Raw genomic sequence first — 57,671 nt, 5'->3', positions numbered from 1 at the left:
ACGAGCAAATCACCGCCACGTATTACGACTATTCCGCTATCCACGCCCGGTTTGAGGCCTCCGGGGTGCTCGACGCTGTGGCGGGCTTAGTAGAGCAAATTGCCACGGAGCTGGAAAGCATCGGCTTCGCCATTCAAGCCAACTACAGCTACACGTCCAGGGTGCAGCTTACGGCGGGCCTGGAGCAGCTCAAAGCCCGCATCGACGCGCTGGATGACCCCACGCAGCCCGGCCATACGCTGGTACTGAAAAAGATTCTGGTGAACCTGCGCAACCTCAGCCAGCGCCTCCAGGACATTCTGGCCTATTTCGATGCCAAAGCTGCCCCGGCCAGCCAGGAGTTGGAGTACGGGCGCTTTGTGTCGCACCAGAGCTTTGCGCTGGAAGAGCTGCGCGGCCATCTTACCCTGAGCTCCGGTATTTTTCGGCACGCGGTGCGCATGACGGTGGCGTGCCTGGTAGGGTTTGTGGTGGCCAGGGTGCTCTTGCCCGGCCACCACAGCTACTGGATTCTGATGACCATCACCTACATGCTCAAACCTGCTTTCAGCTTAACCAAGGAACGCAATATTCACCGGGTGCTGGGCACGTTGGCGGGCGGCCTGATTGGCGGGCTGGTGCTGTTTCTGGTGCAAGACCGGATGGTGTTGGTAGGGTTGCTGTTTGTGTTTATGCTGACCTCGTTCAGCTTCACGCGCAGCAACTACATTGTGGCCGTCACGTTCATGACGCCCTTCGTGTTGATCCTGTTCAACTTCATGGGGCTCGGTTTCCTGCAAATAGTGGAAGAGCGGGTTCTGGATACCGTGCTGGGCTGCCTCATTGCCTTTGCTGCCAGCTACGTGCTGTTTCCGCGCTGGGAATCCGACCAGTTGCAGGACTACATGACGGCCGTGCTGCGCGCCAACCTGCTCTACCTCCAAACCCTGGCCGAAGCCCTGACCGGTTCCATAGTGGCCGCCCTCGACTACAAGCTGGCTCGCAAGGAAGTATACATCAGCTCGGCTAATCTGGCCGCGGCCTTTCAGCGCATGATGTCGGAGCCGCGCGGCAAGCAGCACCGCCCCACCGAAGTGCACGAGTTTGTGGTTCTGAATCACATTCTCTCGTCCAACGTGGCCTCCATCACCTCGGCCGTACTCACGCAGGACGGCCACACGCCCTTCGCCGGTAGTAATTTCCTGCGCCCCGTGCGCCAGGCTCAACAGGCACTGCACCGCAGCCTCCGCCGCCTCGATGCCACCGAGCCCGAACTGCCCGCCACCTCTGCCGATGCCGCCCCCACGCGCCCCGAAGCCGCTACCGCGCCCGACCCGCAACTCACCGAGCAGCTAGACTTCATTCAGAAAGTAAGCAGCGACATCAGCAAAGTCACCGAGGAGGTGTTGCAATAACTTGAAACGAGTTGAGCTTCAGAGCGGCTTGCTCAGAGCGTGTACTACGTGGCGCTGCACGATAAGAAGCCACATAGCGCCGCGCTGCAACATAGGTTTAGGCTGCGGCCAGGGCGTTCAATAAGTATTCAGCTGGGTACTTGGCCAGGGAAATCTGCGCGGGATGCGCTTTGTTCTTTATGCCAATTATTTTCTGCTTCAGCGAATACGGCAGGTTGTTCACTGCGAAAGACTTTTCAGCTAGCTCGGCCAGCGTCAGAGAAGTTTGATTGAACTGTTCCAGCGCCGTCTTGTAGGCATCATCAAAGATGTATAAGTAATAAGTTGGCTTGTTGTGGTGGTAGATCAGCAACTCGCCATAAGCCGAGTCAGGCAGTTTCACATACGAGTCGTTGGTGAACCCCGTAACGGGGGCCACCTCTACGGAAACTTCGGTTGTTTCAGCCATAGCCAGCGCGGTTGCAGTTGTTACGGGTAAACAATAGTACCGTTTTTTAGCATCGTGAAGTCCTCCAGAATCACCACGTTTACGCCTCCCTCCAGCCGAAGGGAGTGCGCGACGATGCCGTTCTTTTTCGTGAGGCGGGCATAGCGGCTCATTACCTTCGGCATGTAGCGAGTGCCGAGGCGGCCTACCGGGCTGGTCAGGTTCAGAAAACGACCTCCCGGCCCAAGGGAGTATTGAATCGTGGCCACCCGGCTGGCTCCGTGGTGGGCCAGTTCGGCCACCGTAGTACCGGGCTTGGTAGCGGTATAGAAGGCGCCGCCAAACCGCGAATTCGGGTTGAAAAACTTGGGGTCTATCCCCTTCAAGATATTTTCGGCTGCCCCGGCCCGGGCCGTAGAGTGAAACAAGGCTGCTCCTTCTCCTACCGCAGCCGTGGCGCGCGTGGCGGCTGTAGCGCCGCGTATTGCAAGCTTGGCCCCGGCGCCGGCCCCCTTGGTTGTGAGCACGTCGCCCGCTACCCGGCCTACCAGCTTGCCCCACTGCCGAGCGTTCCAGTGCGGCATTTCTTTCACCGTGTCGTCTACGGCTATAATAATCTGTACTTGCCGTGCGGCGAACTTAGTACCCAGTTTTTGGTCCAGCCACTGAGCGCTGGCCTGCCCACCGTAAGGGCCCGCCATCTGCGGATTCATCAGCGTAAGAGCCACTACGGTGGTACCCATTTCGGTCCAGGTTTTGGCTTGCCAAGCGTCTCGCGTTACAAAATCCCAGGTACCTTTCAGCGAATCCCCCAGACCTTCTACCAAACCCATATTATAGTCGCGGTGCATGTGGACCAGGGTTACACCAGCTTGCAATACGCGGTTTCCTATGCTTGGCGGTGCGGCAGCCTGAACACGCTGGCTTATACCCCGCTTTGCCGTTGCGGCCCGGCCCTGCTGCACAACAGCAGCCCGACTGCTTACTGGTGGGCGCTGTGTTGGGGGCTTGCCACCTGGTCGTAAGGCTTGTGCCCGGTCGCTAGCAGTTGGCTGGCGGCGCTGAGGTGGAGTAGGTGCAAGCATAACAATTACCAAAAAAGTAAGGTGAACAACACAGGAAAAGTACTCACGGATACATATTAAGATAGCGCTAAAAAGCACAAAATTCCCAGATTTCTTATAAGTTTACTGAATGCCCGGAATATAGTTATAGATAGGGCTCATTAGTAAATATCCAGTTTTTCTAACACATCTTGGATCTATGAGTCGTCAGGTAACCTCCTCTGTGCAGTGCGCTGGCTTGGCCTTGGCGCCGTCTGCTGATATTCAGCAGATATCCCTCACTCAAAGTCTATTTTCCCACCACGAGTTTCAGGTGGTGGTGCCCTTTGATAGGGTGGAAGGAAGCAAAGTGTCCTTCTTTTCGAAAGCCCACAAGCGGCTGTTAGGGCAGCCCCTCTCGTTGGTAGCCGAGGCTGATTCTTTCCATTTCAACCAAGGGCAGAAGCTTTTATTTAAGGGTATCGTAACGCACCTGGAGGCCGGCAAAGACAACGATTTTGCCGGCAGCGTAGTGGTGCGCGGCTACAGCCCCTGCTATCTGCTGGCCAGTGGCTCTAAAAAGCGCACGTTCGTGGCCAAAACCCTCGACGCTATTTTCAATGAAGTGTTGGAGCCTTTCCCGGCCAACTTGCTGGCCCGCAAAATCAACCCGCAGCACAAAGCGCCCCTGCCCTACGTGGTACAGTACCGCGAAACCAATTTCGAGTTTCTGAGCCGCCTGGCCGCCGAATACGGCGAGTGGTTTTACTACGATGGCGAAGCCCTGCAACTAGGAACACCAGCAAGCAGCGAAGAAGTGGATTTCGTGGCCGACGGCGACTACAACAGCTTCAGCTTCGGCATGACGCTGGTGCCTACCAAGGCCAAGATGTACGAGTACAACTATCAAAAGCACCAGCATTTCAAAAGCAGTACAACCAGCCAGGCGTTGCCTAGCCTCCAGAACCACCCCTACGGCGGCTTTGCCCTCAAGCAAGCCGAAGCCCTGTTCACGGACGAGGCGCACACCACGGCCGAAACCCTGATTGAAGGCAACAGCCAGCTCGACGAGGAAGCCAAGCTGCTCAAAGCCAACGCGGCGGCCGGCCTCGTCACGCTGCAAGGATTCAGTGATAACCCGAGCCTGCACCTAGGTACCGTGCTCAACGTGCGCGGCGAAGGCATCGGCACCGAGCACATCGCCGACGAAAGCTTCGGCAAATACCGGATTCTGGAAATCACGCACTTCATCGACGAGGCGGGCAACTACAGCAACCAGTTTTCGGCCGTGCCGCACGTGCTGGAAGTGCCGCCCCTGAATCCCACCTACGACGCCCCGCAAGGCATGTCGGAACTAGCTGAAGTCATCGACGATAAAGACCCCGACAAGCTCGGCCGGCTGAAAGTGCGCTACCATTGGCCCGTAAACAACCCGCAGCAAGCCGAAACCGACTGGCTGCGCCTGCTCACCCCCTACAGCGGCGACGGTAAAGGGCACTTGTTCAAGCCCGAAGTCGGCTCGCAAGTGCTGGTCGGCTATCAGAATGGGTTGGCCGAGCAGCCCTTTGTCCTCGGCAACATGTTCCACGCCAACAACAAGCAAGGCGCCAAGTACAGCCCCGACAGCAACCTGATGAAGGGCATCCAGACGGCCGGCGGCAACAAGTTTGTGATGCAGGACAAGCAGGGCAAGCAGAGCATCAACATCTCCAACTCCAACAACAAAGGCACGGCCCTCAACATCAACTTCAACGGCGACGGCAGCGTTAGTATCAACACCAACGGCCCCATCAGCCTCACAGCCGGCGGCGACATCACGCTGACCGCTAAAAAAGACATCATCCTCACGGCCGAAAACGTGACGATCAACGCTAAAACCAAAATCACGAAGACCGCCAAGGAAATAGCCATGACCGGCAGTGAAAAAATGGATATGACCGGCAAAGTCACCTCTATAAAAGCCGGCGATACCATGAAAATTGCTGCCTCTTCGTCGCTCGACGTAAATGGCGGCAGCAAAGCCAGCATCAGCTCCGGTAAGACAAGAATTCACTAATCTTGCTGCTATGTCCCTTCCCTTGACATTGGCAGCCTCAGCGGCTCCGCGTATCTATAAGCTGACCACTACCTCGTACATGCGCATGAACGAGGCCGAGGAACACAACACGTACCATACCGTGGCGCGGCAAACGCTACTGGAACGCAAACCCAACAACACCTACCGATTGGCCGTGGAGGTACTCAGCTTTCAAGCCGAAAACCCTACTTTTTTTAATTTCCTAGCGGCCGATCTCAATCAAGTTAGCAACTCACTTATTATTCAGACTGACATCTACGGCCGGCTGGAGCGCGTCGAAAACAAGGATGACATGCTGAAAAGGTGGCGTAGTATTCAATCGGGCGTAATAAAAAAGTACGAAAAATATTACTCAAAAGCCTTTTTCGATGCATTTGGCCAGAGCCTGCAAGCTGAGGGTGTTTTCGAAAAAACTGTTCGCAATAAAGGTTTACACGGTGTGTTACTGGCTGGTATTTACGGGTTTGGCTACGTGTCCAATGTTCCGGTGCGGGGTACACGGGTACTCGAGCAATTTATCAACCACATAAATCTTCCTCTTCAAATTACGACCAGCGCCACTGACGGCGCTACACCAGCCGAGCTTACACTGCAAGTGGAGGGTAAGCTCAATCAAGCGGCCTTGCAGGAAGATGACCTACGACGACTGTTTCGCTCGATGGCTGATAATCCTCTCCTGAAGATAAGCTTGAATGCCACTTGTCAGGAGCGCTACGATGTAGAAACGGCTACTGGCTGGCTAGTACGAGCCGAGCAGCGGCTTAAGGCTGAGGTGCCAGGAATTTATCAAAACGAAGTGCATCATCAACTCGAAATGGTGAGTTAGATTAAGCCTCTGGCGCGGGGAAGTTGTACCCCATCTTATTTCATTTACTTGTTTCCGACCACGGTATGGCTATTGACGATAAGTATGTGATGAACGGTGTGTGGCTCACTTGCGACAAAGGAGTAACTCCTTCGCGCTTCAACGTGACGCCCAAACCGGTGCAGCTCTACGACGAACATTTTGCCAATGAACTCGACAAGATTCCGTTGGTAAACATTATGCCTTTTGGGGTGTGTAGCGTCTCGCATAGTCCGTGTGTGCCGGTACCGCTATTGTGGGAGCAGGTAATGGAAGATGGTCTGACGGTAATGGGAGCCCGCCCTCTACTCGATACCAGTAAGTGCATGTGTAGTCTAGGTGGGAAAATTGCCATTCACTTCACAGAGGCTGGGGCCACCGCGGCTGTGGAACTAGACAAGCAGCTCGACCAAGCCGACGCGCTGGCCGAGGCCGCCGAAAAAGCGTCGGGTTGGGCTTTCTGGGGCGGCGTAGCGCTAGCCGTAGGAGGTGCCGTGCTCTGTGCGACAGGTGTAGGTGCTCCGCTGGGCGCAGCCATGATTGCCGGTGGTGGCCATTTAATAACTGCTAGCACCGTTTTAGCGGTTGGAGCGGCGGTTACTAAGGGAGTCACCAATTTTAGCCGCGACCCAAGCTTGCAAAACGGCTTGTCGATTGTGGGGCAGGTAGCCAAGGATTTGGCTATCGACTACGTGATGAACAAGCTAGGCGGCAGAGTAGTCAAGGGGCTGGGCAAAGCGGCGCAAAAGGCCATGAACAAACTCGGGCTATCTGAGCGTGCCAGCGGACTAGCTAATCGTATTCTATGCACCGTCACAGGCCACCCGGTTGACGTGATTGGGGGCTACCTGTACACCGAAGCCACCGATTTCGAATTTCCTGGTCCGGTGCCCCTGCGCTGGGAGCGGCTCTGGAATTCCACTTCTGTTCACCAAGGACCGCTTGGCTCGGGTTGGCACCACAGCTACGACATGGCCCTGTTCGTAGATGCTGAGCAGGGGCTGGTTGCCTTCCGCGCCGCCGATGGCCGCGGTATTGCCTTCGACCTCGTTCCCTTGGGCCAGCGCGACTATAACCGCCTCGAGAAAATGAGCCTCCTGCACGACGAGCGAGGCTACGCTATTCTAGACCACGGCCAGAACCTTGTCTACCGTTTCGGTGTAAACCGCGGCGACGGCGTGTCACCGCTCGCAGCGGTAGAGAACCGAAATGGGTTCTCTATCACCTTCGGCTATAACGGCCACGGCCACCTGACCGAAATCGTCGATAGCGCCCGCCGGGTCTTCCGTGTGAGCTGCGACGAGCAAGGCCGTATCCGCACCATCGCCACGGCCCACCCTACCGAGCCAAAAAAGATTGTGACGCTAGTGCATTACAGCTACAGCCGGCAAGGCGAGCTGTTGAGCTGCGAAGATGCGCTCGGGCAGCAGGCTCATTATAAGTATCGTAATGGCCTACTAGTGCAGGAAACGTTCAAGAACGGGCTCAGTTTCTACTTTCAATACGAGGGCGCGGGTACCGAAGCCCGCTGCATCCGCACCTGGGGCGACGAAGGCATCTACGACCACAAGCTGCTCTATGATGTAGCCAATCGGCGCACGGTGGTCACCAATTCCCTGGGGCAGGAGGCCACCTATATCGGCAACGAGAACGGGTTGGTCGTGCAGCACATCGACCGGCGCGGCGGCTTGCACCAAACCGAGTACAATGAATATAACGAGGTGCTGAGCGAAACTAATCCGCTAGGCTATGAAACTCGTTATGAATATGATGAGCGGGGAAATTGCACCGAAAAGACGATGCCCGATGGGTCTACGGTGCGGATGGCTTTTGATGAAAACGACCAACGAGTAAAGGTGATTGATACCGTTGGCGGCCAGTGGCAGTGGGTCTATGACGCGGCTGGCAATGTGCTGGAAAGTACCGACCCAATAGGAAATCTAACACGATACCAGTACGAGCAAGGATTGCTGCGGCGTATGCACGATGCTGCATTCCACAGCACAGAGGTAAGCTATGACAGTATGTACAACCTGCGCGAAATGCAAACGTCGGAGGGCGCGGTATGTCGTTGGCTATACAATAAATGGGGTCTTCCCACCAAGACTACGGATGCGCGAGGAAATGTTCAATGGCGCGAATACGACCTTTTAAGCCAAGTAACTGCACTGTACGAGCCTGATGGTAACGTGCGCCGCTTTGCCTACGATGCAATGGGTAATGTAATGCGGGTTCAAGACCGCCACCACGATATCGCGTATGCTTATCGAGGTGTAAACCGACTTATTCGGCGTGTTGAAGCAGGTACAAACACTGATTTTCTATACAATACCGAAGAGCAGTTACGTGCTATCGTTAATGAGCACGGCCTGACTTACCGCTTTGAGCTAGATGCCGAAGGAAGCGTCCTAACTGAAGCTGGTTTCGATGGCCTAACACGCTGTTACAGTCGCGACATTGGGGGACGCGTATTACAAGTAGAACTGCCTACTGGCCATACTACTCGTTTTACATACGACCGGGCAGGGCGCACCACGAAGGTACTTTACAGTGACGGCAGTGCGGAAACATATGCTTATCGCGCTGACGGGACACTAATTACTGCTGCAAACAATAGCATTACAGTGGCGTTTGAGCACGACGTACTAGGCAATGTGATGAAGGAGACACAGGGGGAACATACCGTCTCATATTCTTATAACTCGCAAAGTCAAAGGATTAAAATCATGTCCTCGCTTGGGACCGAAGTGAGTTATAAGCGTGATGCAACAGGAGATATAGAACAAGTGCGTAGCGGAAATTGGCAAGCTCAATTTGAACGTGACACACAAGGGTTGGAATTGCAGCGCACGTTCAGTGGTGGAATCCGTACTCGCTGGAAGCGTGATTCTTTAGGGCGTCCCACCGAGCAGCAGGTTGTCAGTCCAACAATTCATTCGGAACGGGCACGCACCTATACATGGCAAGAAAGTGGGCGATTAACCCATATTCAGGATAGTCACGACGGCATCACGCGCTTTGAGCACGATGCTGTAGGTAATTTATCCTCTACCATATTTGGTGATGGCACCCGAGAATTACGGCAGCATGATGCCGTTGGTAACTTATTCCAAACAGCTAACAAGCAAGACCGACGATACGGACCCGCTGGCCAGCTTTTAGAAGCAAATAGTACGCGCTACACCTATGATGAGTTGGGTAATTTAGCTAGTAAGAAAACCGTTCATGGACAGGAGTGGCAATACGTCTGGAACGTTGCTGGACGACTTGCGGAGGTCGTGTGTCCTGATGGAAAAGTAGTGCGGTTTGCTTATGATGCATTGGGACGTCGTATTCGCAAAACGTATTGTGGGCGAGTAACAAGGTGGATATGGGACGGCCATAAGATCTTGCACGAATGGAACGAATTGGAAGTGAGTGCTGATAACGTGGATCAAGTTATTACCTGGCTGTTTGAGGAAGGGCGCCAAGCGCCTATAGCTAAGATAGTTGGCGATGAATCTTACGGTTTCATCACTGACCACTTAGGAACACCGTTACAAATGCATGACCAGCATGGTCAGGTTGTATGGAGTGGCGAGTTGAATAGTTACGGGAAAGTGCGGAAATCGTATGGTAGCCTCGATGGTTGCCCCTTTCGTTATCAGGGGCAATATGAGGATGTAGAAACCGGGCTATATTACAACCGCTTCCGCTACTATGATCCAGAGGCAGGCAGCTATATTTCTCAAGATCCGATTGGACTAAAGGGGGGAGACAAAGCCTATAGCTATGTGCATGATCCAATAGTCTACGTAGATCCATTGGGCTTAGCTCCCTGGCCAACCGGCGGTTTTGGCGAGTGGTTTGACAATGCAAGCGTCTCCGATGTTCTGGCAAACAAGCAAGATGTGAGTAATGCTCTACGTGGGAGCGGCGGTATGCATGAGATGTTCCCCGTATCTATGGCTGCCAAAGCAAAAGAGCTAGGCTTCACTCATTCTGAGTTGACAGGTTTGACGAAGCAGCGGGATGGACTTATGTTTGAGAATGTACCGGATCGATTCGGTAACACTCACAGCGGTCCTCATTCCACTGGTATGCCATTGCCGGCCGGACAATCTAGTAAGGCTAGTTCTTGGTTCCACAAAAATCTGATGGCAGACCTAGATGGAGCGAAAACCAAGTCCGAAGCCCTTGACATCATTCAAAAGCACCATACCACTCACTGTAAGTAACCGCTTTACGAATCATACCATGAGCAACTATAACGTAATGACTAAAATTCATGTTTGGATTGGCATGAGCACGAAAAACCGAGAAGAATTTTCGCAATACTTTGCTATCAATCAAATTGATCGGGATGCCGGCATTGGGGCCAGCCAATTTGATAAAGATGTCAACATAAAGTGGTATGACGACGATTTGATAGGAGTCTATTACAGTGAAACTGATGATTTAGAGCAAGCCTTAGATGAACTGCCAACTTCGCCGGATGCCATTGATCAAATACAGTCGAGGTGTGCTGAACTGAAAATAGACAAAGCAAATGCTATGTTTTATTACGAAGATGCTGAGTTGGAAATAACAGAACCAACAAAGAAATACAATGAACTAACGTACATCGGAGTGTTTGACAATACTTAACCATTGGCTGGTGTGAGTTGCTAATTGTTTACCACTGATCAGTAGCAGGCCCGGCGCTATGGCCCGGCCGGGCAGTTGCTCGAAGCCAACGGCACACATTACTTCTATGATGCCGAGGGCAACCTAGTGCGCAAACTGGCCGCCACGGGCCAGGAGTGGTACTGCCAGTGGAGTGAGGCCGGGCGACTGACCAGCGTGCTGCGGCCTGATGGGCAGTTGGTGCGCTTCACCTACGATGCGCTGGGCCGCCGGCTAAGCAAGCACTACCGAGGGCAGGTCACGCGTTGGGTGTGGGACGGCAATGTGCCCCTGCACGAGTGGACCAGTTTGGAAGTAGAAGAAACGAATGTAGAAGATGTCATCACCTGGCTTTTCGAGGAAGACAGCTTTACCCCGCTGGCTAAACTGCAAGGGCAGCAGCACTACAGTGTGGTAAGTGACCACCTGGGCACGCCGCTGGAGTTGCACGGGGGAGGCGATACGCCAGTCTGGACGGCCGAGCTGGACAGCTACGGGCGGGTGCGCCGGCGTGAGGGTGAGGGAACCGCCTGTCCCTTCCGCTTTCAGGGACAGTACGAAGATCAGGAAACGGGCCTCTACTACAACAGATTTAGATACTATGATCCTGAAGCAGGGCAGTATATTTCTCCGGATCCGATTGGATTGATGGCAGTAACCCCACTATTTACGCTTATTATTTGACCCCAACGTAGAGGTCGAGACTTACCAAATTCCGACAGCGCCATTCATCGAGATATAACAATTGAAGAGGCTGTTGACAAACTACTGGGATGGAACAAAAGCCAAGGGTCGGGTGATGGTACTTGTCCCTGAAATATTCTAATAATAATTCAGATAACCAGCTATGATCAAGCAACTTGACCCCATGCTTGACGGAGAAGGCATTGTTGTCTTCGATCCGTGCGTTTTAACGGAATTTGTGAAGAGTAAAAAAATACAACTCCCAATTTGTTTCAACTATTCAACCAGGATTCTGCAATTGGCGACGAAGTAATTAAGCAGGGTGTTATTCTGCCTATTTATACTATTCCGCCTATTGATTACCAAATTGTTGTAAATGAAGGTGAAAGCAGTAGTGTCCGCTCTGATTGGGTGCGGTTCACGACTCCTCCCTTCCCATTAACAGTAGGAGAGTGCAACAAAATAGTAGTAGCTGATATTTATTCAATTATGGATTGGGAGCCAGCATTCTATCAAAAATTGCATCTTGATGGTCCTAAAGCTCCACAAGCTGCCACGAAAGTTAGTGCTGGTAAGTACAGCGTAGTAGTTAAAGGGTTTACTGAGCGGGAGTATGTAGGACGAGGTCCAAAGAATATTGGTTATGAGTTACTGTTGGAAAAGGTAGCAATGCTACCTGTTGTAGCGCAGGACGTGGATATTGAAAGTTTCAACTTTGTACTCTGGCAGCCCGGTAAGCCCATGACTTAATCATTAGACTTGTTTTCCAATAAAAAATGTCGCGTTTTGGAGCCTGCTTCTAAGACTCAGCGACCAAGGTTGCTAGTAGCGTCAATAGATAGCAGCTCTGCTGGCAGGAAAAGCGTTCTACCAGTCAAAAACCAGAAGAAGTTTCAGAGCTTTCTAATTAGGGGTAAGTCTATTTTGTATGTTCTACTTCTCACTATTCTGGCTTAAAACCTACTTGCTAACGCTTGTCAACTGTTTATTTAAAAACGCTATTGTAGCTTCAGGTACTATAAGTCGATAAGCACAGCCTCGTCTACCGCTTCGAACTCGATGCTGAGAGCGATGTGGTGACAGAGGTAGGCTTCGACGGCCTGACACGGCGCTATCAGCGGGATGTAGGCGGGCGCGTCGCCGAACTGACGATGCCGACCGGCCAGCGCACCCGCTACACCTACGACCGGATAAGCCGGGTAAGCGAAGTGGTGTATGAGGATGGCAGCAGCGAGAGCTACCGCTACCGGGCTGATGGGATGCTGCTCGAGGCCACCAACGCTACGGTCGCCGTACACTTCGAGCGCGACCTTGCGGGCCGCGTGCTGCAAGAGCGGCAAGGTGAGTACACCGTCACCAGTGAATACGACACAATGGGCAACCGCACGAGCCTGAGCTCTTCTTTAGGGGCTGAGGTCTGCTACAGTCACGATACCAGCGGGAGCGTGGAGCAGATGAAGGCGGGTAGGTGGCAGGCGCAGTTCGAGCGGGACGCGCAGGGCCTGGAGCTACAACGCACACTTAGCGGCGGGGTACGCACGAGCTGGAAGCGCGACGCGCTGGGCCGCCCGGTGGAGCAGCACATCCGCGCGCGGGTAGGCCAGCCGGAGCGGGTACGTCACTACGGCTGGCAGACCGATGACCGGCTCACGCAGATCGAGGACAGCCAACACGGGCTCACTCGCTTTGAGCATGACGCGGTGGGCAACCTAGCGGCCGCCACGTTTGGCGACGGCACGCGGGAGTTACGCTTGCCTGATGCGGTGGGCAACCTGTTTACCACCGACCAGCGGCAGGACCGGCGCTATGGCGCGGCCGGGCAGTTGCTCGACGCCAAGGGCACGCGCTACGGCTATGATGCGGCGGGCGAGCAAATCCTATCGAGGGCACTTAACGCATGGGGTGTGCCTCCTATTCTACTACTTTTAAAGCTTTGATGAGCAAGCAACAGCAACACAGGGTTAGTAGCAGCTTTGAGAGGTCTATTGGCCATAAAAAAAGCCCCGGCAACATTTGTTGCCGGGGCTTTTTTATGATTCAACTGCTTATACCCAACGGTTGTCTAGGGTAGCGCCGTTAGCGTTGATTTTGTTTGCTGAAATAGTGAGGCTCAGCGTCATGGAGGTGTTGGTGTCAGCACCGCGAGCATCGAAATGCTCGGAGTAGCTTACGCAATACGCCTCTTCGAAAGAGATTTCCTTCAGCGTCGAGTCCTGGTCGATGCGCTTGAAGGTGATCTTGCCGCTCTCGCGCTTGTAAGGGTCCAGCATCCAACTCGTCAGAGAGGCGCTGTCGGTAGAAACGATAGTCACTTTGATAGTGCCGCCCTGAACCTTAGACGACGGACGACCTTTGTCGTCGATGGCTTGGTCGAAGGAGTAGCTGCAGCTTACTACTTCGCAGTCACCGCTGCCAGCGGCGTTGAAAAATGCACTAAAAGAGGCCATATCAAAAAATGGTTAGGGTTAAAAAATGGGTGATTGAAAAGGATTACTCTACTTATTAAGGCTATTCACTTCACTCATACAGCTTGTCAGCCCTGCTCTTCTTCTGCTACTGCTGCTTGTATTCGGCGTTCCAGTCACGGCCCGGTGCATCCGGATCGTCGCCCTTAGTGCCATCCAGCGAAACCAGGAAGGTTTTGGCCGGGAAATAAGGCACCATGTGGATGTCCAGCAAGATACGATCCTTCTGGTTGGGGTCGCGCTCGAACCGCTTGATGGAAAACTTCTCGATTAGTTTGCCCGGACCCGCAATGCCGTCAAGGAAACGCACGATCTGACTCTGGATGTCCATGCGCATGTTGTGGTCCCAATTCTCGAAGGCCCGGCGGTTTAGGAAGTCGATCAGCACCTTGGTCACGTAGTCGAAGACGCGCACTACCGAGTAGGTCTGCAAGCCAATATTGTCGCCGTTGAAGAGCGTTTTGGCCGAGAAGGCCATCACCCGGCCGTACTCGTTGACCATGGGCACCAGACCGAGCTTTTCAAGATTGGCAATCTCGCTTTTGCGTAGTGGGAAGCGTACGCCATCTACCTCGTTGAGGGTGCCGTGCTTGCGGCCCGCCGTTACCTGCGAGGCAAGCGTGCTGTAGATACGGCCTGCCAAGGCTGAGGAAGGAGGAACAAATAGGTCTTCCTCTTCACCAAGCTCCTCTAGCTTACCGCGGCCTACCAGCCAGTTGCAGGCCATAATGACGTTGGACTTGTGCGCATCACCGCCCGCCAGGTTGGCTTCCTCAAACAGCTCGATTACGTCGTCCGGGGTGTCGTAGTGCTCGAAGTCAGTGACCAGCATTACCTTGTTCTTATGGGCAATCTTGGCCCACTTTTCAACCACCTTGTTGGAACCGAGGTAGCCCGGTACTACCAGCAGCGAGTAGTTGTCGCGCAGGTCGAGGCGGTCGTAGTTTTGCTCTAGCTCGCTGGATACCGCGTCAATAAACGTGGTATTGTCCAAGTCTTGCAGCTGTTCTTTATCCGCATTCAGAACCGAGATGTTTTTCACCTGGTCCTGGTCGGTATTGCGGTAGAACAGCGCCACTGAGCGGTACGACTGTTCGATGTCGTGGGTGGCCTCAATAGCTTTCTTGAGGTTGTCGGTGAGCTGGTTGATGGACGACTCCACCTGCTGCTCGCACTGTTGCACAGCATCGGACACCGAATCGGCCTTGCTGAGCATTTCGTGCCACAGCGCGAGGCGCTTTTTCAGCTGCTGACGGTCTTCTTTTTTGCTGTCTTCCGTAAGGAAGATTTTTTTGCGGGCCTTCTTTTCAGGGTTCAGATTAGAGGCACCGTCGATGGTCGTCTCCAGCAAATCGAAACCGCCGAATTTGGCCAGCGTTTGGGTATTCTTTTCTAGGCTAGGGGCGTGTTCCCGCTCGCGGGAATTGGCCGCCGCGGCAGCATTCTTTTGTTCAATTGCCATAGAGGAGCGCTCTATCTATTACGATACAAGTAAGGCCAGAAAAATAAGGGCAAAAGCAGCAAAAGCTACTCAAGCTCGCTGATCATGGCTTGAATGGCAGCCAAAAAAGCCGCTTTCGTCTCCGGCGTGTCGAGTGCCGACTTCAAAATTTTGTTGGATTTGAGTTGCCGCAGCAGCTTCTGCAAATCGTCTGCTTGCGTGTTTAGGCCCTGCAAAAAATCGCTCTGGTTGATGATGCCTTTCTTGCCAAAATCACCGAGCGATTGAAAGTTCAGCTTCTCCTGAATGGTGCTGCCATCTTCCTTCTCGAATTCAACTTCCACCTGAGGCTTGAAATGAGCAAAAACGGCTTCAGGAGTACGCAGGCCCTCTACTATCTGCGCGCGCACCGGCGGATCAGATGTGAGTTTTTGAACTAGTAGGGTGCGGTTGAGGGGGATATCACTGATGGCCTCCTGCGCGTTATCGAGTTTACGCTCTTGTCCACCTATTCCGTAGTTATACATAAGAGAGTATGGTTAAGCTTAAAGCCACAAATTAAACTGGACCTATATACGGGCCGTTGAGTAGTTAAGGTACGTCAAATTTTGTAAGCAACTAAGATTATTCTGAAGTTCTTCATTATTTAATAATTTGCTCACATACGGCTCAGGTGCGCTGCAAACAAAGAAACGCTACTATTTAAACTTGTGCGAGTGCTACTTTCGGCTGCAAGAAACGATATTCTTTTATCTTCCCAACTGCCAAACATAATCCTCTGTTTTACCTAGCATTTGAAGTTGCAGAGGTTGCCGGGCCTGCTTATTCTTAGCTTATTAAATTCTGAATTTCCCTTCCTTTTCTATGGCCTACACCGACGAGTTGAAACGCGTACTGCACATTGCGCAAGCAGTGGCTCATGAATACCGGCACGAATATTACGCGGCTCCGCATTTACTTACAGCGTTGCTGCACAACGAGATAGGGCTGGCATCGTGGTTGGCTGTGGACCTAGGCAAGGACGTGCATTACCTGCGGGAGTGGGCCGAAGTCCGGTTGGAAGGCCTACCCAAAGCGGCCCGCCCGCCCGAAATGCCTGCTCCGGATAAGGAAATGAAACCGATACTGGAAGTGGCGGACCTGGTGGCCCTGCAGCTTTCCAAAGACGAAACCGACCCGCTGTGTGCATTGGCAGCCGTGCTCCGGCCGGGCTTGGCTTACACGCCGGAACAATTGAAGTCGTTGCCGCTCACGCAGCGCGAGGTGATAGAGGCCGCCGAGCCCGACGCCATGCAGCCCGTAGCAGTCGGTGCCGATGGGCAGGAGTCGACGCCGCTAACCGACCGGGCCGCGGCGGGCAAGGCCGGCGCGCTGGCCACGTATTGCGTCAATAAAACCGCGCAGGCCGAAGCCGGTAAGCTAGACCCTATTGTGGGCCGCGACCGGGAAACGCGGCAGATGGCCGAAATTCTAGGGCGGCGCACCAAGCCGAACGTGCTGCTGGTAGGCGAGCCGGGCGTCGGTAAGTCGGCGCTGGTAGAGGGCTTTGCGCAGCAAATCGTGCAGAAAAAGGTGCCGGGTCATTTGCAGCAGGTAGTGCTGTTTGAGCTGGATTTGGGCACGTTGGTGGCCGGGGCTTCCTACAAAGGCGAGGTTGAGGACCGCATCAAGAATGTGCTCAGCGAAATCAAGCAATACAACCGCGCCATTCTTTTTATCGATGAAATTCATGCCCTGCTCGACCCCAAAGGCTCGGCGGGGGCGGGTATTGCGCAGCTTTTGAAGCCGGAGCTGGCCCGCGGCGAAATCACGGTGATTGGGGCCACAACCAACGACGAATACCGCCAATACATTGAGGCCGACGAGGCGTTCAACCGCCGCTTTGATGTGCTGCGGGTGGAGGAGCCGAGCGTGGTGGTGGCCGAGCGCATGCTCGACAGCGTGCTGCCGTATTATGCTGCCCACCACGGCCTGCAAGTAGGCGAGGGCACCATAGGCGAAGCCGTGCGGCTGGCCAAGCGCTACCTCAAAGACCGGCAACTACCCGATTCTGCCATCGACCTGGTCGACCGCACGATGGCGGCCATCCGGATGCTGGACGAGCACGCCGGCGCCGAATTGCTGCAACTGCAACAGGAGTTTGAGGCCCTGGTAGCCCGCAAGCCCGAGCTAGCCGACGCCGATTATCTGAAGGAGATGCGCTGGTTTCTGTACCAGGTGCAAAACCAGGTTAGTCACCTCTGGCTCAACCAGCTCGACCAAGAGCAGCAGCCCGAAACGCTGGAAACTGCCGAGGCATTGGAAAACTACATCCGGGAGTTGCTGGCGGCCGTAGTAATATTGTCGGGCACCAAAAAGGAAAGTGTAGAACGCGCTGATATTGCCGCCGTGGTGTCGGGTAAGACGGGGATTCCGCTAGGCAAGCTGCAAAGCAACGAGCGGGACAAGCTGTTGAACATGGACCAAACCCTGCAGCAGCGCGTGGTCGGTCAAAACCACGCCGTAAAGGCCCTCTGCGAAGCCATTCTGGAGTCCCGTTCCGGCCTCACCAAGGCAGGGCAGCCTATTGGGTCTTTCTTTCTGCTCGGCCCTACGGGCACCGGCAAAACCGAACTGGCCAAGGCCCTGGCCGATTTCCTGTTCAACGATGAGTCGTTCTTGATTCGCTTCGATATGTCGGAGTTCAAGGAAGAGCACTCGGCCGCGTTGCTGTACGGGGCGCCTCCCGGCTACGTGGGTTACGAGGAAGGCGGCATGCTGGTCAATAAGATTCGGGAGAAGCCGTATTCGGTGGTGCTGTTCGATGAAATCGAAAAAGCCCACAGCTCGGTGTTCGACATCTTTCTGCAGATCCTCGACGAAGGCCGCCTACACGACCGGTTAGGGCGGGAGGGCGACTTTTCCAACGCCGTTATTCTCTTCACGTCCAACATCGGCAGTGAGCAAATCATCCAGAGCTTCGGGGCGGGGCAGATTCCGGCCACCAACACGCTCATGGAGTCGATGAGCCGCCATTTCCGGCCCGAGTTTCTGGCGCGACTCACCGAAATCGTGCCTTTCGCCCCAATTTCCGAAGAAAACGTGGTGCAGATATTCAACATTCACTTGCGGCCTTTGGAGGAGCAGCTGCGGCGGCAGGGCATCACGCTCGAACTTTCGGAAGACGCCCGTACGCATTTGGCGCTGTCGGGCTTCACGCCGCGCTACGGTGCCCGGCCCATCAAAGGGGTAATCCGGCAGCAGCTCCGGCGCCCCATCTCCCGAATGATTATTGCCGGGGAAGCCAGCAAAGGCACGGTGATTTCACTGGATAAAGCAGTGGAAGCGGACGAGCTAACCTGGCAGGTGCAAGCGCCAGAGCCAGAGGAACTGGTGGAAGACGTTCCCGCCGAAACGAAGGAAGAGGCGGTGGTATCGGGAGCGGCTAGCGCTTAAAAAAGTTGAGTGCAAAGCCCCGACTCAACTCTAGGAAGCTATTCGAACAGATAAAAAAGAACGTCATGCTCCACCTGGCGTCTGCTTGTCGAAGCATTTCGCGTGTTTCGTTAGGCGAATGTAGAGACGCGACCCTTGGCTGCGCCAACCTTCGGTTCGCGTCTCGTCGTTGCTGACGTTGTTTAGATGAGCTTGTCCTAGACGGATCGTTCAACGCCGAGCGCGAACCCAAGGTCGGCGCAGCCAAGGGTCGCGTCTCTACATTTGTTCAATACCAGAATGGGCGTCATGCTGACGCAGGAAGCATGACGCCCATTCTGGTATTGGAGTTGTACGCTTTAGCTCGTTGCTACGCTTACTTCGTAAGGCAGGTTCATGGCTGACTGGCTGGAGAGCAGTACCTGTAGCTCCTGAGCGGTGCGCTGCCATTCGGGGGCGGAAAGCCGGCTGCCTGAGGCGGGCGTGAGCAACACCCGAATGCAACGTACAAAGCCGGCCGTGGGCGTGGTGCCGTTGCGGAAGCCTTTCTCGATGTGTACTTCTCCGAGCTGGTTGCCGAGTTCGGCCCAACAAGTGGCCCGGATATCTTCTACGGTTACAATGCGGTTGCGGCTGAGCAGGTTTTTACGCAAGGCGTGCACGCGCTCTTCGGGGCGGGGCCGCTCCCGGCCGCCCGTGGTGGTGGTGAGCAACTGCACCGTATTGAGGTAGTGCCCGTCGTAGACCTGCAGGATAGAGCCGGTGGGCAGGCGGTTGCCGGCTTCCCCGTCGCTCGACCAGTACTCGAGGTACACGCTGTCGTTGGCGTCGCGGGGGCGCAGCATTACGTAGGGAGCCGGGTCGGCGGTGAGGTCGGCGTTGGTTTGGGTGAGGCGCTCTTCGAGACGGGCCAGGTTCTGGTTTAGCTCGCGTAGGGTGTTGGAAACGAAGTCGGTGCCGGTAGCGGTGAAAGCCCGGCTTTCGTCGCGCAGCAGCTCCAGCAGCTCCAGCAGCGCCTCTTTACCCGAGCGGGCGTCGAAGCGGCCCGCGCCGTAGCGGACGGTATAAGTGTCGGTTTCGTTTTCCTGCAGGGTGCTGAGGGTGGTGGAGCGAAACACCACGTTGCGCAAGCTGTACACTTCGCGAATAGCCAAAAAAGCTTCCTCGGAGTGCAGCGGAAAGATATTGAGGGCAGGCTGCAGCCGGAATAGCTGCTTGTTGAGGCGGCGGTTGAGCACCGGAAAGCAGTTCAAGCCGCAGGTAATGGTAGTTAAAGCCTCGGGAGGCAGCGCGTGCGAAAAGCGCACTTCCAACCAGATGAGCGGTTGCGTGAAGGTCTGTATTGCTTCCGCCGGGAAGCGCGGCACTAAAGCAGCAGGGAAAGATTCGCGCGTATAGAACTGCAGCTCTGCACCGGGGTTGGGGAGCAAACGCACAAAGCTGGGGGCGTAGAAATTGCGCACGTGTTGCTCTACGCGCTGCAAGAAGTCGTACTCCTGATGCAGCAGGGGCGTGGCGTCGTGGGGGCTGGCGTCCAGGCCTCGGTCAACGGGCAGCATGCGGTCGGCCAGGCGCCAGGTTTCGCCGGGCAGGTAGTTTAAGTAGGCTTCGCGCCGGGGCTCGTTTAGCCAGTCAAAGTAAAAGGTTAGGTCGGCAAGAGAAGCTACTTCGGGGTGCAGTTCCAGGCCGAGCCAGAGGCGGCGGTACTCGGCGGGTTCGGGGCGGCTCGCAACGGCTACCAAGCGCTTTTGCGCGCCGGTTTCCACGCGCCACACTTGGTCGTCGGTGGCAAGGTAGCGCACGGCCCCGTCGGCGAGCCGGGTAGCTTGCAAAGGCGAAAAGAAGATGGCAGGTCCGGCTGCAGCACGGCCCGCGGCGGGCCGTTGGTAGGCAAACTGCGCATCAGCCGGCAACCGCATTACCGGCTCGCGCGACTGCGCCTGGGCAATGGCGTGGGCGGGCCGGGGCGCATCTACCACGTCGGGGTTGAGCAGGCCCGCTAGGCGCTCCACTAGCCGGTACTGCGTGCTATTGATTTCCTGGCCTATCTTCTCTAGCTCCACGGCGCAGGCCTCGAGCAGCATCTGCACCAGCGGGTCGAAGCCGTCCATGTCGGCCTCCGTGTAGCCCCACATTTCGGCGGCTCGCTGGGTGAGGCGACTCTTGATACCCGCCTTCGTGAAATCGTCGGAAAACTGCATAGCTAGAGCTTGGAGGATAGGAGTATGAAGTTAGGGTATAACAAAGTAAACGATGTGTGAACGGGGTAGAGCTGCGACCCTTGGCTGCGCCGACTTTCGGTTCGCGTCTCGGCGTTGCTGACGTTGTTTGACTAGTGTGACGCAAAGTAAAAGCTGCGCGCTACAGCCTATTTCAAATTCGCTCAATGCTAGTCGTTCAATGACGAGACGCGAACCGAAGGTCGGCGCAGCCAAATGTCGCGGCGCTACAGCATGCATCGAGCACTGCTTGCTATACCACCGCCAGGGGAGCTACAAACAGGCTGGCCCGGAAGGCAAACGGCTCGTTGGTGCGGTGCAGCACCGCCCGGACCGTTACTTCCAGCCGCTTGCGGATGCGTTGGTTAACGCCCCGCAGCTCGAAGTCCTCGATGCCGACTTGCACTTTCACTTGCTCTAGGCGCGGCTCCCGTTCGTTGATGCTTTGTTCTACGGACCGCTGCACGTTGTCTTTCCAACGCATGTTGGTCATCACTTCGAAGTCTTGCTGCCACACCACGCAGCCAAAACCCGGGTCGAAGCGCGACTCGCCGAAGTGGGTGGTAAGCATCAGGTACAGGTGCTGCGCAATCGACTCCTGCACCGAGCAGCGGGGCAACTGCCGACGCTGTAGCAGTTCCTCGAAGTTCAGGGGCAGACGGTAGTATTCCTGGCTCATCAAGGCTAATTTCCAACGAAAACAGGGCGCAGCGCCCCAGATATTAATTGCCAAACAGACCCCGCTTCCGGCCTAATTCCTTGTCGATGGAGTCAATCATTTTCTCCACGCTGTCCTTCATGTCTTCCGAGCTTGGGTTTTGTAGAATTGCTACAAAGCCTTTACGCGCCTGTTCCAGCATGTCTTTGCGCCGGTCTTTGCTTAGGCCCGAAGCCCGCAGGCGTAAGCAGTCGGCATTGGCAAAGTTTACCTGGTCATTAAGCAAGGCTACCTGGCTGACGCTTTCCTGCAGTCGGCGCTGCAAATCGGCGTTGCGGGCGTTGCCGCCGCTGCTGTTGCCACCACCGCCGCCACTATTGCCGCCACCGCCGCCACCTCCTCCACTAGCCATGGGAGGCGGCCGGTTGGCCGCTGCCGCCTGGTAGGTGGCCAGCAGTTGTTTGGTTTGAGCCAGTTCGGCCGCTACCTGCTCCCGACCCGATACATCAATGCCCTTCTTGTCGAGCGACTGGCGCAGAAAGTCGATGGTGCTGCGGTTGCTGCGGAACAGGTCGAAGTCGCGGAGTACGTTTTGGGCGATGCGTTTGTTGGTGACAAACTGCATTTTGGCAGAGTCGCCGCGCAAATCTCGCAAGGTTAAGTCGATGGTATTGAGGTCGTCCTGCGTGCGTTTGTTTAGGTCGCCGATAACTAGGTCATTGGATTCGGTGCGTAGCTGCCGGTCGGTTAGCTCAATGTGCTTTAAGCGGCCCGTGAGGGTGTCGAGTTGGGTGAGTAAAGCGAACTGCTCGGTGCGGGTGCGTTGCAGCTCGCGCTTCAGCTTCTCGTTTTCAACTGCCACAGAGCCGTCGGAAAACAGGAAGTAGGAGGCAACCAGCGGCAAGGCCAGCGCCAGAAGATAAAAGAGCGTGAATTTCCACAGGCGCGTGGTGCGTTCGGTGTGGTTGAGGGGCTTCATGCAGGCGGGAGTGGTAACGAGCGAAAAACAGGCTTAGAATGGATTCCACCGCGTAATGGGTTTTTCGGGAGCAGCAGCCAGCTCCACCGGATTCTCATTAATAAAGGTTTTCCAGCCTTCCTTGTTCTTCCCAATATACTCGAGCTGCGTGAGCTGACGAAACACGTTGGCCACCAGCTGCCACAGCGCATACTGCTGCTCTAGGTGCTCGTGCACGCGGTGATGGTCGTAGCGCATGGTTACGGCGCCGCTCAGGGCGTTGAGCAGCGTGGCCGGCAGCGTCTCCGACCATTGCTCGAAGTATTTGAGCATTTCTTCCCGCTCGGCTTCAGTGAGGCAGTCGAGGGCGGTTTTCACTTGCTTGGCCACGCGCAGCAGCGTGTCGAGCAGCTGAATGGGTGGCTGCTCGGCGGCGCTCAGGTGCAGAGTGGTCAGGTGCTGGGCCAGGGCAAATACGGTACGCTCGGCCAGAAACTGCACTTGCTCGCTGAGGTGACTTCTTTTGTCGGGCCGCAGCTTCACTTTGTGAATGATCTTGAAGGCGTCGGTTTCTATTTCCTGCAGAATATGCTCTAGCTGGTGCAGCCACTTCAGTAGTGCCGGGTGGCTGGTAAGTGAGGTGCTCGGCGGAATAAACTGCGGCACCGGGCGCAGGGCGCCATTGGTGTACAGCAGCTCGCCCACCACCAAATGAAAAGAGCTAACGGCCGTGGTGTTTACTTGCTGCGTAGGCACCACGCTCAGCTTGTACTCGGGCAGGGTGTAGGGGTGGCGGGGCGGCACTTCTTCGGGCGCCGGCTGGCCCATGGGCACCCGCACGTACGGATTCACCGACACCACTACGCTGAAGCGCAGCTGCTCGGTGGGGGCCGGCAGGTTGAACTCGGTCAGCAGCTGCGCCAGGCTGGTGCGCAGCGTGAGCGGGGTGCTGCCGCCGGTTATTTCAATGCGGGCGCCGCCAGCCGTTACGGCGCGGCAATAGCTGAGGCGGGCCTGAATGCCCTGCTGCTGATCAACGCTAAGCTGCAACTCGAACGACGAGAGGCCGTGAGGGTCGGTGGGGAGCAGGCCATAGCGGTGGGTGCTGAGCGCGGTGGCCGTGGCATCGCGCAGGTGCTCGGTGGTAAATTGCTCAAGCTCGGTGAAGTGGCGGCGGGAGATTTTCATCCCATCAACCCAATTCACAGGGTAGTGCTTGATTTCAGGTAGCATAGAAAAGATAAAAAGAAAACAAGAAGATAGTTGGCTCGGCAAATTAGTTAAGTGTCCGACAATGCGGGCGGCTGGGCCCTAGCCAAGCACGCGGCGAGCCACAATAATGTCGCCTTGCTTCAGGAAATTGTCGCGGAAGCTGTAGTCGGGATTGATGTAGCGCCGGCGTTTCCACCACCGTTGCTTGACGTAGAAAATCCATCCGAAAGACTGCCCCTGCTCGTTGAGGTACTGAATGGCTTGATCAGGCTTCAGGGCGTTGTAGTCGGTGAGGAAAATGTGAAACAAGTCGCTGAAGTGCATCTCGTGCGGGGCCTTCGAGGAAAAGTCGTGGTAGAGCGATTCGCCGAACCGGCGCGACATCCAGAAGTGAATCACCATGAAGTTGCTAAGGTCGAGGCGCGCCAGGTCGGGGCCAGTGGAATTGGCTTGGTAGTACCAGAGCTTGTACTGCTTGTGCGGAATCTGGCGCCAGGCGCGGTAGGCTTCGTAAAAAAAGTAGGGAATGATGGCCGGGAAAGTCGCCATTACGAATGCCATGGGGTTGGCGCGACCTTCGCGGGCGGGCAGCCACACCAGCAGGGCCACGCCCAAAGCGCCCGCCATCCAACTCAATACCGTCATTACGGTGCCGTGAATCCAGTCGTCGGGATTGAACCAGGACAGCCACCGTTCCTGGGCGTAGAGGTGGAAGCAGCCAAGCAGCAGCGACACGGTCTGCACCAGTAAAAACGTGAGTTTGTAGGAAAGCGGGCTGTAAATAGCTCCGGCACCTAGTAGGCCAAACAGCAGCAGGCTGCACAGCAAGTACAGAAACACACTCACAAACGTCGGGCTCTGCTGTAGACTAGAGCGAGCGTTTGAAAGCATACTATTTACCGCACTGCGCGCATGTGATTGCGGATTGGGAGTCAGCATATTTCAAGCTAGCTTTATCGGTATTCGTAAAAGAAATAACTAAATCAACAGGTTGTTAGCCTCTCTAAGTTGAATTGATGGCCGTCAAGCTCAACCAGAACCGACCACTCTACCTACTTTAAGACGGGTAGGTTTTTGATTGGTGGCTATTGGTCTATGGTATAGAGGTTTGGGTGAACCAAAAGTTATCAACCACAACCAATAACCACAGCCTAGCCATCAAACAGCAGTAAGTTACTGGCTTTGGTTTTTTGAAGTATTCAGTCATTTGATTGTAAGTTGTCAGAAAAAAGATAGTATGCCAAACTCAAGCGCATATGGACGCTTTTTCGGTGGTGAGCTGCCTGCGCCTGCGCCGACGCCTAAACAGTTTGCAACCAGTGCCCCGCGGCCTCTGATCGACCAGTTGCGTCGTAATGCTTTGGATTTGCGTTTGGAGGTAGTGTTGGCCGAGCTGCTGGACTATGGCTACCAGTTCAACGATTTTATCGTGCGGCCTGTGAGCTTGTTTGCCCGTCGCTACCGCCGCGACATTGGCACCGTAACCGAAGAAGAAACCGGCCGCTGGCGCTCCTCGAAAACCGCCATCGAGGTGCACCGCGAAGGCCTTTATGATGCGCTGCCCCAACAGCTGTTCCATCATCCCGGCGACCCACGGCCGCAACAAGGCGTGCGGGCAATGGTTGAGGATATTCAGGCGCAGCGCCGCCGCGAAAAGGCTTCCCGGCTTTTTTTCCTGCCCTTCGAGCAAGAGTTTTACCACTTCCGGGTGCTGCTGGAGCTGGAAGAGCGCCGGTACATGACCAACCTCTCGGCCGAGTGGTACAACCAAGTGCTGGCCCGCTTTTGGGAGCTAAGCGGGCAGTTGCCGGTCCGGCAAGTAACTACGCTGCTTTACCTCTTGCCGCTCGCTCACCGCATCGTCGGCGACTTGCCCCGCACACAGCAAGTGTTTGAGAGTGTGCTGGAAGTGCCCGTGCGCCTGCGGACCGTGGCACCGCTGCAATTCGCGCCCGAGGCCATTCAAGCCGCGGAAGGAGCCTCAGGGGCGATGCTCGGTCAAGGCGAGTTAGGCCGCGACTTGGTGCTAAGCGGCGCCTATCAGGAAACCCTGCCGGCCCTGGAAGTTAGTTTGCTGTCGTTGTCGACCGCCGAACTCGAAGTGTATCTGGCGCCTGATACTTGGCAGGCCCGCGCCCTCGGGTTGCTGTGCCGCTACTTTGTGGCCTTCGAAACCGACGTGGTGTTCCGCTACGAAGTGGCCCCCGGCAATGAGTCGTTTGTGCTTTCCGACGAAGGCGAAACGGCCGTGCTAGGCTATACTACCTCCAGCTTGTAAAGCCTACCCCAACTTGTTTACTAGCAGAGGGTACAGGGCGAAAATCACGGGATTTTCGGACTGCATCCTTCGGCTTTGTTGAGCTTGCTACGACAAGCCGTGCTTGTGCGCGAACTGGACCAGCGCGGCAACATTGTGGAGTTGGAGCTTGTGCATGATGTTGCGGCGGTGCGTGCTTACCGTGAATTCCGACAAATGCAGATGGTTGGCCATTTCCCGGGTCGTTAACCCTTCGCGCACCAAGCCAACGATTTCTCGTTCGCGAGGGGAAAGCTGATGCAGTAACTGCCGCGGCGAGTCGGGGGGAGGCGGTGGGGCCGTGGGCAGGTGGTCATGCGGAAAGAAGCGCTTGCCCGCATATACAATGCGGATGCCCATCAGCAGCTGACTGGCATCGGCCGATTTAGGAACGAAACCACTCGCTCCCGCCGCTTCCAGGCGCTCCAACAACTCCATGGTAGAAGCGGTGCTGAACACCAGCACGCGCATGCCCGGCCATTGCTGCCGCAGGCGGGGAAGTAAGGTCAGTCCATCGACGCCAGGTAGGTGCAGATCCAGCAAAAGCAGATCGGCAGGTGCTGGATTGGTGGCAGGCAACTCGGCTAGCAGCGCCTCACCCGAGTTGAACTGGCCCACAACCTGCAAATCCGTTTGCTCGTCCAGCAGCCGGGACAGACCCTGGATCAGCATAAGATGATCATCCAGAATGAGTAAGCGACACGGCATAAGCAAACTGTGAATATAGATGAGTGAAAAAGTATGCTGAGCGGTAAGGATTGAAATCAATAAATTCAGAAGGAAACCTGGCTTTGGCAACTCAACAACTAGCCTTATTAATTTAAAAGTTAACTGTCAGGAGTACGGCAGGTGTACCACAATGCAGGTGCCTTTCTGGGTGCTGTCGATATGAACCTGGCCCCGCAGATACTCGGCCCGGGCATGCACGCCACGCAGGCCGATGCCCGCCCCGTGCGAGTTGGATTTGAAGCCGGCCCCGTTGTCTTCAACCAGTATTTGTAGCGTAGTCGGGAGCCGAAGCAGCTGTACCTGCACCTCGGTGGCATTGGCATGGCGCACCGCGTTGTTAAGCAGTTCGGCCGCAATCCGGTAGGCGGCCGTTTGCAACGGCTGCGGGAGCTGGTCGAGGCCTTGGTCGCAGAAGGTGCGCACGGTGGGGCTGCCATAGATGTTAAGCAACTCTGCCAGCGCCCCTATCGACTCCGCAAGTCCGCCCAAGCCGAGCTCGGCAGGCAGTACGGCGTGGCTGAAGGTGCGCACCTCATCGCGCAGGTGGCGGAGCAGCAGTTCGGTGTGGCGGCCCGCCGCCGCCGCCTCCGGGGAGCTGGCAATGGCCTGCTGCACCGCCCGGCCCTGCCAGGCTAAATGCAAAGCGGCCAGATTGGGCCCCAAGGCATCGTGCAGCTCGCGGGCCAGTTGCTCCCGCTCTTCTTCCTGCGCCGCAATGAGCCGGGCTCCTTGCGCATTGCGCTGCCGTAGCTGCTTGATGCGCAACTGCTCGTTCTGCCGAAGCGTATGGCGGAAACGCCCTGTGAGGAGTGCGCTTAGTACCAGCAACTCGAAAAACAAGCCCCAAGCCAAGGTGTTGGGCTGCATCAGGTGCAGGTTGGTGAGGCCAATATGGTTGAGCCAGAACAAGATAAACCCCGTGAAGAAAAAGAAGTAGGTGAGGGAGTAGTAGGCGGCCAGCCGGCGCCGGCGCTTGGTGAGGAGTGCCGCCAGCAGCACCACCCAACCGTACGTGAAAATAGCCGCCAGCAGCAATTCACGCCCTCCATTGAGAAGCAAAAGGCCTGTGCCGGTACTGTGACTGCGCACAGCCGCTGGATACAACAGGAAGTAAGTTCCAACAAAAACCAGGGCTAACGCCACCAACACGTTGCCGGCCTGGTGCAGCCGGGGCCAGCCCGCCCGCAGCCGCAAAAACAGCTGCATGATGCGGATGCCACAAGCGGCAGCCAGCAGCATGAAGTTGAATTGGCCAACATCCCAGAGTAGCTGGTACGGCCCCGTAGGCAGCAGCAAGGCATCCAGGCCGTCTTCCATGAGCAGGAAGATGGTGGTGCAAACCACGTAGAGAACATACCAGATGTGCACACGGTCGCGCAGGAACGCGAACAGCACGAGGTTGAAGAGCGCACTGCTGAGGTAGAAACCTACTAGCCAGATCCAACGCTTGTGAAAGACGTAGTTCACTTCCCACGCCAAAAAATCTTCGGTGGTGGTGACGTCGGTGGGCATATACAGGGCCCCGGCGTGGTAGTCGATGCGCAAGTACAATTCAGCTGCCTCGCCGCCGGCCAGCACGAAGGGCAGGCACAAGCTCCGCGCCGGAAACACCCGCTCAGCGGCGGGCACTTGGGAGCTAGCCGCGGCTACTTGCCGGAATTCCGTCTCACCTTGCCGTCGGCAATAAAGGGTCGCGCTGTCGGTGTAGTTGTACACGCTCCACAGAAACCGCCGGCTTTCCGGCAAGGTATTCTGCACCACCAGCCGCAGCCACAGTCGGTGGTGGACAAACCCGAGGTTGAGCGTACGGTGCCAGGGTCCCGCCCGAAACTTTCCTGCTTGCCACAGCGAATCGGCGTGACGGGCACTAAGCGGGGCGCTGAAGGGCTCGGTGCAGTAGCGATACGTTTCAGAAAGGTGCTGGCCGTTCGATTCTTGCAGGTACAGCGTATCGGCCAGAGAGTGAGGCGGCAGTGATTCCGCCCGGATGGGCCCGCTGCATAAAAACCAACTGCCAAACAGCCAAAAGCTTAGTAGACGTGACAGCACAAGTGGTGGTTATGAATGATACAACACGTATAAAAGACATAATACAATATTATTGTTGTAAAGTAATATTTTCAGTGGTGGTACTTAGTTTTTTCTGAATATTTCAAATTTTCCTTGGTAGTGACAGCCAAAATTGGGTCAGAAATGGGGAATAAGGTAAAGCATCGGCGAAAAAATCAGCTGGCATGCAACCCATAAGTGAACTGTTAGCTCTTGCCACTGAGGCTTCTATCACGCACTAGTATTTGCATCCATGAAAAAACTTTTCCTCTCTTTACTGCTCCTGCTACTACTGCAGGGCTGCACCGATGCCGCCGAAGAAACCGGCTCCCCGGTATCAAATGGTTACAGTACGACTTTTGCGGGTCCGGGCGGGCCCGGCGGATCTAGTAACCCTGGTACTGGTAGCAGCAATAACCCAGGCGGTTCCGGCCAAGCAGGCGTGATAACCGCCGGAGAGTGGAGCGACCTGCGCAACTGGGGCTTCTGGCTGGATGTGTTGAATCGGCCCGCCTGGACGGCATTGCCGGCACAGTGGCAACTGTACTCCACCACGCGCTATACCCTCACCCTGACCGATGCTGCTGGTCAGCCGCTGGCCGGTGCGCGCGTGAGCGTGGGGTTGAATCCTGCTACCACCGGAGTTACCGCTGCAGTCACCGACCATTTGGGCCGGGCCGAGCTGTTCCCAACCTTATTTCAACCCTCTGCTGGTATCACGGCCTTGCCGGTGCAGGTCAGCTACCGGGGCCGAACTTTCACTCCCGCGCCAATAGCTGCCACCGAGCACCAAGCTACCCGGGTTATAGCGGCAAGTCCGGTTGTTGCAACCCCCGTCGACATCATGTTCGTGGTTGATGCCACCGGCTCGATGGGCGACGAAATCAATTACCTGAAAACCGAACTGCGCGACGTTGTGACGAGGGCAGAAGCTCAGGTGCCCGCCGCTGATCTGCGTCTGGCCAGCGTATTCTACCGCGACAAAGGCGACGAGTATGTGACGCGGGCCCTGCCCTTCACGCAGAATGTAAACCAGTTGCTAAGTTTCGTGCAGGCCCAAGGCCCCGGCGGCGGTGGCGATTTTCCGGAAGCTATGGACGAAGCCCTGAGTGTAGCCCTGCAACAGCAATGGAGCACCGAAGCGCGCTGCCGCCTGCTGTTTCTGGTGCTCGATGCACCACCCCACGACGAAGCCCGTGCCCGCATCCAGGAACTTACCCGCACGGCGGCCCGCCAAGGCATCCGGCTAATCCCGATAACGGCCAGCGGCATCGACACGAGTACCGAGTTTCTGATGCGGACGCTGGCCCTGAGCACCGGTGGCACCTACGTGTTCATCACCAACCACAGCGGCATCGGCAACAGCCACCTGGAAGCCTCCGTCGGCGACTATCAAGTAGAATACCTCAACAACCTCCTGGTGCGCCTCATAGCCGAGTACAGCAAGTCATAAGAGCATCAACTGATCAACACTTTCCCATAAGATAAGGGCCTGGATTACTCCGGGCCCTTTCTTATGGGATGTTATTTTGCTGCCTGTGTTTCCGGCTTTAGCGTGCGGATGCTCTAGTAAAAGGTATAGGCGTACCGGTAGCGCCGCTCTCTTAAAGTATTGGGCTCATTTAAGTTTTCCACCTGGATATTCTTCGACTCAAGTAATAGCCCTTTCGGTGAGTAAATAAATTCTTGCTTTATCGGCTTGACTGAAAAGATAGGGTCGTTGGGCTTGTAATATTCTTGGATTAAGACTTGGCCGGCTTTGTTGCGTTTGTAACGCATCTCAGCTGACACGGACGTAATAGAAGCAGTGGCAGCTCCCGCACTAGCATAAACCTCTTGCTCCGCTGGTTCCTGCTTGCGTGCTGGCGCAATATATTTCTCATTGAGTAGTTGCTTCTTTTTGTCGTAGATAAACAGATGCTTCGGGTTGAATACTCCCTTTACTTGATGAGTTAGGGTGTCGTAGAAGGCAGCTGTCGGCAGCCAGCTCCGTAGCTGCTGTGCCCTTTTATCAACCAGTATAAGCTTATCAATTGCCGGTTTGTAGTCCACATCGCCATCTTCGACTCGCATACCGTTGCGCTTAATATGATACTCCGTCGTCGACTTTATAACAGGACCATCTAAGCTATAAGCTTGCGTTGTTATTAGCACCGTGTCTTGATGGTAGGTATAGTGACGCATTACCAGCTTGCGGAACTGGTTGTTTGAATTATATACTGTCTTGTAAAAATTTGCTACAGTCAAAGCAGTATCGCCTATTTGCTTCTGAACGGTACGTTGGTATAGCTCGCGGCGCCCATCCGGCAAAATAATTTCAGTGGTAGTCGTACGCGAAGGCGTGTCATATTTAGTTTCGAAGCCCAATTCATATCCTGGATTAGCATAGATGATGTGCCGAATGCACCGGTTCTGCTGGTCATATTCCATTCGGGTACGTGCCCGAAAAGCAGGATTGTAGTCGAGGCTTTTGTTGCCTTGGCGGTCAAATTCCATGTAGGAAACGGTATCGGGCCGGCTTTTGTCTAAGCTGATTTTTGCAACTGACCGGACCCGGTTTTTCTGGTTGTTCACGCGCTCCACCGAATCTAGCTTATATCCCAAAGCACTTATCTGGAAGGCAATTGGGAGTTCAAAAGGAATGCTAATATCAACCTTAGTAGTAGTTGAATCGTGTTGCTGGCCGGCTACCGTGCGCGCTACTACCAGAACAAGGAACAGGAGTACACAATATCGTTGCATAAAGCAGAAGGGAAACAGTAGCAAATAAGAATACGGTTCTTACTCTTAAGTTCAGCTATTGTTTTGCTGCCTGTGTTTCCGGCTTGAGCGTGCGGCCTAGCCACTCAAAGAACACCCGGTTCCAGAGCACCGAGTTCTGCGGCTTCTGAATCCAGTGGCCTTCGTTGGGGAAATACAGGAACCGGCTCGGAATGCCGCGCAGCTGCGCCGTACCGAAGGCTTCCATACCCTGATCTTCGGGCACCCGGAAGTCTTTGCCGCCGTGGATGACAAGGATGGGCGTATCCCAATTTTTGGCGAACAGCTGCGGGTTGAAATCGGTGTAGCTTTTGTTGAGTGCGGCGTCCCAGGGCGTGCCTCCCATATCGTGCTTGGCGAAGAACATTTCCTCGGTGCTAGGGTACCAACTGGTAAGGTTGTAGAGGCCGGCGTGGGCAATAAACGTCTTGAATCGGCCCTCGTGCTTGCCCGCCAGTTGGTACACCGAGTAGCCGCCGTAAGAAGCCCCCACGCAGCCTCGCCGGTCTTTATCGACGTAGGGCTCCTCGCTCACCGCATCGATGGCGGACAGGTAGTCGCGGATGGGCTGGCCGCCCCAGTCGCTGGAGATGCTGTTGCTGAGTTTATGAAGGTGTTTAAAAGTCACTACTTCAGCTTGACCGTCCTGCTCGATCTGGCGTCCGCATGTGGCGCATCAAGCTAGGGGCGGAAGTGCAGTTGAAGTATGTTGCTTGTATAGTAAGTGCCCGTCCCTACGTCTGTAAGCGAGATGCTCTGACCATGCCTGCGCCTGTGCGGACGGCAGATCAAGCAGGACGGGCGAGTAACTTCCTAAACAGCTTCTATATTTCAATATGGGTTAAAACTACTATTCATGCTTGCTGCGTTCTTAGAAAAGTAAATACCTCTTCGTTGGTCAACTTCAGCCAGAAATATCAGCGTCTGGCCGACTGAATAACGCAGGAGCCGTTTCAATTATCTTAAATTGAGGTAGCTATTCCACCACTATGAAATCCTTCTTTACTATTTTTTTGCTGCTGACCCTGCTCTCAACGGGCTTTGCGCAGCAATCTGCTTCCACTGCAAACCCTGCGCCCAGCCAGAAAGAAGTTAAGGAAATGGAGCGGCAGAAGTGGAACGCCGTCCTGACGGGCAAAGAAACTAGGGTGGCATTCAATGCTCAGCCCAACAAGCTGCTCGCGGAAACCATCAAAGGCCGTCCGCCTGGTAAGGCTCTGGACGTGGGCATGGGCCAGGGCCGAAACACGCTGTTTCTGGCCCGCCAGGGGTGGGATGCCTATGGCGTAGATATTGCCGACGAGGCTGTGAACCTGGCCCAGGATAATGCCCGCAAAGCCAACTTGCGCATCACCACTTTCGTGCAGGACGACGCTGAGTTTGACTTCGGAACCAACCGGTGGGATTTAGTGGCCTTCATCTACGCTGGCGGCCGTAACCACGTCGAGAAGGTCCGCCAGAGTCTGAAGCCCGGCGGCCTGGTGGTCATTGAAGGATTCCACCACGACGCTACCAAAGTGCGTAAGATTGGCGAAAATGTAGTGTTCGATACCGACGAGCTCAAGAAGCTCTACACTGCCGCGGGTTTCACCATACTGCGCTACGAAGAAAACCCCGGAATAGGCGACTTCGGCATGCAACAGATGCGCTTGGTGAAGCTCGTAGCGCAAAAGAAGTGAGGAGGCAGGAGCTAGAAGTTAGGAGTTGTTCGGCTCTCCTAACTTCTAGCTCCTGCCTCCTAGCTCCTTACATTTACTCGTCTTTATCGGGCTGAGCAGACTTTTTACGGCCTGAGCCACTCTTTTTGCCGCCCCCGTCTTGCTTGTTGACGGTCGCCCAGGCGCGGGCTTCGGCCTCTTCTTCCGACAGGCCACGCTTTTCGTAGCTTTCTTCAATATGTTCGGCCTGACGCTTTTGCTTGTCGGTATACGCCGACTTGTCTCCTTGTGCCATGATGCAAGGTGTTGAAAGTGAAACAAAAAGGGTGCTGCTTACTTTGCAGTGGTACGATGCTTGCGGGTAGGTGTTATGTCGAGCTTCACCTGTTGCTATAGGTGGGCTGCCTATCTTCGCGCATTCTTTTTCACCCCTTGTTTCCGCTATGCGCCAACTTGCCGATATTCCGCATCCAGAGGTTAAAATCACACTTTTTTCCTGGAACGGTAAGTACCTCATCAAGCTCGAAAGGGGGCCGCTCGAACAGACGTATAAGGTGAGCGAGATGGACGTAACCAGCGACGAGGAAGTGCGCGCCCTGCTCGATGAAGAATTCATGCAGGCCGTCCTCAACCGGTTCCAACAGATGCACCAGGATCTGCAAGCCACCTTCGAGCGCCACGATATCTACTAGCGCCCACTAATCGCTTGCTGGTAAAGCAAGCTTTTCTCAGTGTTTTACTGCTTTCCAACCTCCATGAAAAACCAACTAGCCTTTCTGCTTGGCCTGCTTGTATGCGTATTTGCTGGCCGTTCCGCCAACGCGCAGATGTACGAAGTGCGCGACAACAGCGTCAACTACGATAAGAAGGAGCGAGCCGCCGCGAAGGTGCTGGTAGACGGTACGCCCGAATGGACACGCAATTTCTGGCAGTCTTGGCTAAAGGACACGTACAATATCAAACCCAAAGGCAACGGCACGTTCGGCGTGGGCAAGCGCGACGTGCTGGCCGCCAAGCAGGTACCCGCCTCCAGCGTGTCGGGCAAGCTTATTGACCTTTATGCCATGGTTGCGGCCCCGTCGGATAGCGTGACGGAACTGGCCGTATTTGGGGGCTACGACGACAAAACCTACTTCAGTCCGGAAAGCACGCCGTCTGAATTTGCGGCTATGCGCACTATGGCGCAGAACTTTGCCACCGCGGCCCGCCTCAAAGCGTATCGGGAGCAGATTGAGGCTTCGGAGAAAGAGCTGCGCGACACTGAAAAAGAAAAAGAGCGTCTGGAAAAAGAGCGGGTAAACCTGGCCAAAAACACGGAAAACAACCTGGAAAAGATTGAGTCGTTGAAGAAGCAAAACATCGACAACAAGCTCAAAGCCAATCAGGATTCGACGCAGCTCGTTGTCAATGGGCAGCAGCTGGAACTACGCAAGGCCAAGCTCCAGCGGCGCAAGGACCGACTCACCACCCTCGGCCGGAAGTGAGTTGCCGGTTGTGAGTTGCCGGTTGCCAGTCCGTTCTAGCAGTTCACAACCAGCAACTCACAACTCGCAACTCACAACCGGCAACTCACTTCCGGAAACTGATAATTGACATGGAAAAAGGTTCTTCACCCCTCGATACGCTGCGCCAGCTCCGGGAGCTGCTCGATGCGGGCACCATTACGCCGCAGGAATTCGAGACGCTGAAGGGCCGGCTGCTGGCCGCGCCAACGGCACCGGCAACTCCGCCCACAGACCTGCCGACAGTTCCGCTCAACCCAACCTTTACGGCACCCGCCGCCACGGTTGCGCCCGCCGAGCCAGCGCGCCCGGAGCCAGCCCCGACGCCACCCGCCACGCCAAGTCCGGCCGCTAGCCCGGCGGAAGAGCTGCCGCCGTTGCTCGACTTCTTCAAGCAGCCTCAAATGCCGGGCGCCCCGACTCCGCCGCCAACTGCACCAGTGCGCGAAGAGAAGCCCGCCCCTTACGTTGCTCCCTACACGCCGCCTACGCTGCCGCCGGCTGCCCCAACTGCGACGCCTGATTTTTTCCCGCCTCGCCCCACTACGCCGCCTGCGCCTCCTCGCGAGACGCCGCCGTTCTATCCGCCAGCTCCCCCTGCGGCGCCTGATTTCTTGCCACCGAGAACCCAAACGACGGTATCCGTAGAGCCAGTGCGGCCGGTAGTACCGCCGGTGCCGCCAACTCCTCCAGTCAATTCGCAGGCCAGGCGAACAGCAGAGCCGGTGGAAACCGACGATGAAGTAGAGGAACCGCCTCGGCGCAATCCGCTTGGGCTGATATTAGCTATTGGGGGTGGGCTGCTGCTAGTAGCACTGATCTGGTATCTGGTTGCGGGTTCGTCAAGGTCGAGCGAGCACCTAACCAGCATCAGCCAAACCGCCGCCGATACGGTATCCGTGGCGCCCGAAACCGGCCCGCAAGCCGAGCAGCTAGACCTGCCGCCTACCGCAGCTCCCGAAACCGTGCGCGTGGCTCCCGTGGTGCCGCCCACCGCCACCACTACCGATTCAGTGGCGACAGTGAATAGTGGCGCCGCAGCAAGCCAAGCACCGCCAGCTACCACCGCGCCCGCCGCCACTGAAACCGCTTCGGCCGCTGAAAGTGCCAACGAGGCCACTGCTCGGGTGCGTGATGTGCTGGCCGCTTACTACGCCGATATTCAGGCTTCACCTTTCAACGCCGAGCAATACTTTGCGCCACAAGTGGAGTTGTTCGTGATTCTGCGCAACACCACCCCGGCCGCAATCAGTAATTGGCTGGATCAGAATCGCTTTTCTGAGTTAAAAGATGCGCAATTTCAAGTGGAGCCGGGCTCGTTACGCGTAAGTCCGCCCACTGCCGACGGCACGCGCGTAGTGACCTACATCGAACGAGGCCGCGGCTTCCGCCAGTCTCTCCAGAAAAACCAGTATATCCGCGCTCAAATGCGCCTGCGCCTCAACCCGGACTATAAAATCACCTACCAGAAGCAAGAGCGCCTGCTGGAAAATACCCTTTCCGATGCGCCTGCCGCAACGCCGGCGCCTAGTGCTACCCCGGCTACCGAATAGGTTGAGCAAGTTCTAATTTTCAGTTAGTTAAGTAGGAACGTCATGCTGTGCTTGCCGAAGCATAACGTTCCTGTACTTATGTAGTCGTGCCTGTATAGGGAAGTAACTCCGTGATTAAAACTCACGCCTCCACTATTTGCCCAAGGAGCCAATCTTCGGCTGAATCTGAATGATGAAGCGCTTGTTTTTGCCTTCTTCGGTGCCGGTATAGCGGCCCGTGCCGCGGAAGCCGCTGCCAGCGGCTACTACTTCTAGATTGGCGGGGAAATGAATGCCGGCTAACTCCCACAGGCGGATAACAGCCAGGGCGCGGTTGTAGCTAAGCTGCCGAACAGCCGGGCCGTCGAGGTTGCGCGGGTCGTCGTCGGAGTAGCGGAGGTCTTTGGCGGCGCGGCCTTCTACCACGATGAGGTACTGCACGTTGTCGTCGTTGTTGAGGGTCTGCATTTGGCGTTGCAGGAAGCGGCCGGCTTGCGTGAGGGGCGTGCGGGCTATATCGGGCAGGGCATCGCTCTTGGGCGCAAACGTGACGGGAAAGTTTAGCTCGTAGCGTTTGTAGCGCTGGTTGTACGTGAAATAGTCGCTTTCCAAGCGTTGGAGGGCAGCTTTTATTTCGTCGAGCTTGCGCTTCTCCTGCACCTGCACGCGTAGCTCGGCAATCAGTTGCTCGTTGTTGTTTTGCTGATCCTGAAAACGTTTGTAGCTGAGTACAAACAAAACCAGCATCACCAGAAACAGCGCCGTCATCAGGTCCACGTAGCTTGGCCAGAAGAAGTTGTTGCGGCCGGTCGTCTTCATAGGAGAGAATGTAGCGCGAAGTTTCATTTCGCGGCGCGTTGAACGATGCCCGCACGCGTGTTTGTAGCGAGTAAGAAAGCAGGCTGAGCCGTCAGCAACGACTCGCAGGGTGATAGTTAACTGTACAGCTGAAAATTACAAGTACTGGTACACGACCCGCGAAGTGAAACTTCGCGTTACTTCTTGCGCGGCGTCGGACTCCCGAACACTTTTTCCATCATGCGGCCCACTGGCCCTTTAGCAGTGGCTTTTTCAAGCAGCGTGTTGAGGGTGCTCATCTGCTGGAGAAGCTGCGTGTTGATGGCCGCATCGTCGACCATTTTCTGCATCAGCCGGTCGTGGGTGCGGTTGATGGACTGGCTGAGCAAATCGTGCTGCGCGTTGAGCTGCGCCTGCTGATGGTGCAGGTTCTTGAACGGCTCCATGTAGTGCACGATCTTCTCGTAGATATTGTCGCGGTTTAGGGTCTTGAAGTGGTCCTGCCAGAGGTTGGCGGCTTCGTCGGCTTCCTTCTGGAAATGCCCCATCCGGCGACGCATCACATCGGCCAACTGATGGTATTGCTCATCGAAAAACTGCTGCGTCTGCCCGGCCATGCGCGCCATTTCGGCCTGGTTCTGCTGGAAAAACTGCAGTTGCGCCCGCACCGTACCATCGTGCTGAGAAACCAGCTCCGGTACGGCATTCAACCCTTTTTCTAGGTTGGTGAGGCGGTTGAGCAAGCCCGAAACCCGGTCGGCCACCGCGTTGCCGGCTATCATAGTGGCATTTAATTTATCTTGGTACACCAAGAAGTTCTCGAAGTGGTGGGCGCTTTGCGCCACCTTATCGAACACCCGAATGCTGGCATCAGCCATTTGGGTGTAACCGACTTTCTGCAATTCCTCCAGGAAGTTCTTCTGCGTGCTGATGTTCTCGTTCAGCGCGTGGATAATCGGCCCGAACTCGTAGATTTTGTCCACAAATTCCTTGTTGAAGCTGTCGAGCACCGACTTGAGGTTGCTCAAACTACTGGCCATATCGGAGTGCAGAATAGGCAGCAGTTCCACCTGCAAGAAGGTGTAATAGTCGTTTTGACGCTCTTCGGCCTGGCGGTGCGCGGCGCGGTAGAGCATGCCAGCCCACTGCGTGAAAAACAGCCCGAGCAAGCTGCCCACCATGGCAATAGCCACGCCCTGCAAAAACGACTGAATGGCGGCCTCATCGAACTTACCGCCGCTTAGCAGCAGGCTGCCTAAGCCAAGAATGGCCCCCAAAAACGTGCCCATCAAACCGACATAGAGCGGAGTGGAAGTGCCTTGCTGCACTTCGTTATCCAGGGCCTCAGCCCGGCGCTCGGCAATGTTTTGCAGAATATCGAAGCTGGCGGTGCCCTTGTTTTTGAGCAGGTAGGAATTGGTGTCTACCAGCACATCTTTGAAGTCGGGAGAGGCGGCGGGAGCTTCCAGCGTGTCTACCTGCTGGCCAGTGATGGAATCTGCCACCCGGCGCAAACGCAACTGATCGGCCGTCGGAAACAGGGTGGCCAGCCGCTCGATATCCAGGCGGCTACGGCGGAAAGCCATTATCTGCACCGTCAGAATGCCTATAATTACTAGCAGTTCCAGCAGGGCAATTACCATTGAAATTTAAAGTAAAACATGAGAAAGTAGTCGTTTAGGCGGGGCCTCACCCCCCGGCCCCCTCTCCCGTGGAGAGGGGGAGCCAAACGAAGGTAGCCCTTTCGGCTCGCGCCTCAAGAACTACCTCGACCGTGAAAGTTGATAGCCTTTTGACTCCAGTTGAATAAAGTAAGTCGTCGTCAGGCTCCCCCTCTCCACGGGAGAGGGGACCGGGGGTGAGGCCCTGCCTGAACGACTACTTAGGCGAAATAAATCCGGGCTTTCTGGTTGATGCGCCAGTCGCCGGACGGGGTGCGCTGCACGGTGCCGGGCGTTTCGGTGATGATGCGTGAAACCGGGCCGGTGGGGTAGTTGTAGACGCAGGCCGGCTCCAAGATGCTCATATGGCTACCGATATAGCCGCCGTGGCCGCTTTCGTTGCGCGTCACCACGAAAGTGCCTTGGTCGGGTGTGCGCTCATCCACCATAATTTCAAAAATGGTGTAAGAGGCGGGAGCATCGGCTAGGTTATCGCGCAGGAAAGCGCCGTTGATGGGTTGCTGATTGGCGTAGACGACGTGTACCCGCGGGGCCGCTGGCTCCGCGGCAGCCGGGGCGGCTGGTGGTGTTACAGCAAATAAATCGTCATTGTGCTCAGGCTCTGAATTTGTGTAGGCTACCGGCTGCGGAGGAGCTACCGGTGCTGCCGGCACTTGGGGCTGTGCTTGGCGAGTAGGCGGCTTAGGTGCTTGCTTCGCCTTCTGCGGTGCTGATGTTGCTGGTGCCGAAGGCGAGCGAGTTTCGGTTAGGGCCTTGTACACCACTTCGCGCACTTCCATAAGTTGCGCATTGCTCAAGCGGGAGTCTTGCGAGAGAGACTGGCGTTGAATTAAAGTTCTGCTCGGGTCACTGTCGTAGCTACTGCTGTCTTGCGAATACGACGATGAACGTTGCCGCCCGCTGGATTTGCCGCGCGTCAGCAACAGATACAGCACGCCTAGCAAACTCAGGCCCGACATCAACAAGGCAGCCCAGAGCAGTGGGGAAGTAGCGGGAGCGGGCATAATTGGAGCGGGGGTTGGATTTGGAATATCAGTTTGTGCTTCGGGCTGTTGCTGTCCTTCGGGTACGGCATACGGATCAGCCCCGGAATCCTGAACCGGCGTGGCCGCTACCTCCGTGACGTCGGCAATAGTCGGGGCCGTGTCGGCCGCTTCGGCAGCCGTAGTAGCCGTGCCTGTAGCTAGTTGGTTGAGCTGCTTAGCCAGCGCCGTGAGGCTACTTTTGCGCTCCAGGTCGGCCATACGGTCCGGGTTCTTTTGCAACTCCGCTACGATGGCTTGAGCCAGCCCGCCGTAGTCACTCGGGTTGACTTTATCCTGAATTGTGCTCACCACGCCCCGAAACTTCAGGACCCGCTGTTGCCCCCGAAGCTTCTGCTTTTCCAGGGCCACCGCCGCATCTACCCCTTGGTTGAACGCGGATATGCTCTTGTCCTGAATGGTCTGCAGTAGCTCCGCCTGAATTGGCTGCAAGGCCGGGTCATCGGTGTAAACAAACCGAGCGGTGGCCGCCCACATTTGGGCGCGGGCGTTGGCGGGAACCACTTCGGTGGTTCCCGCCGCGTTGCCGCTGGTTTGGGCCAGTACCGCCGGCTCCGATAGCAGCGAGGCGGTAACCGCGGCGGCGCGTAGCCATTGGCCGGCGGCCAGACTCTTACTGCGGTTGCGTGGCATAATTCCGTTTGAATAGCTCGCGGCCCAATTGGAACAGGGCGTCGCGGAAGGGGAAGAAGAACAGCGTTTCAGGCAGTCGGTCGTCCGGCTTCGCGCCGTTGTTGAGCAAGGAATTCAGACCGGCGTTTAGGCTGTCTTTGAGCTGGCCATCCAGAAAGTTGTACACGAAATCCGAGTTCATCTCCACGTTCAAATCGTCGAGCAAGTCGCGGACTTCTTGCGAGTCGTGGGTGAGGAAACGCACCAAGCGGCGGGCGTTGGCCAACACGTCTTCGCGAAGGGCGGTGGCTTCGCCTAGCGTCAGCGTAGAGGTTGGGACTGGAGCGGCAAAGGGTTCCACATCGGCGGGTACCGTGCCGGGCAGCACGAACTCTTTGGGGTCGTTGAGGTGGTTGCCGTCCTTCATCTTCCAGAGCACGGCACCGTTGGCGGTAGCCTCTTTCGGCTGGCCTACCAGCGTGAGGCGGAAGTCGCGCGGCGCGGTTTGGCCGGAAGCAAATTGCAGCACCAGCTTCGCCAGTTCCGTCAGCGCCGACAGGTTGGAGTTCAAATCCAGCATGCGCAGGTAGGTGCTGCCTTTGCCGCTGAAGCACAAATGGCGCGGTACGTCCAGCCCGCGGGCCTTGCACACTTGGCCCACGTGGTACACCACCGCCGCGAAGTGTAGGAACAGCACCACGCGCAAGTGCTTAGCTCCGCGCAATTCTTTCGAGAATTCCAGTTGCTTATCGAACCCGAAAAGCAAGCTCACTACGTCGGCCGAACCGGCTTTGCTTTCCAGCGCGGCCTTCACCACCTCGCGGGCCGCCCACGCTTCCTGGCTGATGGGCTTGTTGGCCGTGCGGCTCACGTAGTAATACAGCAAGCCATTTTGCTGCCGCGACCCGCCGCCCGCCCCGTCGCCCCACAGCACGTCGCCGGCAAAGCGGAACGAAAGAGTAGCTTCCGGATGACGACCGCGCAGCAACAGTACGTCGGTAGTGCCACCGCCAATGTCGATGTTCACCACGTTCTCGTCGCCGGTCGGCACAATGCCGCCGTCGGTACGCGGGTCGGTCAGATACAAGTACGGCGCCCACGATTCGCTGATGTGCGCTAGGCGCGTACCAGCTTCCTGCCCGAAGATGCGCGAAAATTCTTCCTGCCAGATTTCCTCGAAATCCCGAATCCCGCTCTTCTTCATGCTCAGCGGCCGCGACCATACCACTTGCGTCTGGCTCACGTCGCCTTCGTTGAGGGCTACTTTGTGCTTAATGAGCAGCAGTAACTCTCGCACGTACGCCCGAATGCGCTGCACCCCGGCGGCACGGTGCGCGCCCTCCGTATCCCACTTGAGATTGGTCTGATAACGTCCATCCTCCGGGTGGTTGTACAAGGAACCGTCGCGGCTGAGGTGGAAGCCGATGTTGATGCTGCCGAACAGCATCGGGTCGCCTTCGCCTACAAAAGCCGGCGACTCACACGTAGCCGTCCGAATTGGGAACGCCACATCAGCACCATCGGTACCGATGAAGGCGGGCACAAACTCGCGGTTGCGCACGGTATCGGCCAGCGGCATGGTGCCTAAGCTGCCCACGCCGTAGCGAACCGGCAACTGGTAGTCGGCAGTGGCAAGCGGCTTGTTGAGCGTAACAACTTGCAACTCCTTCTCTTTGGTGATGCTGAACGGCTGCGGCTCGCCCCGCTCGGCCGTCGCGAAAGCGACATGCGTGTTGGTAGTGCCAAAGTCCACGGCAAACGTGAACCGCTGCGAACCACCCACGGCCGTCTGCCAGCGTGGCACCAGTAAGCCACTCACTGCCCGACCCGGCCGCGCAAAGTCAGCCGCTGGCGTTTCCACTTCCATGAAGTCGAAATGCGTGCCCACTACCTCGTAGTAGGTGCTGGCTGGCCCGCGGGAGTTGCGGCCCATGCGCTGGTGCGTGCGCACGCCCCGCAGATTGCCCGCACCCGCCGGAGCCAACGCCTGCTGACCCGCGTAGAAGCGCAAGCGTGCTAAGTCAGCGCCCTCGTTTTGGTCGGCTAGCTGCACGTAGTAGTGGCTGCTGCCGCCACCTTGCGCGATGTTCGGGAATTTATAGAACGGGAACACGCCTACGTTCACGCGGGCACTCACCCGGCCGCCGTTGTACGGCGTCTTGGCGTTGTCGCTCGGTACGGCGGCCACCGTCTGGTCGGCGCTGGAGCCGGGGCCGGGGCGGTAATAGTAGCGCCGCTCATACATAACCTCGCGCCCGCTCGTGACGGGTATGGCGAGTTGCACCAGCACATGGTTGTCGAAAACGGTGAGGCGCAGGTAGCGGTCCAAGTCTTCGGGACGGAAGTAGTCGAAGTAACGACGCTTCAGCGGCAGCAGGAACCGGAACGGCCGGTCTTCCAGGCGCGTACCCGGCTCCGGCAGCACCGTACCGAAATGAAACCGCTCGGTGTTCACCGCGAACGGAACCTCCACCAGCATGTCTTCCAGCAAGTCGTTCACCGTCAGGAAGGGGTACTGCACGCCCAAGCCTTCCAACCGGCGCTTGTCCAGTTCCTCGTCGTAGCTCCACTTGATGACCGTGGAATCGGTGCCGGGCGTGCCGCCGAAGTAGTTGCCGCGGCGCAAATCCAGGCCGGGCAGCAAGGCAAGCGGCGTTTTGCCGAGCTGTGGCACTGTAGCGGCCACAAACCAGTCGCTGCTAATCGGTTGCTGCGCTTCGGCCAAGTGCCGCAGCTCCACACCCCGAATCTGCACGGCGTTGCCTTGCGCATCACGCAGCGGCTCGTAGGGCTGATTGAAGGAAGCCGCCGTTTGGTTTAGCTCCGCTAACTCGTTCATGCGGCTCCGGTCCAGCGCCGTCAGGAAGTCGTACACGCTGCCCGCGAAATCTTTGCTGCGCAGAGACTTTTCTACCTCGAACAGGCCGAAGATGTAGGTCTGGAAATCAGCCTTGCGGGCTGTCAGAGGCACTACTTCGTTGTCGAAATAGAAGCCGCTGCCGCCTTTGCGCTGCGTGTTCAACGGCCGTACTTCGGGGTGCACGAACACCAGCGTGAAAGGCGAAGTACCACCGAGCAACTGCGTGGTGCGGCGCCCACTGGCATCCTGCTGGTCAGCGAAAATTAGGTATAGCGCGTCTACCTCGCGGAAATGCTCGTCGGCCAGATACAGCGCCAGCGTGTCGCCGAGCAGCTTTACGCGGGAATCGGAGCTGCCTTGCAACTGTTGCAACTGCTCCTGCTTATGCCACGCCACGAAGCGTAGCTGGTATTCGTCGGTGGGCTTGCTATAGAACAGCAGCTCCAGCAAGTCCCAACACTGCGACACCTGCCGGTGGTACAATGAATGGCCTTGTGGCTGCTGTTTCACGAATTTAAAAGCAGTTTCCAGCAAGTGTAGCCGGCCAAAAGGCGTCGGAATAGCCGTAGCTGTGCGGCGGGAGTTGCCACCGGCGGGGTCTAGCATCCGTTCGGCTTCTAGGGCCGTTAGTTGGTTGGATTCCTGCCAGCCGCGCAGGTTAGCATTGCCGCGCTCCAGCAGCTGTAAGATATTACTCATGTAGTGCGTTTCGTTTCTACTGTTTGATATAATCGTCTGTCATGCTGAGCGGAGCCGGAGGCGAAGGCGAAGCATCTAGCTAGAGTGATAACCCCTTTTTTACCGATCTAACGAATCGAGCTACTGCAACGAAGCGGTAGAGATGCTTCCTCTCGTCAGCATGACATGTACCACACTAGCGAGATGCTTCGGCAAGCTCAGCATGACGTTCTGAACCAGCGTCTGATTAAAACCCTGGTACTTTGGCTTCCACCACGTCCTCCATCACCTCGCTGAAGGCCCGGACGAACTCGCCGGGAGCCTCGGCTTCAGTTACTTTGCGCAGTTGCTTGTCGAGCCGCTCGCGCACGTAGCTGCGGCTGATGGTGTCGGAATTGAAAAAGCCTTTTTTCACCTCCTGGCCCAACACCATCTTGTCGAAATCGGCCTCATCGAGACGGAAAGGCGCAAAGTTGCGGGCATTGTCGCGCAGCTCGCGCAGCCACGATTTGAAGCTGATGGGCTGGCCTTCGGGCGAGTTGTAGTCGAAGAGGAAGCGCCGCAGGTCGCGAAAGAATGGGGCAGTTTGCCAGGCACTCTTCAGGTTGATGTTTTTGGCATACACCGCGTCGTCGGTTTCCGGGAAGTGGTGCTCCAGCCACGTAGCGAAGAATTTGAATCGAGTTAGGGCCGGGCCGAGCAACGGCCGGGTCTGGTTGGGGTCGAAGCTTTCGAAGCGTACTTCCTTGTCGTCGCGCTCCAGGCCGTACTCATAGAAATGGGTGTCATTTTGAAGTACAGCAGCTGGCTGGCGCATAAAGTCCAGCACCGATAGGGCGCCTACTAGCTCCACGAAATGGGCATCGTTGCGCTGCTGGTTGCCGCCTTCGCGGTTTTCCTGTTGCTTCTGCGCCTGGTCGCCCACGTAGTAGAGCGAGTTCAGGTCGGGCAGGTTGCGCTGATAGTAGGCCAGGGCCGCCTTAGTCTTCGTGATGAAAGTGTTGGAGTCGATGGAGCTGGTTTCGTCGCTTTTCAGGTCGAAGTAAGGCAGTACCGTCAGCGCACCCATAGGGGCGGTGTTCAGCAGGTGCTTCTTGGCCAAGTTGCCCTTGGGGTTGCGCAGGTTCTTAAGCAGCAGCGGGAAGCCCGCCGCCCCCGTGCCCCCGAAAATCGACGAGATGAAAAACACCCGGTCATCGGGAGCGAAGCCGTTGGCGAAAAACTCGATTTCCGGCGAGTTCATCAACTGGTTCAACACTACGCTGCCCACGTTGGGGCTGCCTTTGAAACCGACCGTCAGCGGCTCGTTCAAACTTTTGGGGTCGAAGAGCAAATCAACGAGGTGCTTGGTTTCGACGGGCAACGAGTTGTAGTGCAGGTAGTCGCGCAACGGCTCGTCCATGCCGCTGAAGTTGTACTCGAAAGTCTCCTTTACCCGCGGGTCGCGCTCCTGGCCCGAAGTAGCTGCCATGGAAGCCAGCGTAGCAATTTCGGTGTGGAAAAACTGTCCGGCTTCCGGCGCGGGCCGCAGTTGCTGGCGCAGCCGCTGGTAGGTTTTTAGCAGTTCAATGGTGCGCTGCTTGTCGCCATTCAGCGCATCCGGGTCGATGATAATAGGAACTACTCGGTTGCAATTTTGCAGTTCAACTCCCGCTGCCAGTAGCATCGTGAGTGAGCGAATGACCCGGGAGCCCGTGCCACCGATGCCGAAAATATAAAGCGTTGCCATATGTAAAAGGAAGTGGCTAAAAGCGGCTTCAGGTGCCGTTTTCGTGCCGTCAATGGTTCAGAAAAGAAGTACTGCCACTACTTAGTTAGGCCAGCGTACCGGCGTAGTGCGGGCACTCACGGAAAGGCTTTTCACCGCGAAAGAGCACAGAATGAAAAACAGAACCGCTACCAGTGTATTGGTAGCCGTGAAACCCCACAGGTAGCGCTTCAGCGTGGAAACCTGCGCTACGGCTAACTCTTCGCCGGTTTCGGCTAGTTGCGCATCTACAAATTCGACAGCAAGCCGCCAAGCCACGATGGCACCTAATACGGCCGTCAGCAAGAGCATAACGGCCCAATGCTGCGTTTTGAAAAAGGACGTAGTGACCACGCGGTTCAGCACCACATAGAAAAGCAGGGCCATACCCAAAGCCACGAAGAAGGTGGTCAAGCCTACCCCTGGAAAAATACTTTGCCGGTACACGGGAATAAGGCTGGACGGGTCCGGGTTGCCCAACAAGGCCTGATAAAGCGCAGTGAAAAACGATTGGAGCATAGAGTTGGAGGAGAAAGGAAGAGGCAGTAAACGAGAGTAGGAGGGGAAAGAAGAGCGAACTAAAGTTAAAGAACGTCATGCTGAGCGCAGGCGCAGCCGTAGTATCTCGCCAGTGTGATAAAACCCTAGTGCTTGGGCAACGATTCGAGCGAGATGCTTCGGTAAGTTCAGCATGACGTTCTATTCTTTATGATTATTGCATTGCATGGCTTAGCAAAACCTAATCGCGGCGTAAGGCCACCGGAACGTCAAAGAGCATAGGGCCGGTAGCTGATTGGCCGCCGAAGCTTTCCGCTACGCCCGCCAGCACTTCAGTCAGCAGAAAAGTTTTGGGGCCTTGACCGGCAATGTTGCTGTCGTTGGAGGTGGAATAGGTGGCCGCCCAAGTGGGAGGCGTAGGCGACAGCGCCAACCGGAGCGTTTGCGGCTTCTGGCGCGAGGCCGTTGAGGGAAGCTTCGAAACGCTGATTTGGGAGAAATGCGTATACGCCCGGCCCGCGGCCGGTACGGGTGGGCCACCGGCTGCCGCCCACGTTTTCACCAGCTTGGCATCGGTGTTGCCCGGCTCCAGCCGCAGTTGCGACACAGAAAAGCTTTTTTGGGCGGCCAGCGGGAGGTGTTTCAAATCAAACCCCACCACAAACTGCGCAGGCTCTTTCGCCGATAAAGAAGTGAACGATACGCCCGTGGCCTTGCCCCTTTGTGGTCCGGGCTCGGCATACCATTCGCCTTTGCCCTGGTAACCCGTCACGACACCGTAAGTAGGCGCTTCGTATTTGGCGTTGAAATGCACCTGCGGCTGCTGGTCCAGCCGGCCCATCAGCTGCTGATTCACCTGCGCCACCAACGGCGCCGGCCCGAGCACCCACACGTAGTAGGGCAGCTTGGCCCCCGCCAGTGTCTGCCGCTTGGTGCGGTTGCCAGGGTAGAAGTTGCCCCGAAACTCCGACGTATTCGCAAATACCGACACGGCCAATTCTGCCGGATTCGCGGTGCTTAGCGCATCTTTTACATCTGTGCGCACGCGCCACGTTTGCGTGGGGTCCTTGGGGCCATAGATGAAATCAGAAATGATGATGCTCACCGTACCAGGCTTCTGCAACTTCAGCACCTCGCGCAGCATATCGGGCATTTCGGTGCCCGCTGCCGGATTTTCAATGCCCCGGCTTATGGTCTGGCTGAGCTCAGCGTAGGAGGTAGGTTGCAACACGGGGGCTTCTTTCACAAAATAGTAGCCAGCCGTCGTGCCCTGTGTAGTTCGGCCCTGCACGTCGGAGAGCAAAGCTGTAACGGTGCGTTGAAACTTGCTGCCCGGGTCGCCCGGCCGGTTGGCCCGCACAAATCCCTGCATGCCACCCGATATATCCACAAATACATTGAGCTGGCGCAGACCGGTGGTTTTGCTGGTTGCTTCTTCGGTTTTGGGAGTTGCAGCACTGGTAGCGGCGGCCTTGCTTGCAGCTCGTTTCTCGCCCGGTACGTCGCAGGCGCTTAACAACAAGGCCAAGCCGCAGGCCCAAGAAGATAGGTGGCGTTTACTAGTTGAGGCCATGAAAGAATGAAAGCAGAGTAGGGTACAGGAAAAGCACTGATTAGCTAATACGTTCATTCGGTGCTTTAGCTGACAACGCATCTCAACAAGAGAATTGATTGGTAGATGAGGCAAGCACTGGCAAAGCAGATATTATTAAGGCAATATCGTGCCACTCAGTTCAGGTTGGGAGGGAGCTGCAACGTATATGCTTTGTGGCGTGCACATTGAAAATATTTTGCTTTGTTCTCATCCGCGTCTAGCGCTAACCTGAAAGTGCAAGTCAAACCAATTGCCTGCTTTAAACAAAGCAGCGTCCATATCTTGCCTGAACATCAAGCGGGATAAACGTCTTAGCCTGCCGATTACGTATAATCATAAAAGCTTGCAAGGTCAGAGGCCCCGAAAAATCAGCGCTAGTGGGGTTATGCAAGTAAGAGAATTCCATTTAAAAATCTCATCGGTTCGTTATTTCGAGGTTGATATCAGATGGTTACGTGCAGCATCTGCCGTACTTTTACTTAACGCTACTTGAAACGTGCTCCTGTATCACACGAGCGCCCTCAGTAGAACTATCTGCTTTCTATGATTTCTGCTATTTCTAGTTATGTCCGTCGGCTGATGCTAGTGCTGCCTGTGTTGCTGTGCTCCTGCATGAATGTTATTAAGCCCAGCCGCGAGTTTCCTAGCTATTCCGTTCCCGCCGCTCCCGACTACGCGCAGCCAACTAATTGGGCCGCCTTGCCCACGCGCGTCGATGCCGCCGACGTCGTGCCCACTCGTTCCGGCTTGCACGACCAGCAAGCTACGGCGCCCGCCGACGTATTCTTCGTGCACCCGACCACCTACTTAGGGCGAGCAGGCTGGAACGCCGACCTTGGCAACAAGCAAATCAACCACATCACCGACCTCAGCACGATGCGCCGGCAAGCATCGGTCTTCAACGGTACCGCCCGCATCTATGCTCCGCGCTACCGGCAGGCCACCCTGTTCTCGTTTTTCGATGAGCAAACCAATAATGGCACCCAAGCCATCAACCTGGCGTACGAGGATGTAAAGTCGGCTTTCCAGTACTACCTCGCGCATTACAACCAAGGCCGCCCCATCATTCTGGCCGGGCACAGCCAAGGCACCCGCCACCTCACCCAACTCCTACGCGACTTTTTCGAGCACGATCCGGCCTTGCGTCGTCAGCTCGTAGCTGCCTATTTGGTTGGATTTAATGTGCCCGACAGCACTCTCCAAGCAATTCGTCCGTGTGCGGATTCCACGCAAACCGGCTGCTACGTGGCCTGGAACACAGTAGATTGGGGTCAGGAGTATGCACCCTACCAACACAGCACCGTCACCAATCCCCTCACCTGGACCTGCGACACCACCACGGCCCTAGCGAGTCTCAACCGCGGCGGCATTTCTTATAGCTTCAACAAAGTAGACACCGCCGTAGTGGATGCCAAAGCCCATAATGGCCTGCTCTGGATTCACCGGCCGCAATCCTACGGCTACCCCCGCTTCCTGCTGCCTGGCCGCCCCGAGCTAAGCCACTCCTTCCACCTCGTCGATTACGCGTTGTTCTACATGAACATCCGGCAAAACGCCGCGGCGCGGGTGCGGGCCTATGAGCGGCAGGCGAGACAGTAGAAGCGGTTAGTGTGTCAGTGCATTGTTACCAAGAAGAGCAAGAATATACAATGCAGGTAAGCTCAAAATAGCACCTATTAGGAAAGCGAAAGCAGCATCTGTTTTCTTATAGAAGATAAGTAGAGCGGAAGCTAAACCATCAAATCCAATGACCAGACAAAATGCTGGGTTTAGTATAAAATCTAATTGTGGGGTTCTGTCATCTAATGTTATACAACCTATAATAAAGCTGTTCATAATAAATGATACGAGTCCCCAAGCTAGATAATAAGAGAAATCAGCTTCTCGTTTGGTACGTGGTTGCATAGCTTTAAAATACACAAAAATTCTTGCAACAAAAAAGCCCCGCCAGCATAACGCCAGCAGGGCTTTTTGAATATAGCAATCTTGAAGCTTAAGCACCAATAGCTACGCGCTTGAAGTCGGTTACCGTCATGCCTTTCGACGTCTTGTCGAGCAGCTGAGCGATAGTTACCGAGTTGTCTTTCACGAACTCCTGGTTGAGCAGGGTGTTTTCTTTGTAGAACTTGTTGAGCTTACCTTGAGCAATCTTCTCGAGCATAGCTTCAGGCTTGCCTTCGGCACGTGCCTGCTCTTTGCCGATTTCGATTTCGCGCTCAACGGTAGCAGAATCTACACCGTCTTTGTCAACGGCTACAGGCTTCATGGCTACGATTTGCATGGCCACGTCGCGGCCTACAGTTTCTACGTCAGCACCGTTCACGTTTTTCAGGCCTACGAGTACGCCTTTCTTGCCGTCGGAGTGGATGTAAGAAGCTACTTTCTCGGCGGTCATGTTGGCGTAGGCTACTACGTCCAGCTTCTCGCCGATTTTGCCCATCAGGTCGGTGATGTGGTCTTGCAGGCTACGGCCGTCTTCCTGCGAAGCAGCCAGCAACTCTTCCTTGGTAGCCGCGTTGGACTGCACGGCCGCGTCCAGGATTTGCTGCACGAGGTTGCGGAAATCAGCCACTTTGGAAACCGGCTCGGTTTCGCAAGCCAGCGCTACCAATTTGCCGTTGGTGCCGTCGGCGTTTACGCTGGCCAATACCAGACCTTCGGAGGTAGCATTGTCGGAGCGCTTGTCAGCAATCTTCTGACCCTGCTTGCGCAGAATGTCGCGGGCAGCTTCGAAGTCGCCTTCCGCTTCTACCAGAGCTTTTTTGCAATCCATCATGCCGGCGCCGGTCATGGCGCGCAGCTTGTTCACGTCTTGGGCGGTAATTGCTGCCATTTTTAAAGGAGCTAGGAGTTTGTAGCTAGGAGCTAGAATGAATACTAGAGGGAGAGGAGCCGTACGGAAAGAAGCTAGGAGCTAGGAGTTAGATTGGAATAGGCTGTAGCCGTCATCGCAGATTCTAACTCCCAACTCCTAGCTTCTAGCTCCTCCAAAATTTATTCGTCGGCCGTCAGTTTTTCCTGGATGCCTTCGTCTTCAGCCTGCTTCTTGTCGGCATCTTCTTTGTCGACTTTGCGCTCCGACAGACCTTCTTCGATAGCCTTGCCAATCACGCCCACGATGAGCTGAATGGACTTCGAGGCGTCGTCGTTAGCTGGAATCGGGAAGTCCACCAATTCAGGGTTGGAGTTGGTATCGCAGATAGCGAATACTGGAACGCCCAACTTTTTGGCTTCTTTCACGGCAATGTGCTCGCGCTTCACGTCTACCACAAACAGGGCAGCGGGGAGGCGGCTCAGGTCGGCGATACCGCCGAGTACACGCTCCAGCTTCTCACGCTCACGCGACATCATCAGACGTTCGCGCTTAGCGAGGGCGGCGTAAGCGGTGTTCTCTTTCACCATCTTGTCGATGGTGCTCATTTTCTTCAACGACTTGCGTACCGTAGCGAAGTTGGTGAGCATACCGCCCAACCACCGGTCGGTTACGAAAGGCATCTTGAGGCGAGTAGCCTCCGATGTTACGATTTCTTGTGCTTGCTTCTTAGTTGCAACGAACATCACCTTGCGGCCGCTCTTTGCAATGTTGCGGATGGCGTTAGCGGCCTGATCCAACGAAACAAGGGTTTTGTTGAGGTCGATGATGTGGATGCCGTTCTTCTCCATGAAGATGAACGGGGCCATTTTAGGGTCCCACTTGCGCGTGAGGTGACCAAAGTGGGCACCAGCGTCAAGCAGTTCTTTATAGGTTGCGGACTGAGCCATGATGAATTTCCTCTAGGATTAGCGTTTCGAGAACTGGAACGAACGACGAGCTTTGCGCTTGCCAAATTTCTTGCGTTCCACCATGCGCGGGTCGCGGGTCATGAAGCCTTCCTTCTTCAGGGCCGGACGAACTTCTTCGCTGTTCCCTACGAGGGCTTTCGAGATGGCCAAACGGATGGCTTCAGCCTGAGCCGAAATGCCGCCACCGTGTACGTTTACCTTGATGTCGTACTGACCAACTTGCTCTACGATAGCAAGCGGCTGGTTCACAATGTTTTCCAGGAGTTCGTTACCGAAGTAAGTCTTCATGTCCCGGCCATTGATAGTGATATTCCCTTGCCCGGCTTGCATGTAAATGCGCGCCACCGAGGTTTTTCTTCTACCAGAGGTGTTGGAGATTTCCATTAAGTGAATGATTAAAGAAAAAAGACGCCGTTAAGTCGGCTTAAAGGTTTTTCAGTTCAACAGCTTGTGGCTGCTGCGCTTGGTGAGGGTGCTCGTTGCCGGCATACACGTACAGGTTGCGGAACTGCTCGCGGCCAAGGCGGTTGCCTTGCAGCATGCCTTTCACAGCGTGCTCGATTACGCTAGCCGAGTTCTTGGCCTTTTTGTCGCGCAGGTTAACGCGCTTCTGACCACCTGGATAACCCGAGTGGGTTACATAGATTTTGTCGGTCAGTTTCTTGCCAGTCACCCGCAGATTGTCGGCGTTGATGACGATAACGTTGTCGCCGCAATCGGAATTGGGCGTAAACGATGGCTTGTGCTTGCCACGCAGCATGTTGGCAATCTGGCTGGCCAGACGGCCCAGGGGCGCAACACTGGCATCAACCACAACCCAGGCCTTATCGGCGTTGGCTTTGTTGACGGATACCGTCTTGAAGCTCAGATGATCCATTGGGAGGAAGGTAAGCGTTTGGAAATGAGATGAAACCGAACTAGGTTCGGGAAAAACGGACACAAAGGTATTGTTTCTTGCGCATACTAACAAGAGCAGAAAGTTGATTTTGAGTTAAACAGCACGTGCAGTTGTTGGTGCTTACAACTCATCTATAGGAAACACGCCGCCATATTCTTCATCGAAGCCTTACTTTTCAGCCTCTAAAGCTTCTATGTACTGCGTTATCCACTTTGTAAAGGATTTAGCCAGCAGTGGTCGTGTGTCCTCATTAGGCCACATACGCCTTGGCCGTTAGTGCCACTAGGAGCGGGAGCCAAATCCAGGCAGCAGTGATTGCCTGAACCATCATAGGTTAGGGGCAGCCAGCGAGCATTCAATTGCAGCCACTTCTCAACGCGGCCCCAGGGGCCTTGCGTGTGAGAAAGAATGTAAGTTTCTACTGATACTGCCGGAGCGTATCCACCAGCACCCGAAAATCCTTGGGGTAAGGCGCTTCAATAGTCACATTTTCGCCATCCATTTTGGCAAAGGTGAGGCTGGCGGCATGGAGCGCAAAACGTTTAATGAAAGGCTGCTCCTCCTCGCCCTCCTTCATGTTGAATTTCTTCTTCAAAGAGGAAAGGTAGAAGTCTTCGCCGCCATACATCTTGTCACCGATAATAGGCGCTTGCAGATAGGCCAGGTGCAGGCGGATCTGGTGCATACGGCCCGTAATTGGCTGGCACTCGAGCAGCGTGTGGCGGGCAAATGCCTCCATCGTGCGTACCAACGTGACGGCGGGCTTACCGTTGTAGGCGAGGCGGGCACGGCCTTTGGTGGTCGTTTCGATGTTGCGCTCTACACGCAGGCCTTCGTATTGATGTGCACCCCAAGCCGCGGCGTGGTAAATTTTGCGCACTTTACGGTCCTCGAACTGCATGGCCAGGTTGCGGTAAGCCGCCGGGTTCTTGGCTAGGGCCAATGAGCCGCTGGTTTCTTTGTCGAGGCGGTGGCAGGCTTGCACGTCGTCGTATTGCTCGCGGGCAAGGCGCAAAATGTTAGGCGCGCCGCCAAACCGCTCGTCAAGCGTGGCCAAAAAGGGTGGTTTGTTGATGACGACGTAGTCTTCGTCTTCGAACAGAACAAGGTCTTGAAAATCGGGTAGCTTCATAAGGAAGCCGCAAAGGTAAGCAATGCGACGACGGGTTATACCTGACAAAAGAGCAAGCAATAAGGTGCCCTCTTGTCGCACCTCATTACTCGTTTCCTTGCGCTACCTAGGCCTCTGCCTGCCGGTCAGTGATGTCACTGATCATCTCTTCGTTTTTCTCCTTGCGTTCAGGCAAGACGTTCTTCGGCTTTATCAGCTTGAACTCAAGCGTTGTACCTTGGCCTACCTCGCTGCGCACCCGAATAGTGGACTTGTGCGCTTCTATGATGTGCTTGGAAATGGCGAGTCCTAAGCCAGAGCCGCCAGAGTCGCGGGAGCGGCTTTTGTCGATGCGGTAGAACCGCTCGAATATGCGATTCAGGTGCTGCTTGGGGATGCCGGTGCCATCGTCGCGCACCGCAATGCGCACCGCTTTGCCACTCTCTTGTAACGACACCGTGACATGACCATTCTCACGACCGTATTTGATAGCGTTGTCAATCAGGTTGATCAGGACTTGACGGATGCGGTTGCGGTCGGCCAGCACACACATACCGGTCTGGGGTAGCGTGGGCGGGAATAGCTCCAAGCGTACGTTGCGGTGCGCGGCTTTAAATTCCAGTTGCTCGAAAATTTCCTGCACCAGCGTTACTAAGTCGAAGCTGTGGCGGCGCATTCGGACTACGCCTTTTTCGAGCTGCGAGATGGTAACCAGGTCCTGGACCAGCGTATCGAGCGCATCGAGGCTGTTGGCGGCTTTTTGTAGAAACCGCTGGCGCGTGAAATCATCCACCTCGTCGTCGTCGAGGATGGTGTGCAGAAAGCCTTGCGCCGCGAAAATGGGCGTTTTTAGCTCGTGCGAAACGTCGGCCAGAAACTCACGGCGCAGCGCTTGCAGGCGCTTCAGTTCGTCAATCTCTTTTTGCTTGCGCTCGGCCATTTCCACAATCTCATCGCGCATGCGCTTGAGGGGCTCGGGCCGGAACAAGAACTTGTTGGACAACTTCCGAAACTCCTTACGCTTCACATTTTCCAGGCTGGAATAGATGCTGTTGATTTCGCGGAAAATCAGCGCCTCAAACATCAAGTATAACAGCAAGAAACAGGTGGCTACTGTGATGCCCGCGGCCAAAACGCCCTCACGCAGCTCCATAGTCGGACCTATCCACGCGAGCGTGGTAAGGGCAACTGCTACAAGCAGCGACAGAATGATGGCAATAATGCGCGATGAAAGGTTCAAGCCAAGCACAACCGTTAATTCAATGTTAAAGATAGATGATGAAAAGATGATAATAAGCTGTGCGTGGCAGCTAACAGAAACCCGCTAAGAGTAGGGTTGTGTGCGCTTATCCGACGCGAAACGGCCTCCCTTGAACTTAGAGCGTAGTAGCATCACTAGCACTCAACTGCTCAAAAGAGGCCGACACTTGATCGAGATGTTGTTGAACAGTTAGTCGGTGTTGAATTTGTAGCCGACTCCCTTAATGGTTTGGATGTGATGGTCGCCTACCTTCTCGCGCACTTTGCGCACGTGCACATCCACGGTGCGGGCCAGCACAAATACATCGTTGCCCCAAATGTTCTGTAGCAACTCTTCGCGCCCAAATACCTTGTGCGGAGTAGCAGCCAGGAAAGCCAGCAGCTCAAATTCCTTCTTCGGCAGCGTGATTTTGCGCCCTTCCTGATACACCGAAAAACCAGTGCGGTCTATTTTAAGGCCATTGATTTCAATGGTGTCTTGCACCGACTGCGGGTCCCGGTCGCGGCGAACGAAGGCGGCGAGGCGGCTGAGCAGGGCCCGGGGTTTGATGGGCTTGGCAATGAAGTCGTCGGCGCCGGCCTCGAAGGCAGCTACTTCCGAAAACTCTTCGGCGCGCGCCGTTAAGAAGATAATGTAGGTGTCCTTGAACTTAGGTTGTTCGCGCAGGTGCCGGCAGGTAGCAATACCATCGAGGTTGGGCATCATCACGTCGAGCAGAATGATGTCCGGCGCGAACTGTGGGGCAATTTCCAGAGCCTTTCGACCATCGGAAGCGGAAGCAACAGAGTAGCCTTCTTTGCGCAGGTTGTATTCGAGTAGCTCCACAATATCGGAGTCATCATCGACCACCAGAATCTTGTACGCATTGGGATTAGCGGGTGCTTGCACGGTGCGAGGTGTTTGAAGTAAAACGAAATGCGCAAAGACAAAAGTACCGCCGCGCTTACGTCCGGCATGTTACCTTTTCGTTATGCGCTAATCGACTGTGAACCAGAAGCAGGAAAACAGGTTAATCAGCGCACATCAAAGGTTAAAAATGAAGGCGGCTCCATTTGGAGCCGCCTTTAAATTGTTAGTTGTGTGCCACTATGTTCAGTCGGCTTTTCAAGCCTTGGTATTTGTACATATCTACCTTCACGGCGCCCATAAACATTTCGGCCTGAATCAGAACCGGAATTTTGTTTCGGTCGTCAGAGAGGTAGACGGATATAGCGTTTTCTCCCTTGAAGAGCTTATTGCTAGGCATTTTGGGGACTAGCCGGATGGCCCGGATGGTGCCGGCTTTGGTCTCGACCGTTTCGCGGCCTTTGTATACTACATCCATCGAGAAGACATCTTCGTCGAAAAAGCCCTGCACCCGAATTACTTCTCCTATGCGACGCTGGTCATAATTGAGGGTGCGTAGGAAGTAAAAACCGCTGACAAGATCCTGCACATTATCAGGGACTTTATAGGTGCCTCGTTTGATCTTGTTTTTGTCTTTGCCGTGGCGCTCCATTTGCGCCATGTCATTGAAGTGGTCGAAGTCAACGGTTTCGCGGCGGCGGTAATTGTTTTCTTCGATGTTGCGGAAGAAGCGCTGCGGCACAATGCTGGTGGTATCGATGTAGCTGCGCCACGTGTCCCGAATACGCAGGAAAACATCGAAGGAACCAGTGGTTTTGCCTGTGACCGTTGCCCGAAAACAAGCCCGTTCGTTGATGCGGTGCAGGCCGTTATCGACTTCAATGGTAGCTTCAGCCGCATTGATTAAGCCGTAATGCACTTTGTATTGAAGTACCTCTCCTTTAGTAAAGCTAGTGTTTGGTATCGAGCGAAGACCACCTGAAGGCTGAAAAGCCAACAAGCCCACCAGTGGCAGAACGATAAGAATAGATAATAGCCAACGGCGGTTCATAGAGTTTTAAAACAGGAGTAACAGGTTCCTGATGCCTCATTCAAAAGAGGTGCCAGCAAATATAAGGCAATGTGTGCAGGGGCCGGAACAGTTGACTTACAACCAACTGCGTTTAGCTTGGAAATCATTCGTTGTACTTACGAAGCAACCGCACGCTAGGTGCTTAGGCACATAACACAAAAAGTCCCGCCGGATTACCAGCGGGACTTTTTACCTCTTGAATTTACCTTAACACAAAGCTTTTACAGCGTGTCGTCGTCATCAACGGTGGTATCCACCGGAATGGCAGCTAGCGCAACCTCAGGCTCACCTTTTACCAGGTTCCGGATCTGAGCTTCGATTTTGTCGGCCAGCTCAGGGTTGTCTTGCAGAATGGTTTTTACGCCCTCACGGCCTTGACCGAGCCGGTCGCCGTTGTACGAGAACCACGAGCCCGACTTGGCAATGATGCCCATGTCAACACCGAGGTCAAGGATTTCGCCTACTTTCGAGATGCCCTCACCGTAGATGATGTCGAACTCTACCACTTTGAACGGTGGCGCTACTTTGTTCTTCACCACCTTCACCTTGGTACGGTTACCGGTTACGTTGTCTTTGTCTTCTTTGATCTGGCCGATGCGGCGGATGTCGAGGCGAACCGAAGCGTAGAACTTCAGCGCGTTACCACCGGTGGTGGTTTCAGGCGAGCCAAACATCACACCAATTTTCTCGCGCAGCTGGTTGATGAAAATGCAGCAGCAGCCGGTTTTGTTGATGGTGCCGGTGAGCTTGCGCAGGGCCTGACTCATGAGGCGAGCGTGCAGGCCCACTTTCGAGTCACCCATGTCGCCTTCCAATTCGCCTTTCGGAACGAGGGCAGCCACGGAGTCAATAACGATGATGTCAATCGCGCCCGACGAAATCAGCTGGTCGGCGATTTCAAGGGCTTGCTCGCCGTTGTCAGGCTGAGCGATGAGCAGGTTGGTCGTGTCGATGCCGAGTTTCTCAGCGTAGGATTTGTCGAATGCGTGCTCAGCGTCGATGAACGCGGCCATGCCGCCTTTCTTCTGCGCTTCGGCAATCATGTGCATGGTCAGGGTAGTCTTACCCGACGATTCCGGGCCGTAGATTTCCACCACGCGGCCACGGGGCACGCCGCCAATGCCAAGGGCAATGTCGAGCGAGAGCGAACCGGTGCTGATGCTCGGGATGTCGCCAACTTTG

The 57,671-nt window shown here is 55.6% G+C and carries 47 protein-coding genes and 1 pseudogene (1 of these 48 running past the window's edge); 16 read left to right on the top strand and 32 right to left on the bottom strand.

The window, feature by feature from the left end; genetic code table 11:
- Nucleotides 1–1,394 carry the 3' portion of an FUSC family membrane protein gene (locus VF639_RS13725; protein ID WP_331146484.1) on the top strand. 745 nt of this gene lie to the left of the window's left edge, so 1,394 of the gene's 2,139 nt are visible here — the last part of the coding sequence; its start codon lies off the left edge, out of view; the stop codon is at nucleotides 1,392–1,394.
- A gap of 97 nt (nucleotides 1,395–1,491) precedes the next feature.
- On the opposite strand, the gene VF639_RS13720 is transcribed toward VF639_RS13725, so the two are convergent.
- The gene (locus tag VF639_RS13720; RefSeq protein WP_331146483.1) at nucleotides 1,492–1,842 is read right to left on the bottom strand and encodes a hypothetical protein; all 351 of its coding nucleotides are present in this window, start codon (nucleotides 1,840–1,842) and stop codon (nucleotides 1,492–1,494) included.
- Between the two features lie 20 nt (nucleotides 1,843–1,862).
- Nucleotides 1,863–2,906, bottom strand: coding sequence for a hypothetical protein (locus VF639_RS13715; RefSeq protein WP_331146482.1), 1,044 nt, complete (start codon nucleotides 2,904–2,906; stop codon nucleotides 1,863–1,865).
- A 178-nt stretch (nucleotides 2,907–3,084) separates the two neighbouring features.
- Here VF639_RS13715 and VF639_RS13710 point away from each other — a divergent pair, with 178 nt between their 5' ends.
- The 7 genes and pseudogenes from VF639_RS13710 to VF639_RS13680 all read left to right on the top strand — a co-directional run bounded on the left by VF639_RS13710 (nucleotide 3,085) and on the right by VF639_RS13680 (nucleotide 13,050).
- Complete coding sequence (locus VF639_RS13710) at nucleotides 3,085–4,920, top strand: type VI secretion system Vgr family protein (protein WP_331146481.1); 1,836 nt, start codon at nucleotides 3,085–3,087, stop codon at nucleotides 4,918–4,920.
- Nucleotides 4,921–4,930: 10 nt separating this feature from the next.
- Nucleotides 4,931–5,767, top strand: a complete 837-nt coding sequence (locus VF639_RS13705) for a hypothetical protein (RefSeq protein ID WP_331146480.1) — start codon at nucleotides 4,931–4,933, stop codon at nucleotides 5,765–5,767.
- Between the two features lie 65 nt (nucleotides 5,768–5,832).
- Nucleotides 5,833–10,002, top strand: coding sequence for an RHS repeat-associated core domain-containing protein (locus VF639_RS13700; RefSeq protein ID WP_331146479.1), 4,170 nt, complete (start codon nucleotides 5,833–5,835; stop codon nucleotides 10,000–10,002).
- A gap of 19 nt (nucleotides 10,003–10,021) precedes the next feature.
- The gene (locus tag VF639_RS13695; protein WP_331146478.1) at nucleotides 10,022–10,411 is read left to right on the top strand and encodes an immunity 22 family protein; all 390 of its coding nucleotides are present in this window, start codon (nucleotides 10,022–10,024) and stop codon (nucleotides 10,409–10,411) included.
- A gap of 69 nt (nucleotides 10,412–10,480) precedes the next feature.
- Nucleotides 10,481–11,113 (top strand): annotated as a pseudogene (locus tag VF639_RS13690) (RHS repeat domain-containing protein); the annotation flags it as partial.
- A gap of 267 nt (nucleotides 11,114–11,380) precedes the next feature.
- On the top strand, nucleotides 11,381–11,863 hold the full coding sequence (locus VF639_RS13685) for a hypothetical protein (RefSeq protein WP_331146476.1): 483 nt from the start codon (nucleotides 11,381–11,383) through the stop codon (nucleotides 11,861–11,863).
- Nucleotides 11,864–12,186: 323 nt separating this feature from the next.
- A complete protein-coding gene (locus VF639_RS13680) occupies nucleotides 12,187–13,050 on the top strand; it encodes a hypothetical protein (protein WP_331146475.1) in 864 nt (287 codons plus the stop codon).
- A gap of 108 nt (nucleotides 13,051–13,158) precedes the next feature.
- Here the strand turns inward: VF639_RS13680 and tssD are convergent, their stop codons facing one another.
- From tssD to VF639_RS13665, 3 genes are all read right to left on the bottom strand, one after another.
- Entirely contained in the window at nucleotides 13,159–13,560 is a 402-nt protein-coding gene (gene tssD / locus VF639_RS13675; protein WP_331146474.1) for a type VI secretion system tube protein TssD, read from the bottom strand.
- 106 nt (nucleotides 13,561–13,666) lie between these two features.
- The gene (locus VF639_RS13670) at nucleotides 13,667–15,040 is read right to left on the bottom strand and encodes a DUF5458 family protein (RefSeq protein WP_331146473.1); all 1,374 of its coding nucleotides are present in this window, start codon (nucleotides 15,038–15,040) and stop codon (nucleotides 13,667–13,669) included.
- Nucleotides 15,041–15,105: 65 nt separating this feature from the next.
- On the bottom strand, nucleotides 15,106–15,546 hold the full coding sequence (locus tag VF639_RS13665; RefSeq protein ID WP_331146472.1) for a hypothetical protein: 441 nt from the start codon (nucleotides 15,544–15,546) through the stop codon (nucleotides 15,106–15,108).
- Between the two features lie 337 nt (nucleotides 15,547–15,883).
- Between VF639_RS13665 and VF639_RS13660 the strand changes: the two genes are divergently transcribed.
- On the top strand, nucleotides 15,884–18,454 hold the full coding sequence (locus tag VF639_RS13660; RefSeq protein ID WP_331146471.1) for an ATP-dependent Clp protease ATP-binding subunit: 2,571 nt from the start codon (nucleotides 15,884–15,886) through the stop codon (nucleotides 18,452–18,454).
- 338 nt (nucleotides 18,455–18,792) lie between these two features.
- On the opposite strand, the gene VF639_RS13655 is transcribed toward VF639_RS13660, so the two are convergent.
- From VF639_RS13655 to VF639_RS13635, 5 genes are all read right to left on the bottom strand, one after another.
- Entirely contained in the window at nucleotides 18,793–20,634 is a 1,842-nt protein-coding gene (locus VF639_RS13655) for a type VI secretion system baseplate subunit TssF (RefSeq protein ID WP_331146470.1), read from the bottom strand.
- A 271-nt stretch (nucleotides 20,635–20,905) separates the two neighbouring features.
- The gene (locus tag VF639_RS13650; RefSeq protein WP_331146469.1) at nucleotides 20,906–21,331 is read right to left on the bottom strand and encodes a GPW/gp25 family protein; all 426 of its coding nucleotides are present in this window, start codon (nucleotides 21,329–21,331) and stop codon (nucleotides 20,906–20,908) included.
- 43 nt (nucleotides 21,332–21,374) lie between these two features.
- Entirely contained in the window at nucleotides 21,375–22,289 is a 915-nt protein-coding gene (locus VF639_RS13645; protein ID WP_331146468.1) for a hypothetical protein, read from the bottom strand.
- Between the two features lie 33 nt (nucleotides 22,290–22,322).
- Nucleotides 22,323–23,501, bottom strand: a complete 1,179-nt coding sequence (locus tag VF639_RS13640; RefSeq protein ID WP_331146467.1) for a hypothetical protein — start codon at nucleotides 23,499–23,501, stop codon at nucleotides 22,323–22,325.
- A gap of 78 nt (nucleotides 23,502–23,579) precedes the next feature.
- The gene (locus tag VF639_RS13635; protein ID WP_331146466.1) at nucleotides 23,580–24,371 is read right to left on the bottom strand and encodes a TssN family type VI secretion system protein; all 792 of its coding nucleotides are present in this window, start codon (nucleotides 24,369–24,371) and stop codon (nucleotides 23,580–23,582) included.
- Between the two features lie 346 nt (nucleotides 24,372–24,717).
- Here VF639_RS13635 and VF639_RS13630 point away from each other — a divergent pair, with 346 nt between their 5' ends.
- Nucleotides 24,718–25,758 (top strand): hypothetical protein, encoded by a 1,041-nt coding sequence (locus tag VF639_RS13630; protein WP_331146465.1) that lies wholly within the window; start codon nucleotides 24,718–24,720, stop codon nucleotides 25,756–25,758.
- A gap of 87 nt (nucleotides 25,759–25,845) precedes the next feature.
- Here VF639_RS13630 and VF639_RS13625 read toward each other — a convergent pair whose 3' ends face one another.
- Both VF639_RS13625 and VF639_RS13620 read right to left on the bottom strand, forming a co-directional pair.
- Nucleotides 25,846–26,484, bottom strand: a complete 639-nt coding sequence (locus VF639_RS13625) for a response regulator transcription factor (protein ID WP_331146464.1) — start codon at nucleotides 26,482–26,484, stop codon at nucleotides 25,846–25,848.
- Between the two features lie 126 nt (nucleotides 26,485–26,610).
- Entirely contained in the window at nucleotides 26,611–28,554 is a 1,944-nt protein-coding gene (locus tag VF639_RS13620; RefSeq protein WP_331146463.1) for a sensor histidine kinase, read from the bottom strand.
- A 253-nt stretch (nucleotides 28,555–28,807) separates the two neighbouring features.
- Between VF639_RS13620 and VF639_RS13615 the strand changes: the two genes are divergently transcribed.
- Nucleotides 28,808–30,007 (top strand): VWA domain-containing protein, encoded by a 1,200-nt coding sequence (locus VF639_RS13615; protein WP_331146462.1) that lies wholly within the window; start codon nucleotides 28,808–28,810, stop codon nucleotides 30,005–30,007.
- A gap of 113 nt (nucleotides 30,008–30,120) precedes the next feature.
- Here the strand turns inward: VF639_RS13615 and VF639_RS13610 are convergent, their stop codons facing one another.
- Both VF639_RS13610 and VF639_RS13605 read right to left on the bottom strand, forming a co-directional pair.
- Entirely contained in the window at nucleotides 30,121–31,296 is a 1,176-nt protein-coding gene (locus VF639_RS13610; protein ID WP_331146461.1) for a hypothetical protein, read from the bottom strand.
- 55 nt (nucleotides 31,297–31,351) lie between these two features.
- On the bottom strand, nucleotides 31,352–31,942 hold the full coding sequence (locus tag VF639_RS13605; protein WP_331146460.1) for an alpha/beta hydrolase family protein: 591 nt from the start codon (nucleotides 31,940–31,942) through the stop codon (nucleotides 31,352–31,354).
- 361 nt (nucleotides 31,943–32,303) lie between these two features.
- Here VF639_RS13605 and VF639_RS13600 point away from each other — a divergent pair, with 361 nt between their 5' ends.
- Nucleotides 32,304–32,993, top strand: coding sequence for a class I SAM-dependent methyltransferase (locus VF639_RS13600; RefSeq protein WP_331146459.1), 690 nt, complete (start codon nucleotides 32,304–32,306; stop codon nucleotides 32,991–32,993).
- A gap of 73 nt (nucleotides 32,994–33,066) precedes the next feature.
- On the opposite strand, the gene VF639_RS13595 is transcribed toward VF639_RS13600, so the two are convergent.
- Complete coding sequence (locus VF639_RS13595) at nucleotides 33,067–33,267, bottom strand: hypothetical protein (protein ID WP_331146458.1); 201 nt, start codon at nucleotides 33,265–33,267, stop codon at nucleotides 33,067–33,069.
- A 148-nt stretch (nucleotides 33,268–33,415) separates the two neighbouring features.
- Between VF639_RS13595 and VF639_RS13590 the strand changes: the two genes are divergently transcribed.
- The 3 genes from VF639_RS13590 to VF639_RS13580 all read left to right on the top strand — a co-directional run bounded on the left by VF639_RS13590 (nucleotide 33,416) and on the right by VF639_RS13580 (nucleotide 36,027).
- A complete protein-coding gene (locus VF639_RS13590) occupies nucleotides 33,416–33,664 on the top strand; it encodes a hypothetical protein (protein WP_331146457.1) in 249 nt (82 codons plus the stop codon).
- A gap of 63 nt (nucleotides 33,665–33,727) precedes the next feature.
- Entirely contained in the window at nucleotides 33,728–34,456 is a 729-nt protein-coding gene (locus VF639_RS13585) for a hypothetical protein (protein WP_331146456.1), read from the top strand.
- 110 nt (nucleotides 34,457–34,566) lie between these two features.
- The gene (locus tag VF639_RS13580; protein ID WP_331146455.1) at nucleotides 34,567–36,027 is read left to right on the top strand and encodes an SHOCT domain-containing protein; all 1,461 of its coding nucleotides are present in this window, start codon (nucleotides 34,567–34,569) and stop codon (nucleotides 36,025–36,027) included.
- A 132-nt stretch (nucleotides 36,028–36,159) separates the two neighbouring features.
- Here VF639_RS13580 and VF639_RS13575 read toward each other — a convergent pair whose 3' ends face one another.
- From VF639_RS13575 to VF639_RS13545, 7 genes are all read right to left on the bottom strand, one after another.
- Complete coding sequence (locus tag VF639_RS13575) at nucleotides 36,160–36,825, bottom strand: hypothetical protein (RefSeq protein WP_331146454.1); 666 nt, start codon at nucleotides 36,823–36,825, stop codon at nucleotides 36,160–36,162.
- A 176-nt stretch (nucleotides 36,826–37,001) separates the two neighbouring features.
- Entirely contained in the window at nucleotides 37,002–38,447 is a 1,446-nt protein-coding gene (locus tag VF639_RS13570; RefSeq protein ID WP_331146453.1) for a hypothetical protein, read from the bottom strand.
- Between the two features lie 239 nt (nucleotides 38,448–38,686).
- Nucleotides 38,687–40,162: a hypothetical protein gene (locus VF639_RS13565; RefSeq protein WP_331146452.1), complete on the bottom strand. Its 1,476-nt coding sequence runs from the start codon at nucleotides 40,160–40,162 to the stop codon at nucleotides 38,687–38,689.
- On the bottom strand, nucleotides 40,143–43,700 hold the full coding sequence (locus tag VF639_RS13560) for a hypothetical protein (RefSeq protein ID WP_331146451.1): 3,558 nt from the start codon (nucleotides 43,698–43,700) through the stop codon (nucleotides 40,143–40,145). The genes VF639_RS13565 and VF639_RS13560 overlap by 20 nt, the downstream gene beginning before the upstream one ends.
- 226 nt (nucleotides 43,701–43,926) lie before the next feature.
- On the bottom strand, nucleotides 43,927–45,408 hold the full coding sequence (locus VF639_RS13555) for a hypothetical protein (RefSeq protein ID WP_331146450.1): 1,482 nt from the start codon (nucleotides 45,406–45,408) through the stop codon (nucleotides 43,927–43,929).
- Nucleotides 45,409–45,489: 81 nt separating this feature from the next.
- Entirely contained in the window at nucleotides 45,490–45,945 is a 456-nt protein-coding gene (locus VF639_RS13550; RefSeq protein ID WP_331146449.1) for a hypothetical protein, read from the bottom strand.
- Nucleotides 45,946–46,165: 220 nt separating this feature from the next.
- Entirely contained in the window at nucleotides 46,166–47,497 is a 1,332-nt protein-coding gene (locus VF639_RS13545; RefSeq protein ID WP_331146448.1) for a hypothetical protein, read from the bottom strand.
- A 564-nt stretch (nucleotides 47,498–48,061) separates the two neighbouring features.
- Here VF639_RS13545 and VF639_RS13540 point away from each other — a divergent pair.
- The gene (locus tag VF639_RS13540) at nucleotides 48,062–49,117 is read left to right on the top strand and encodes a DUF3089 domain-containing protein (protein ID WP_331146447.1); all 1,056 of its coding nucleotides are present in this window, start codon (nucleotides 48,062–48,064) and stop codon (nucleotides 49,115–49,117) included.
- Between the two features lie 6 nt (nucleotides 49,118–49,123).
- Here the strand turns inward: VF639_RS13540 and VF639_RS13535 are convergent, their stop codons facing one another.
- The 10 genes from VF639_RS13535 to recA form a co-directional block, all read right to left on the bottom strand.
- Entirely contained in the window at nucleotides 49,124–49,519 is a 396-nt protein-coding gene (locus VF639_RS13535; protein WP_331146446.1) for a hypothetical protein, read from the bottom strand.
- Nucleotides 49,512–50,351 carry a translation elongation factor Ts gene (tsf, locus tag VF639_RS13530; protein WP_331146445.1) on the bottom strand — a complete coding sequence of 280 codons (840 nt, stop codon included), beginning with the start codon at nucleotides 50,349–50,351 and terminating at the stop codon, nucleotides 49,512–49,514. Before tsf ends, VF639_RS13535 begins: the two co-directional genes overlap by 8 nt.
- A 161-nt stretch (nucleotides 50,352–50,512) precedes the next feature.
- A complete protein-coding gene (gene rpsB, locus VF639_RS13525) occupies nucleotides 50,513–51,280 on the bottom strand; it encodes a 30S ribosomal protein S2 (RefSeq protein WP_331146444.1) in 768 nt (255 codons plus the stop codon).
- An 18-nt stretch (nucleotides 51,281–51,298) separates the two neighbouring features.
- The gene (gene rpsI, locus VF639_RS13520) at nucleotides 51,299–51,685 is read right to left on the bottom strand and encodes a 30S ribosomal protein S9 (protein ID WP_331146443.1); all 387 of its coding nucleotides are present in this window, start codon (nucleotides 51,683–51,685) and stop codon (nucleotides 51,299–51,301) included.
- A 40-nt stretch (nucleotides 51,686–51,725) separates the two neighbouring features.
- Nucleotides 51,726–52,178 carry a 50S ribosomal protein L13 gene (rplM, locus tag VF639_RS13515; RefSeq protein ID WP_243797408.1) on the bottom strand — a complete coding sequence of 151 codons (453 nt, stop codon included), beginning with the start codon at nucleotides 52,176–52,178 and terminating at the stop codon, nucleotides 51,726–51,728.
- A gap of 439 nt (nucleotides 52,179–52,617) precedes the next feature.
- Entirely contained in the window at nucleotides 52,618–53,331 is a 714-nt protein-coding gene (locus VF639_RS13510; RefSeq protein WP_331146442.1) for an RluA family pseudouridine synthase, read from the bottom strand.
- Nucleotides 53,332–53,437: 106 nt separating this feature from the next.
- Nucleotides 53,438–54,550, bottom strand: coding sequence for a sensor histidine kinase (locus tag VF639_RS13505; protein WP_414654720.1), 1,113 nt, complete (start codon nucleotides 54,548–54,550; stop codon nucleotides 53,438–53,440).
- 210 nt (nucleotides 54,551–54,760) lie between these two features.
- A complete protein-coding gene (locus VF639_RS13500; protein WP_331146440.1) occupies nucleotides 54,761–55,459 on the bottom strand; it encodes a response regulator transcription factor in 699 nt (232 codons plus the stop codon).
- A gap of 184 nt (nucleotides 55,460–55,643) precedes the next feature.
- A complete protein-coding gene (locus tag VF639_RS13495) occupies nucleotides 55,644–56,336 on the bottom strand; it encodes a DUF3108 domain-containing protein (protein WP_473964821.1) in 693 nt (230 codons plus the stop codon).
- Between the two features lie 374 nt (nucleotides 56,337–56,710).
- Nucleotides 56,711–57,671, bottom strand: a 961-nt coding sequence (recA, locus tag VF639_RS13490; protein WP_331146438.1) for a recombinase RecA, incomplete at its 5' end; no start/stop codon positions are given.

Source organism: Hymenobacter sp. (assembly GCF_036387835.1).
GTDB lineage: Bacteria > Bacteroidota > Bacteroidia > Cytophagales > Hymenobacteraceae > Hymenobacter.
This window is presented reverse-complemented; position numbering and strand designations above follow the sequence as displayed.

Bases quoted from the DNA above. Each gene is read 5' to 3' on its own strand.
- VF639_RS13720 (WP_331146483.1), bottom strand. From the start codon at position 1,842: ATGGCTGAAACAACCGAAGTTTCCGTAGAGGTGGCCCCCGTTACGGGG.
- VF639_RS13715 (WP_331146482.1), bottom strand. From the start codon at position 2,906: ATGCTTGCACCTACTCCACCTCAGCGCCGCCAGCCAACTGCTAGCGAC.
- VF639_RS13710 (WP_331146481.1), top strand. From the start codon at position 3,085: ATGAGTCGTCAGGTAACCTCCTCTGTGCAGTGCGCTGGCTTGGCCTTG.
- VF639_RS13705 (WP_331146480.1), top strand. From the start codon at position 4,931: ATGTCCCTTCCCTTGACATTGGCAGCCTCAGCGGCTCCGCGTATCTAT.
- VF639_RS13700 (WP_331146479.1), top strand. From the start codon at position 5,833: ATGGCTATTGACGATAAGTATGTGATGAACGGTGTGTGGCTCACTTGC.
- VF639_RS13695 (WP_331146478.1), top strand. From the start codon at position 10,022: ATGAGCAACTATAACGTAATGACTAAAATTCATGTTTGGATTGGCATG.
- tssD (WP_331146474.1), bottom strand. From the start codon at position 13,560: ATGGCCTCTTTTAGTGCATTTTTCAACGCCGCTGGCAGCGGTGACTGC.
- VF639_RS13670 (WP_331146473.1), bottom strand. From the start codon at position 15,040: ATGGCAATTGAACAAAAGAATGCTGCCGCGGCGGCCAATTCCCGCGAG.
- VF639_RS13665 (WP_331146472.1), bottom strand. From the start codon at position 15,546: ATGTATAACTACGGAATAGGTGGACAAGAGCGTAAACTCGATAACGCG.
- VF639_RS13660 (WP_331146471.1), top strand. From the start codon at position 15,884: ATGGCCTACACCGACGAGTTGAAACGCGTACTGCACATTGCGCAAGCA.
- VF639_RS13655 (WP_331146470.1), bottom strand. From the start codon at position 20,634: ATGCAGTTTTCCGACGATTTCACGAAGGCGGGTATCAAGAGTCGCCTC.
- VF639_RS13650 (WP_331146469.1), bottom strand. From the start codon at position 21,331: ATGAGCCAGGAATACTACCGTCTGCCCCTGAACTTCGAGGAACTGCTA.
- VF639_RS13645 (WP_331146468.1), bottom strand. From the start codon at position 22,289: ATGAAGCCCCTCAACCACACCGAACGCACCACGCGCCTGTGGAAATTC.
- VF639_RS13640 (WP_331146467.1), bottom strand. From the start codon at position 23,501: ATGCTACCTGAAATCAAGCACTACCCTGTGAATTGGGTTGATGGGATG.
- VF639_RS13635 (WP_331146466.1), bottom strand. From the start codon at position 24,371: ATGCTTTCAAACGCTCGCTCTAGTCTACAGCAGAGCCCGACGTTTGTG.
- VF639_RS13630 (WP_331146465.1), top strand. From the start codon at position 24,718: ATGCCAAACTCAAGCGCATATGGACGCTTTTTCGGTGGTGAGCTGCCT.
- VF639_RS13625 (WP_331146464.1), bottom strand. From the start codon at position 26,484: ATGCCGTGTCGCTTACTCATTCTGGATGATCATCTTATGCTGATCCAG.
- VF639_RS13615 (WP_331146462.1), top strand. From the start codon at position 28,808: ATGAAAAAACTTTTCCTCTCTTTACTGCTCCTGCTACTACTGCAGGGC.
- VF639_RS13610 (WP_331146461.1), bottom strand. From the start codon at position 31,296: ATGCAACGATATTGTGTACTCCTGTTCCTTGTTCTGGTAGTAGCGCGC.
- VF639_RS13600 (WP_331146459.1), top strand. From the start codon at position 32,304: ATGAAATCCTTCTTTACTATTTTTTTGCTGCTGACCCTGCTCTCAACG.
- VF639_RS13595 (WP_331146458.1), bottom strand. From the start codon at position 33,267: ATGGCACAAGGAGACAAGTCGGCGTATACCGACAAGCAAAAGCGTCAG.
- VF639_RS13590 (WP_331146457.1), top strand. From the start codon at position 33,416: ATGCGCCAACTTGCCGATATTCCGCATCCAGAGGTTAAAATCACACTT.
- VF639_RS13585 (WP_331146456.1), top strand. From the start codon at position 33,728: ATGAAAAACCAACTAGCCTTTCTGCTTGGCCTGCTTGTATGCGTATTT.
- VF639_RS13580 (WP_331146455.1), top strand. From the start codon at position 34,567: ATGGAAAAAGGTTCTTCACCCCTCGATACGCTGCGCCAGCTCCGGGAG.
- VF639_RS13575 (WP_331146454.1), bottom strand. From the start codon at position 36,825: ATGAAGACGACCGGCCGCAACAACTTCTTCTGGCCAAGCTACGTGGAC.
- VF639_RS13570 (WP_331146453.1), bottom strand. From the start codon at position 38,447: ATGGTAATTGCCCTGCTGGAACTGCTAGTAATTATAGGCATTCTGACG.
- VF639_RS13565 (WP_331146452.1), bottom strand. From the start codon at position 40,162: ATGCCACGCAACCGCAGTAAGAGTCTGGCCGCCGGCCAATGGCTACGC.
- VF639_RS13560 (WP_331146451.1), bottom strand. From the start codon at position 43,700: ATGAGTAATATCTTACAGCTGCTGGAGCGCGGCAATGCTAACCTGCGC.
- VF639_RS13555 (WP_331146450.1), bottom strand. From the start codon at position 45,408: ATGGCAACGCTTTATATTTTCGGCATCGGTGGCACGGGCTCCCGGGTC.
- VF639_RS13550 (WP_331146449.1), bottom strand. From the start codon at position 45,945: ATGCTCCAATCGTTTTTCACTGCGCTTTATCAGGCCTTGTTGGGCAAC.
- VF639_RS13545 (WP_331146448.1), bottom strand. From the start codon at position 47,497: ATGGCCTCAACTAGTAAACGCCACCTATCTTCTTGGGCCTGCGGCTTG.
- VF639_RS13540 (WP_331146447.1), top strand. From the start codon at position 48,062: ATGATTTCTGCTATTTCTAGTTATGTCCGTCGGCTGATGCTAGTGCTG.
- tsf (WP_331146445.1), bottom strand. From the start codon at position 50,351: ATGGCAGCAATTACCGCCCAAGACGTGAACAAGCTGCGCGCCATGACC.
- rpsB (WP_331146444.1), bottom strand. From the start codon at position 51,280: ATGGCTCAGTCCGCAACCTATAAAGAACTGCTTGACGCTGGTGCCCAC.
- rpsI (WP_331146443.1), bottom strand. From the start codon at position 51,685: ATGGAAATCTCCAACACCTCTGGTAGAAGAAAAACCTCGGTGGCGCGC.
- rplM (WP_243797408.1), bottom strand. From the start codon at position 52,178: ATGGATCATCTGAGCTTCAAGACGGTATCCGTCAACAAAGCCAACGCC.
- VF639_RS13510 (WP_331146442.1), bottom strand. From the start codon at position 53,331: ATGAAGCTACCCGATTTTCAAGACCTTGTTCTGTTCGAAGACGAAGAC.